Origin of the sequence: Bacillus swezeyi, assembly GCF_001969815.1 — a bacterium.
Lineage (GTDB): Bacteria > Bacillota > Bacilli > Bacillales > Bacillaceae > Bacillus > Bacillus swezeyi.
In genome coordinates this window covers 403,700-461,370 of sequence record NZ_MRBK01000004.1, presented here as the reverse complement: position 1 = coordinate 461,370, position 57,671 = coordinate 403,700, and the positions used below count along the sequence as shown (strand labels likewise).

Here is a 57,671-nt window from a genome sequence, read left to right as displayed (position 1 = left end):
TCCCACAACTTCGATATATCCTCTAATACTAAGGCGTCACAGTCGACATAGATCATTCGTTTGACGGATTCGTCATCAATCAGATCGGGAATCGAAATTCGATAGTAAGCCGCTTTTGTAATATGGCTGCTTTCAACCGCCCGGTCATACTGGCTTTTTTCCACATTAAGAAATGTAATGGGAGCCCCGGATTGGAGTGTCGTCTCTTCCAGACGCTTTTTATTCTCCGGTTCAATCCCCCCGTCGATGACATACAGTTTCACATCGCGCGTCTGATCCATATTCGTCAGCAATGATGCGAACATCACGCTTAAATGCTGTGCGTAGTTATTGTCTGTACAAGAGATAATATGCATGGTTTGGTCGCTTTTCATATGTCTTCCATCTCCTTTTCTTTTTTTGTTCTATTTCCTTTTTTCAAAAAATAAACACCGTCGATAGGCCGAAAAAAAAAGGATCATGCAAGATCCTCAGATTGTATAGCGTCTATTTCACTATCTATTGGAAAGAAGCTGCTTTAAATAAAAGTAAGGATAGCCAACAATGATGAGCGGGGCTGCTAATGCAAGGAGTATCCATGAGCCTGAGTGACTGTCTCTAATGACTCCAATGAATATACAAGTACCGATGAGAACATATAATAAAGCACCTAAAAACCAATACATATTCATTCCTCTTTTTCTTTACACGTGTTCTTTGATTGACTATTTTTGTTTCTATGCTTGTCTGTTTTTTCGTTCGCACTGCTTAATCGATCAGGGCACTGATTTTTTGACACTTTCTCAGTTCTGATTCCTTTTCTTTTTAATGATAAAATTGTGAGATCAATCGATTTCAATGTTGATCATTCCTTTAATGAATAGTGAGTTCCTCATTATTTTAAATATAAATTTGGAAAGATAAAACGTACATAAAGGCAGAACGCATATGTACGTTTGGGCAATGATCATATGTTGGGAACATCTAATGGTTCACTGCACCTTGGTATTGTTGTGTTCCTTCTCTTCCTATAAAATGATTGGATAAATGTATGTTACACGTTCAATGAAATGGGATCGATTTTCATTAGTCTCTTTTCGGTTAAACTGTTAAAGGAAGTGAATGAGGTTTGAGGAATCCTTTCAAAGAAAAGTACTACTTACATGATAGGCGGGCATTAAATATGCTTGCACTCAGAGTGCCGGGCCTGGCTTTTATCCTCATGATTTATGTAGCCTCTATCGTGCTGCAATTTCTGAATGGGAGCTGGTCCATTTTATTGCTTCATGTGTTTACAGTATTGACCGCCATCTTTGCTTTGTTTCATTGGCATTCATATCGCTGGGTTAAGAAAAGGGTCATTCTATATTTTGTACTGCAAGGTTTGATCACTTTTATACTTGCTAATCTCATGACAGGCTTCTTAGTGCTGATCATCATTGGCCTTTATGCATTTTTGATTGGACAGATTATAGGGATGGCAGACAGAAGAAAGACTTTCCTCATCCTTTATTTACTGCTTCTGCTATCAATCAATTTATCATATCAGATTCACAAAGGTGAATATTTGCATTTTCTTGTCATTGCTGTACCTATTATGATCGTGATTATTACTTATGCCGCTACACTTTTTGCCCAAGTCGATGAAAAGACAAAAGCGCAGCTGACTCTTGAAAGACTGGAGCTGGCTCATCAGCAGGTAGAACAGCTGACGCTGCAAAACGAGAGACAGCGTATGGCCCGGGACTTACACGATACGCTTGCTCAAGGGCTGGTCAGTTTAAATATGCAGCTGGATGCGATTCATGTTCATCTCGCCAAAGACAACACAGAGAGAGCAAAAGAAATCGTTCAACAATCTATGAATAGAGTGAAAAGCACATTAGCTGATGCACGTTCAGCGATTGACGATCTGCGCAGCAAATCAGAAGAAATCGGTTTTTTAAAAGAAAGAATTACCTCATTAATGGATCATTTTCAAGAGTCGTCAGGCATGGCTTGTTTTTTAGACTACAGATTAGATCAAGTGCCGGACGTTCGAACAGCTGAAAACTGTTACTACATCATTGGAGAATGCATAGCGAATGCAGCAAAGCATGCTGAAGCAGAAACGATCTCGGTATCCATTTGGGATGATGATAAGAGGAGGCTCCATTTAACCGTCAAGGACAATGGCAAAGGATTTGATGTTGAAAAGGGCAAGAAAAAGAGAGGACATTATGGGCTTCTCGGCATAGAAGAACGCGTCAGAGCAATGAAAGGCCAATTCAATATAAAGAGTACAAAATCTAAAGGAACACAAATTGAGATCACTGTACCAATTCAGGGAGAGATGCAAGATGAATAAGGTTTTAATCGTTGATGACCATCTTGTCGTGAGGGAAGGTCTGAAGCTTTTAATTGAAACGAATGATCACTACATCATCATAGGAGAGGCGGAAAATGGCAAAGCAGCAGTCCGCCTTGCAGATGAATTAAAACCGGATATTATTCTCATGGATTTGTATATGCCAGAGATGAGCGGGTTAGAAGCCATTAAACAAATAAAAGAAAAACACGACATCCCCATCATTATTTTGACTACGTATAATGAAGATCACTTAATGATTGAAGGAATTGAATTAGGGGCGAAAGGATATCTATTGAAGGATACAAGTTCAGAAACCCTTTTTCATACAATGGATGCAGCAATAAGAGGAAACGTGCTATTACAGCCTGATATCTTAAAACGTCTGCAAGAAATTCAATTGGAGCGGATGAAGAAGCAGAGCAGTGATACGCAGCTGACAGAAAAGGAAGTCATTGTTCTAAAAGCAATTGCTAAAGGTCTTAAAAGCAAAGCGATCGCCTTTGATTTGGGCGTCTCTGAGAGAACAGTAAAGTCTAGACTAACGTCCATTTACAATAAATTAGGCGCAAATTCAAGAACTGAAGCAGTGACGATTGCCATGCAAAGAGGTATTCTGACATTAGACTAATAATATCAAATTTGAAATTTGCCCAAACGTACATGCCCGAATGTACGTTTTTTTTATTTCATTGTCCACTACAATGAGAAAGAATGTGATCAAGCAATGTGTTGAAAGGAGATTATCATGTCAAAAATGTTATATAAATTAGGAGGATGGGTTGCTCGCAATCGCATAAAAGTTATATGCGCGTGGATCGTTGTGTTAGTTGCTTCGATAGACCTTGCAATCACGTTAAAACCAAGTTTTTCTGAGGATATGTCCATACCTGACACACCTTCGGAAAAAGCAATGGATGTCATTCAAAAAGAATTTCCTCACGGCCCTGATAAAGGGAGCATACGGGTGATTTTCGGTGCTGAAGATGGAGAGAAACTTACTGCAGAGTCAGCCAAAAAAGCAATAGAAAATACGTTCAAGGAAATCAATAAAGATGATTCCGTTGACTCGATTGCAAGTCCTTTTGTTACAGGAACAATCGCGAAAGATAGCACAGTTGCCTATGCTGATATTAAGTATAAATATTCAGCAGATGATATAAAAGATTACTCTATCAAACACTTAAAAGACAGTTTGAAATTGGCTGATGACGAGGGGTTACAAACTGAGCTAAGCGGAGATATACCAGGAGCCGAGATGGAGATAGGCGGAGTGTCTGAAATTGTCGGCATTATCTTGGCCTTTGTAGTTTTAGCCATTATATTCGGCTCCTTATTAATAGCAGGTTTGCCGATTTTAACAGCACTGATTGGATTAGGTGTAAGTATTGGGCTTGTTTTGATTGGGACACAAGTATTCAATATTGCTTCCGTTAGTCTTTCATTAGCCGGAATGATTGGCCTTGCAGTTGGGATTGATTATGCTTTATTTATTTTTACGAAGCACCGCCAGTTTTTAGGTGAAGGTATACAAAAAAATGAGTCCATTGCGAGAGCTACAGGAACAGCTGGGAGTGCAGTCGTTTTTGCCGGACTTACTGTTATCGTCGCACTTTGCGGATTGACTGTCGTTAACATTCCTTTTATGTCTGCAATGGGGCTGACAGCAGGGCTTAGTGTACTGATGGCTGTTCTCGCTTCAATCACGCTTGTGCCTGCCGTCTTGTCGATAGCGGGGAAACGGATGGTACCGAAATCAAACAAGAAAAAAGAAAAACAAAGCGCTGATACAAATGTCTGGGGACGCTTTGTCACAAAAAATCCTATTATGCTAAGTGTATGCAGCATTCTCATTTTGCTCGTTATTAGTATCCCATCTATGCATTTGGAGCTGGGCTTGCCTGATGCAGGGATGAAAGCGAAGGATAATCCAGATCGCCGGGCTTATGACTTGCTTGCCGACGGTTTTGGAGAAGGATTTAATGGTCAATTAACAATCGTAGCGGATGCCGCAAGTGTGACAGAAAATAAGGCGGAAGCCTTCGCAGATGCAGTGAAAGAAATAAAGGAACTGGACCATGTAGCGAGTGTCACTCCTGCAATGCTTAATAAAGAAGGGAACTTTGCCATCATTACAGTAGTTCCTGCAACAGGTCCAAATGATGCAGCAACGAAGGATTTGGTAAAGGATGTACGCAGCTTATCAGATAAAAACGGGGTAGATTTGCTCGTTACTGGATCGACTGCAGTGAATATTGATATTTCAGATCGCCTTAATGATGCGATACCGGTGTTTGCTGTACTCATTGTTGGTTTTGCGTTTGTATTGCTGACAATCGTATTCCGTTCGTTGCTTGTGCCTCTTGTTGCTGTTGCAGGTTTCATATTGACGATGACAGCCACTCTTGGAATCTGTGTATTTGTTTTACAAGACGGGAATCTCATCGACTTTTTCAAAATACCTGAAAAAGGGCCGATACTCGCGTTCTTGCCGATTTTATCTATTGGGATACTGTTTGGATTAGCCATGGATTATCAAGTATTCCTTGTAAGCAGAATGCGTGAAGAATATGTGAAAACAAAGAATCCAGTCCAAGCGATTCAAGCTGGATTAAAACACAGCGGTCCTGTTGTTACCGCAGCCGGCCTGATCATGATATTCGTTTTTGCAGGATTTATCTTTGCTGGTGAAGCTTCTATTAAAGCCAACGGGTTGGCTCTTTCCTTTGGTGTGCTCTTTGATGCATTTATTGTACGAATGACACTGATTCCAAGTGTGATGAAGCTGATGGGGAATGCAGCCTGGTATTTGCCAAAATGGCTAGACAAGATTATTACGAATGTGGACATAGAAGGGCATCAACTCACGAAGGAAATACAGCCAGAAATAGATCATGAACAAAAGAAACAAATCAGTATGTAATAGAAAGCAGATCTTTTACGAGATCTGCTCAGATTGTTGACAAAATCCCAAAACGGTTTTTTGTTTTGGGATTTTCATCCCTTCAGCGTGTCGAGAAAATCTCGACAGCCTTAAAAGCTGGGATTCGACCCAGCTTTTTTACTTATTCTCCTCTGCGCGCTTCACCAGCATCTCCGTAATCAAATCAACCTGTTTGCTGACAGAGATCGGATCGTATGGATAGTAGGTGTCGAAATCATTGATGAAGACGCGGTTGTTTTTAACAGCGTCTAAGTTTTTCCAGATGGAAGATTCCTTCAATTTGTCGAGTGTTTTGCTGTCGCCGTTCGGGTTATAATTTGTGACGAACATATAGTCAGCGGCATACTCAGGCAGAACTTCCATGGAGATTTCTTTCATTTCTCCTGTTTGAATGATGTCTTTTTCGATTTTTTCCGGCGCTTTTAAGCCGAGTGCGTTATAAATCGCTTGGCCTCCGCGGCCGCCGTTGTCGTTGAACACCCACAGCTTTCCTTTGTCCGTGTTTTCATAAATGCCGAATGTGGCGTCTTTGTTGATCACCTTGGCGATTTTTTTCCGTGCGTCTTTTGATTGCTGTTCAAAATCGGCGAGGAATTGCTCCGCTTCTTTTTTGGCGCCTGCCACATCGCCGAACATCTTCACCGTTTCCTGCACATTTTTCGCCGTGTTATAAGGAATCACAACGGTTGGCGCGATTTTCGAGAGCTTGTCGTAATTGTCATCTTTCATGACGACGATTAAATCGGGCTTGAGCTTCATGACTTTTTCCACATTGATCGGATCGCCCAGATCGGTGACATCTTTCAGCTTATCCTTCAAAAACGGATTGGTGAAACTCCATGAGCCGGAACCGACCAGATTTGCTCCGACAGTCAGCAATTCACCGGCGTAGTGGTCTGTCACGATGCGCTTTGGATGTGTCGGAATCTCCACGTCTCCGCGCGTCGACTTGTACGTTTTTGTCGTTTCTGCAGCCGCTTTTTCGTCGCCGCTGTTTCCGCTTGATTGCGATGCACTGCTGCATGCGCTGACCAATAAACACAACATCATAACCAAACTTATAATAAATGATCGCTTTTTCACTGGATCCTCCTGTTTATGTCAAGCACTTCAATTGATAATGATTCGCATTATCAATGTAAATATAGCAAACAAGGCCTCATTCGTCTATCATTTTTTTGCTTTGTATGATTACGGATGTTTTGGATAATTTGTTACTATAAACATAAAAAGGACTGATTAGAGATGGCAGAAACACATCCGGTGATCAAAAAATTGCAGTTCAAGGACTTCGGATAGCCCGTGCTCATTTTAAACGCGCCTGCATCTTACGGTGACATCATGGCCGCATTTCAAGGCGAGGTCCATCAGCAGGCGAATGATGGCAAATATGACTTTATTCAAGTTTTTGGCGTGACAAATGAAAATCTCCAGGCATCCGCCATAAAAGCGGAGCAGCATCTGGCGGAGGATGGCCTGTTTTGGCTTTGCTATACGAAAAAATCGTCCAAGGCATACATTTCAGACTGCAGCCGCGATACGGTAGCCGGCCTGCTTGCCGATCAAGGATATGAACCTGTCCGCCAAATCGCCATTGATAAAGATTGGTCAGCGCTCAGGTTTCGGAAAGCGGAAAACATTAAGACAATGAAACGAACTTTTGCGGTGACTAAAAAAGGTAAACAGCGTACGGAGAAAGAATCATAACAGGACAGGCAGTCCGAACAATGTTCATCTTGTAAAATAAAGTACACAAAAAAGAAATATTATTATGTTCAATAATTCACAAACTTTTTGTATAATGAATCTAATCTTTTAAATACCATGGAAAAGAGGTATGCAGCATGAAGAAATGGGCATTTGTATCAGACTTTGATGGGACGATTTCCAAACAGGATTTTTACTGGATGGTGATTGATAAATATTTTCCCGAAGGCCGTGAATTGTTTAAGAAGTGGAAATCCGGCGAATTAAAAGATATTGAATTTCTGGGCACCGTTTTTGCTTCAATCAATCAAAGCGAACAAACCATCATTAATGACATCCATTCCATTCCGATTGACGAGTATGTACCAGACTTCATTCAGCATGTCCAGGAAAATGGCGGCGACTTTTTCATCTTAAGCGCAGGAACAGATTATTATATTCATTATATTTTAAAGAAATATGGCATCAAAGATGTTGAGGTGTATTCAAATAAAGGCTTTTTTAAAGAAGACAACGTCCATATGACAATTGATGAAAATCATTGGCACTATTCTGAACGCTATGGCATTGATAAATCAAAGGTGATACAGAAGCTGAAAGAAGAGTATGAGATGATTTATTTTGCGGGTGACAGCGAGCCTGATTCCCACCCGGCGAAATTTGCGGATGTTACGTTTGCAAAAGACGCGCTCCAGGATTTATTGCGTGAACAGGATGTGCCGTTTGTAGCAGTTGAGACATTCGAGGATATCGAACGGTATTTCAAACAAAAAGGGCTGATCGTCTAATGCCGCGACAGGTTACAAGTATAGCCATTCCCGCGGTTTTGGATATTAGTGAAGGCGTGCTTGGCCGATTGGAGGCGATATTGGAAAAGCACCAGTTTGCCAAGGCCGTGATGTTTTTTGATGAGTTTTCATATCAGCAGTATGAAAACTCATTAAAAGCTGCTTTTCAAAAGGTCAAAGTCGAAGCCGTTAAACTGGCTCCAAGCCTTGATATTCAGGAGCTGATTCAGAAAGCATTTTCAATCGGAAATTATGATGTCATGATTGCCATGGGCGGGGGATATGTCGTTGATTGCGGAAAATACATCGCCTTTTCCAAACGAACTCCGTTCATCAGCATTCCGACATCGGCATCCAACGACGGGTTTGCGAGCAGCAATTGTTCGCTTCAAGTCGAGGGTAAAAAAACAACGGTTCCGGCGCGGGTTCCATATGGGATTATTGCTGACTTGAATATCATTCAAAAGGCACCGGAATGTTTTATTTTAGCTGGCATCGGTGACTTGATGTCCAATATTACAGCCCTTTATGATTGGGAATTCGAAGAGCAGCACGGAGCAAGCGATGTGAATGCTTTTGCATCTATGCTCAGCAAGAAGGCAGTGAACAGTTTTGTCCGTACGCCGATGCAGGATATTAAGCAGCCGATCTTTTTAAAAGAATTGGTCAGTTCATTAACCATGGGCGGGATCGCGACGGAAATCAGCGGGAACAGCGCGCCTATCAGCGGTTCAGAGCACCTCATATCCCATGCGCTTGACAAAATCTCAAAAAAACCGCAAATGCACGGCATTCAAGTGGGGGTGGCCACCTATATAATGGCCCATGTACAGAATCATCGGGCTGAGCGGATTGAAAAGGTGTTTACTAGGACAGGCTTTTTCGACTATGTACAGTCGCTTCATCTTGATAAAAATGAGTTTCGCGAAGCGATCCGTCTTTCTCATACCGTTAAGCCAAACCGCTTTACGTACTTGCATGAAAAGGCATATCGCGAAAAAGCGCTCCGCTTGCTTGATGAAGACCCCATTCTTCAAGAGATATTTTAAGCCATGCAAACAGCCTCTTCCGAGAGGTTGTTTTTTGTTCTGCAAGGACATTTGATCGTTCCAAATCATAAAGAAAAATAAAAGTTAAGCGCTGTGATAAAATAAAGAAGAAATGGGTCAGAGGTATGATTTCAGGCACGATTTTAATCAGGGAGAGTGGAACATGTACAAACTAATCGCGATAGATATGGATGGAACATTATTGAATGACCTTCATGAAGTAACGGAGGAAGTGAGGAACGCGCTTCATGCGGCGAAAACGAAAGGCGTGAAGATCGTCCTTTGCACCGGACGCCCTCTCGGCGGAGTGAGCCGCTATTTAGAAGAGCTGAATTTAAATGAAGATGGCGATTATGTCATCGCCTATAACGGTGCGCTTGTTCAAAATACGCATACACAGGAGGTCGTGTCAGAGCTCACGCTTGGCTATGAAGATGTGACATCTTTATATGAGCTCAGCCAAACGCTAGACACGCCGATGCACTTTTTTGACTCATCTCATCTGTATACGCCAAACCGTGAAATCAGTCCGTATACAGTATATGAATCATACGTCACCAAAGTGCCGCTCCGTTTTCGGACGATGGAGGAGATACCGGAAGACATACTGGCGCCAAAGGCAATGTATATTGATGAGCCGGAGAAATTGGACCGGACGATCGCCGCAATACCGGAGGAAGTAAAGGAACGTTATACAATGGTGAAAAGTTCTCCGTTCTTTTACGAAATCCTTCATCCGGCGGCCAGTAAAGGAAATGCCGTCCGTCAGCTCGCAGACCTGTTAAGTATCGCAAAAGAAGAGGTTATGGCGATAGGCGACAACGGCAATGACCTGACAATGATCGACTGGGCAGGCTGCGGAGTTGCGATGGGGAATGCCATACCTGAGGTCAAGGCGTCTGCAAATTATGAAACGAAGTCAAATAATGAAAACGGCGTCGCTCACGCCATTCAAGAGCTTGTATTGTCAAAATAAGCCCGGATTTTGTCGTCTTTTAAAACGTGGCCTAAAAATCCTGGAAGCTTAGGAAGAACAGCGGGCTTTCATAGAACGTGATGACGGCGGCGTTCTTGTCTTAAACGTGGGTACCGAAATGCAGGCTTGTTAACGAATGCGGCACACGGAAGCCGGCCTCGGGGGGCCGGCTTTTTCTTATGTTCGGGTCCAATCTTGAATCTGCCAAATGTGTGAAACCCAGTTTTGGTAAAAGGATGGATCATGGGATACAAGCAAAACCGTTCCTTTATAGTTTTGCAGCCCTTGTTTTAAAGTTTCTTTAGCTGATATGTCAAGGTGATTCGTCGGTTCGTCAAGGATGAGCAAGTTGCTTTTTGTAAGCATCAGCTCTGCAAGACGGACTTTTGCCCGCTCACCTCCGCTGAGTGTGGAAAGAGGCTGCCTGATATGGGCCCCTGTCAAACCGGCCGCGGCCAGCTTTTGTCGGATGTCTTTCTCTGTTAAATCAGGGAATTGCGTCCGTACTTTTTCAAGCGGTGTGCTGCATGACGCCATGGTTTCCTGTTTAAAATATGCCGCTTTCATATGCTGTCCGGCTGTTACAGTGCCGCTTAAAGGCTTGAGGTCGCCGAGCAGTGTTTTAATCAATGTCGACTTTCCGATGCCGTTTTCTCCGATGATGGCGATTTTATCGCCCCGTTTCACGGTCAGAGAAAGCGGCATAAATAAAGGTGCGGAATAGCCAACTTCAAGCTGTTTTGTCTCAAGCACGGTCATTGCCGGATTCCGCCCCGTCTGAAATTCAAATCGGGGAGCGGGACGGTCTTCGGGTTTTTCGATTCGTTTGATTTTATTCAGCGCTTTTTCCCGGCTTTTTGCCTGCTTCGCTTTCCGCACGCGGTTCCGATCAATAAAGGCTTCTAATTTTTCAATTTGTCTGCTCTGTTTTTCATAAGCGGCTTTTGCCTGAGACCGGATTTGCGCATATTCTTTCAGGAAAAACCGGTATCCGCCGGAATAGCGTTTAATGGTCTGATGTTCCACATGAAATGTAACGTTTGTAATCTCATCCAAAAAATGTTCATCATGGGAGATGACAAGGAATGCGTGCTCATAGTTTTTTAAGTAGGCGGCCAGCCAGTCAATATGTTCCGCATCCAAATAATTGGTCGGCTCATCCAATAAAAGCACATGCGGTTCTTCGAGCAGCAGTTTGGCCAAAAGGACCTTCGTTCTCTGGCCCCCGCTCAAAGCCGTGACATCCTTATCAAGGCCAATCTCCGTCAGGCCGAGGCCTTGGGCGGCGTCCTCAATCTTTGCGCCGATATGGTAAAATCCCGAGCGTTCCAGTTCAGTCTGAAGCTCGCCGTATCTTTTCAGCATCCCATCCAGGCTGTCTCCGGCGTCTGCCATGTGTTCTGTGAGCAGATTCATTTCTCTTTCTATTTCAAATAAATGCTGAAACGCCTTTTCCAAGTACTGAATGACGGTCGTCCCTGCTGAAAGATCGGTATGCTGCTCCAGAAAACCGGGCCGGACATTTGCCAGCCACTCAATTTTTCCATGGTCAGGAAGAAGACTTCCGGTCAAGAGCCGAAGAAAGGTTGACTTTCCGGCCCCATTTGCACCGACGAGTCCAGCGTGCTCGCCTTTCAGCAAGCGAAAGCTGACATTTTGAAATGTGACCCGATCTCCATACATATGGGTGAGATGTGTAACTTGAACAATACTCATGATGAATTCTCTCCTTAAGGCTTATTTTTAAAAATGAGCCATCTAAAGAGAACAGTGTGAAGCATCAATATCCTGTTGTATAAAAAAGAGGGTAAGGCGAATACACCTTACCCACTACATATCACATATCGTAAGAAAGGATTCGAAATCATATCAAACTGTTCTTGAGATGGCTTTCTAAAAAAGGGCAGACTTCTCCCGTCTTAAGCCAAATCTCTTTTAAGAACAGTTGATAAAATTTCCATTCCTTTCCACCTCGTTTTAGTCAAAATTTCCTTCACAACAAATGATATGAAAAAGGTGCTCGGTTGTCAAATCGGCAAATGCCCTCACAAGAGGCACGCCTCGGCAACTCGTTATATATTGACATCCATCAAACGGTATGTTATTTAAGATGTGAAAGAACTGAACCATATATCTACATATTCTTCACTAAGTTTAAACCAAAAAGGAGAGAGCAAAGGTGGCTAAAAAAGAATTCAAAGCAGAATCTAAAAGATTGCTAGACATCATGATCAACTCTATTTATTCCCAAAAGGAAGTCTTCTTGAGGGAGCTGATTTCAAATGCGAGCGATGCGATTGATAAAATCTATTACAAAGCCCTGACAGATGATTCTCTGACGTTTAACAAGGATGATTATTACATAAAGGTGTCCGCTGACAAGGAAAACAGAACGCTCACCATTTCAGACACCGGGATCGGCATGACGAAGGAAGAGCTTGAAGAACATCTTGGAACGATCGCCAAAAGCGGCTCGCTTGCGTTTAAAAATGAAAATGAATTGAAAGACGGCCATGATATTATCGGCCAGTTCGGTGTCGGCTTTTATGCCGCTTTTATGGTAGCTGATGTTGTGACTGTCATGACAAAGGCGCTTGGCCGTGATGAGGCGTATAAATGGGAGTCTGCCGGCGCTGATGGTTATACGATGGAGCCATGTGCGAAAGAATCGGTCGGCACAGATGTGATCCTGAAATTGAAAGAGAACACTGACGATGAAAATTATGATGAATACTTGGAAGTAGACCGTTTGAAAAATATTATTAAAACATATTCTGATTTCATCCGCTATCCAATCAAAATGGATGTGACCGTCAACAAGCCGAAAGAAGATGCGGAAAATGAATTTGAAGAAGTTCAGGAAGAACAGACGGTCAACAGCATGGTGCCGATTTGGAGAAAAAATAAAAATGAGCTGACAGATGAAGATTATGAGGCGTTTTATGCGGAAAAGCACTACGGTTTTGACAAGCCTCTCGCTCATATTCATACAAGCGTCGACGGTGCGGTGAGGTATCATGCGATCCTATTCATTCCGGAAAACATTCCGTTCAACTACTATTCGAAAGAATTTGAGAAGGGCTTGGAGCTCTATTCAAACGGTGTATTGATCATGAATAAATGCCCGGATCTGCTTCCTGACCACTTCAGCTTTGTGAAGGGAATGGTCGACTCTGAGGATTTATCCCTCAACATCTCAAGAGAGATGCTCCAGCATGACAGGCAGCTGAAGCTGATCGCCAAAAATATCGGCAAGAAAATCAAAAACGAACTGCAAAGCTTATTGAAGAACAATCGCGACAAGTATGAGTCATTTTATCAATCATTCGGCAGACAGCTTAAGTTCGGGGTTTACAATGATTTCGGCGCCAACAAAGACTTACTGAAAGATTTATTATTGTTCTACTCTTCAAAAGAGAAAAAACTCGTCACGCTTGATGAGTATGTATCAAGAATGCCTGAAGATCAGAAATACATTTATTATGCGTCAGGCGAATCCTATGACCGGATTGAAAAGCTGCCTCAGACAGAGCTTGTTTCGGAAAAAGGATATGAAATTTTATATTTCACCGAAGACATTGATGAATTCGCGATAAAAATGTTGGCGAATTATCAAGATAAAGAATTTAAATCCGTATCAAGCGGAGACCTTGGGATCGAGTCAGAAGAGGATCAAAACAAATCAGATGCAGATGAAAATCAATACAAAGAGCTGTTTGAGGAAATGAACAGCATTTTATCAGGAAAAGTGAAAAGCGTGAGACCGTCAAAACGCTTAAAAACGCATTCCGTATGTCTGGCGGCTGATGGCGAAGTCACCATCGAGATGGAAAAAATTCTAAATGCAATGCCTGATAATCAGCATGTCAAAGCGGATAAAGTGTTGGAGATCAATACAAACCACGATGTATTTGGCACATTGCAGGCGGCGTTTGAAAAAGATAAGGAAAAGTTCAGTTTATATACAAACCTTCTGTACAACCAAGCGCTGCTAATAGAAGGCTTGCCAATCGACGACCCTGTCGAATTTACCAATGATATATGCAAAGTCATGGCATAAATATAAACAAAGGTACATCTCTGAAAAATGGGATGTATCTTTATTTTGCGTATATGCTATTTACTGTTAAATAATAGAAAGGGAGGGGCTTTTTTGAATAAGAGAATCACAAGTTTTGCTGCAATTGTTTTAAGTTTAACTTTATTTTTAGCTTTTACAATGCCAACAGTTAGTAATGCTTTTTCTTCAAAGAATGGAGCAGTCTCTGTTGAAAAGGAGAAGTACATATCTGTTTTAGAGGCTTTGGAAAATTCAATTGTTAAAAAAGGTTCTAATTATATTGTCGATACCAAAGTAGCAAAGGATTACGGTCTAACTGATACTGAAATTAATAATTTAAAAGAATTTTTAGAAGATAGTTCAAATCAACAAATTGAACAGACGCTAAATGAAGTACCTGAAGCTAAAAAACAAGCAGAATAAGGACAAACTACATCTTTCCATGTTGCTGATGTAACTGATCGACTGAAAGCGGCTATTTACGCTGTATTTGTTACACTCTGTGGGGTAGCTTTAGCTCAAGAATTTATTAGCGATATGTACACTCTAGGTGCTCATAAAGCATGTCACTCACTTGGAAAGAAACACCCAAGCATCAAAAAAGCTTGTAAGATAACAGGGTACAGGTAAAAAATAAGAGTGCAGTATTTCTGCACTCTTATTTTTTAATTAGTATTAATCCTTCAAGGCTTTTAGAAGCTTTTTCATACCATAAACCGTAATAAAACCGGATAAAGTTAATCCACCAATAAAATACAGCAATAAATATAATGTACCCATTGGGACTACCTCTTCTTACTTGAATTTTAATCAATTTTTTACTCATTATAACATAAAAAATCCTCTTACCAATTTCTTGAGGATTTATTTATCACTAAAACATCCTCAAATTTAATGAAATTGGTGTCTCCTTTTGAATCCATTATATGGAAAATCTCACACTGCTTGGTTTATATAAGTGAGGGGGTTTTCTATGGAACAAAGGAATGTCGGTGATACCAACTTTGATACCAAAAAATCGATTTAATTCTAAAAACTCTTCGAAAGCCCCTTGCATAAAACAGCGAAAACACTGAAATCTTGCGCTTTTGTGTTTTTCTTTCGCCTTTATATAGTCGAGACGGATCTTTTTTATTAATGTTTTACCACTTCTTGACCCCTTACATTCCAAGTAAGCGCAAATATGATGGCTGCAATTACGCAGGAAGCCGTTAATAGTATGAATCCCGCATCCCAGCCGGATGCATCGACGATGACACCCATTAAAGCATTTGCTGTCAAGGTGCCGCCCAAATAACCGAACAGGCCGGTTAATCCAGCTGCCGTACCAGCAGCTTTCTTAGGAACAAAGTCAAGCGCCTGCAGTCCAATCAGCATGACCGGGCCGTAGATGAGGAAACCGATTGCAATTAATGAAATCATATCGATCATAGGGTTGCCAGCTGGATTGAACCAGTAGACAAGCACGGCGATCAATACCCCCAGCATAAAGACAAAGCCTGCAGGGCCGCGGCGCCCTTTAAACCATTTATCTGAGATCCAGCCGCACAGCAGGGTCCCAGGGATGCCCGCCCATTCATAAAGAAAATAGGCGACGCTGGATTTGCTCATATCAAATCCTTTTTCTTCGTTTAAATAGGTCGGCGCCCAGTCTAAGACGCCGTAGCGGACGAAATAAACGAAAATATTTGCGAGCGCTATCGCCCAAACCCATTTATTGTTTAAAACATATTTGAAAAGGATTTCTTTTGTCGACAATTCTTTTTCATAGGTTTTTTTCGTTTTGCTTGAATAATCATTTCGATATTCTTCAATCGGCGGTAATCCAACAGATTGCGGAGTATCGCGAATCAGCAGGTATGCAATAAAGGCAACGGCAATGGCGACTAAGGCCGGCAAAATGAATACCCCTTCATAGCCGGTGTCGGAGTTTCCCGCAATTCCTGAGAAGATGGCCACACCTGCGATGGCGATTGGCGCCATTAGCCCTCCCCCGACATTGTGGGCGACATTCCATATCGCCGTTTTATTTCCTCTTTCACTTACACTGAACCAGTGAACAAGGACGCGGCCTGATGGCGGCCATCCCATTCCCTGAAACCAGCCGTTTAAGAATAGCATAATAAACATAATGGCTATAGATGAGGTGAAGAATGGAACAAACCCCATAAGCAGGCTGATGATAGCAGAAAGAATCAGACCGGCCGGCAGGAACATTCTCGGGTTGCTTCGGTCTGAAATGGTGGCCATGACAAACTTGCTGAGGCCGTAGGAAATTGAAAGGGCCGATAAAGCAAGGCCGAGCGCTGATTTTGAAAACCCTTCTTCAATTAAATAAGGCATGGCAAGCGAAAAGTTTTTGCGAATTAAATAGTATGCCGCATAGCCGATGAAGATGCCGAGAAAAACTTGCAGTCTGAACTTCTTATATTCAGAATCAATTTTTTCTTCCGGCAATCTGTCAATCGGCGGAGCAGGTTTAAACAGTTTAAGCATGTCTTTCTCCTTCTTATGAATTACTTGTCTTCACGTAAAACCTCTTGAAGACGGTCTGGGAAATTGGTGAACATTCCCGTCACGCCCCAATCAAGCAGTCTCTTCATATCTTCTTTTTGGTTCACGGTATAAGGGTGGATGAGTAATCCATGGCTCCTTACTTTTTGAATATACGCTTCATCAATACGGTCAAAATTCATGCCGAGTCCGATGCTGTATGATTTATAGTTTTCTAATTCTGCGTCCGTAATGAATGCCGGCTTATCATACCATAACAGCTGTACAAGCGGAATGGCGGGGTTTTGATCATGAATGATTTTTAAGCTTTCTGGACTAAAAGATTGAATGATAACTTTGCTTGAATGCCGGTTTGGCCCTGTTAATTTATATTTATTAAGGATGTTTAATAATTTTTCTTCCATATGGTCATAGACTTCGGGCGATTTGGTTTCAATATAATAGCGTGCACTTCTGCCGAAGGTTTGGATCACTTCCTCGAGAGTAGGAACTTTGAGTCCGGCATATTCAGGCCTGGCCAGCTCCGGATGCTTTTCATTAAACCAAGAACCGGCATCAAGCTTTTTGATTTCCGCCAGTGTATAGTCTTTGACAAGTCCTGTTCCATTGGTTGTGCGGTCTAATGTTTCATCATGCATCGCGATCAATTCGCCGTCTTTTGTCATTTGAAGATCGATTTCTATGTAATCGCCTTTCATTTTTTGTCCGAGCTTGTAAGCTAAAAGTGTATGTTCAGGAGCGTGTCCTGATGCACCGCGATGTGCGACATTTAATATTTTATTCGGGTTAAGTGACGGATGTGCCGGCGCAGCCGCCTCCGCCTGAATGCTCATGCCAAAACCGGCGCCAATCAGTGCGCCCGCCATTAAAACGCTTCGGAAAAGTCCTTTCATAACATCATGTCTCCTTTCAAGTTGTTTTTTTACTGTTCATTTCGATGTCTTTCACATATTCCCTCCTCCTCATCTGAAAAAGAAAAAAGATCCACAAAGAAACCTCTGAAACTGAGGTTCTTTCTGTGGATCTCCTTTTCTCCGTCACTCTTATTAACTTCTTTCCTATCATAACAGAAATGGAAGCGCTGTCAATTGTTTTTTGAAAAATAAAAACCTATCATAAGAGATAGGTTTTTACATGCATTCAGCGTGCAAACAATTGGTCGATGAAAGCAATTTCATCTTGAGAAAGGCTGACTTCGGCAGTTTTTAAGTTATCGACCAGCTGATCAGCGCGTTTTGCTCCCGGGATTAAAATGTCGATTTCCGGTCTTGCCAAATACCACGCCAGCACGATGTGGGCAATATCAACATTGTGCTTATCAGCAATCGGCGCCAGCTGATTCACTTTTCTGATGTTTTCTTTAAAACGGTCTCCTTGGAAGTTCTCCATCTCTCTTCGAAGGTCGCCTTCAGGGAATGCTGTATCTTCAGTGTATTTTCCAGCCAGCAATCCGGATACAAGCGGGAAGTACGGAACGAATGAAATGTTGTGCTCCTGTGTATATGGGAAGAATGTGGTTTCGGCTTCTCTGTTTAATAGATTGTATTCGCCTTGCAGAACATCGACCAAGCCGTGTTTGTTCGCTTCTTTTAGCTGTTCGAGCGAGAAGTTGGATACGCCGATCGCCCGGATTTTGCCCTCTTGCTTCAACTCATGAAGAGCCTGAACCGCTTCATCTTTCGGTGTGTTTTCATCAGCGAAATGAATATAGAAAAGATCAATGTAATCCGTTTGCAGCCGTTTCAGACTGTCGTCTACGGATTTCTTCAAAAATGCCGGAGAGTTATCAAAGACAAAGTCGTCCCCTTCTTTTCGATGGGCGGCCTTTGTGGCGATCACCACATCTTTGCGGTTAAATTCGCGGAGGACTTCACCGATTAGTTCTTCAGAACGGCCAATTCCGTATATGTAGGCGGTGTCCAAGAAAGTCACGCCATTCTTAAGCGCTTCCCGCACCAAGTCTTTACCCGTTTCTTCATTGAGATTCGGATAGAGGTTATGGCCTCCGACTGCATTTGTTCCTAAACCAATCGGAAATACATGTAGGTCTGACTTGCCAATTCTTACTTTTTTCATTGGTTTCCCCTCCTGAAATGATGAAATATGAGAAAGACTTGACCAGCAGATTGCTAAAATAGCCGGTCAAGTTATTCACTTCAACTATAAACCCTATGCCAGATGAATTTCAATTTTATGGTCTTTGCAGAATGCATTGTACTCCTCATCGAGCGGCTGTGACGTTACAATGCAATGCAGCCTGTCAAAACGGGCATATGTCAGCAAAGTAGATCTGCCGAATTTGGAGTGATCGGCCAATAAATACACTTCTTTTGCTTTTTCGGAAATCTTCTTTTTGATTTCGTATTCAAGCAAATCCGAATTGGTCAGCCCGTGTGTCAATGTTGCCCCGGTTGCCGACATAAAAGCTTTATTGATATTGTATTTATCCAAAGTGCTTGGATCATCCATTCCCACAAAGGACTGCGTTTTCCGCTTATAGTTGTTTCCGATGATAATCAAGTTGATATTTTTCATCGCTGCAGCAGCATTGATGATATCCAGACTGTTTGTTAAAATCGTCACATTTTTATTTGGTTCAAGCGTTTCCAATATGGACTGGGTCGTTGTGCCGGAATCGATGAAAATCAGGTCATGATCCTCGATAAAGCGTGAAGCGTAATGCGCAATCTTTGTTTTTGCATCTTTATTTTGGATCGTCCGGTTTTCAAAAGGGATCAAAGCCGTTTTTTCAATCGCCGTTACACCGCCGTATACTTTTTTAATGACACCTTTCTCGGTCAATTTGTTGATGTCGCGTCTGACCGTATTTTTAGAGACATTGAAGACTTGGCAAAGTTTATCCAAGGAAACGGTGCCGTTTGTCAGAATATATTCTTCCATCTCCTTTATCCGCATTAATTTCATACTAAATATCTCCTTCTAGAATCTTTAATTTAAATATATGATAAAAACCAAAAGTTGACCAATAATTGCTTAAAAAATGATAACATTGGTGGTTGTTCTTTGCAAGATTTGCCCTGTTCTTTTTTATTATACAATGTTTATATCGATAGTTTTAAGGTTTCCTAGAAATATTACAAAAGAAAAAATTTATTCATTAATGATTGACTTATGGGTATGATCAGATTAGAATATAACCAAGAAATGACCAAAACGTGATAATGTTGATGAAACTTTGAGGCTGAAAAATTCTCATGACGTTGCGGTTCTTTTGATGAAGCTGTATTGATTAAGTTTTTGTAAGCGTTTAATTTCCGTCTTTTTGTGAAAATCGGTTATGCAATGAAGGGCTATTCCCGAAGTTCATTCATAATGATTGAATCCTGTCCCATCTGTACTAGTGGATGTTTAATATTTAAGGAGGTTATAAGGATGGCAGAAATCAGAAAGTTAAGAAACTATATCAATGGAGAATGGGTTGAAAGCAAAACCGATCAATATGAAGATGTTATCAATCCTGCGACAAAAGAAGTGCTGTGTCAAGTGCCGATCTCGACGCGCGAGGATATAGAATATGCAGCGCAAACGGCGGCTGAAGCATTTAAAACATGGTCAAAAGTAGCCGTTCCGCGCCGGGCAAGAATTCTATTTCACTTTCAGCAGCTTTTGACTCAGCATAAAGAGGAGCTTGCCCACCTCATTACGATAGAAAACGGAAAAAATACAAAAGAAGCGTTAGGCGAAGTGGGACGCGGTATCGAGAATGTCGAGTTTGCAGCGGGAGCGCCGTCATTGATGATGGGAGACTCACTCGCCACAATTGCGACAGATGTTGAAGCGGCGAATTACCGTTATCCAATCGGAGTCGTCGGTGGAATTGCACCGTTCAACTTCCCGATGATGGTTCCGTGCTGGATGTTCCCAATGGCTATTGCGTTAGGAAATACATTTATTTTGAAGCCTTCTGAGCGGACGCCGCTCTTGACAGAAAAGCTGGTTGAACTGTTTGAAAAAGCCGGACTTCCAAAAGGGGTCTTCAATGTTGTGTACGGCGCCCATGATGTGGTAAACGGCATTCTCGAACACCCTGAAATTAAAGCGATTTCATTTGTCGGATCTAAACCGGTCGGAGAGTATGTCTATAAAAAAGGCAGCGAAAATCTGAAACGCGTTCAATCGCTGACAGGTGCTAAAAACCACACCATCGTCCTGAATGACGCCAATCTTGAAGACACCGTAACAAATATTATCGGCGCTGCTTTTGGATCTGCCGGTGAACGCTGCATGGCCTGTGCGGTTGTGACCGTAGAAGAAGGAATTGCTGATCAATTCATGGAGAAATTAGTTGAAAAAGCGGAGGAAGTCAAAATCGGAAACGGCCTTGATGACGGTGTATTCTTAGGCCCTGTCATTCGCGAAGACAACAAGAAGCGTACGCTCGGCTACATACAAAAGGGAATTGAAGAGGGTGCGAGACTTGTTTGCGACGGACGCGAAAACGTTTCAGATGAAGGCTATTTCGTTGGTCCGACAATATTCGACAACGTTACAACCGATATGACGATTTGGAAAGACGAAATTTTTGCCCCGGTTCTGTCAGTTATCCGTGTGAAAAATGTAAAAGAAGCGGTTGAGATTGCCAACGAATCTGAATTTGCAAATGGCGCATGCCTATTTACGTCCAACTCTAATGCCATTCGCTATTTCCGCGAGAACATTGATGCGGGAATGCTCGGCATCAATCTGGGTGTACCGGCTCCAATGGCCTTCTTTCCATTCTCAGGCTGGAAGTCATCATTCTTCGGTACATTGCACGCGAACGGAAAAGACAGCGTCGATTTCTACACACGCAAAAAAGTCGTCACCGCAAGATATCCGGCGCCTGACTTCAACTAAAAACAAAAACGGCCGAACGGCGTGAATCTCACGCTGTTCGGAACTATGTTTGAAAGAAGATTTAAAAAGGAGGCTTTTTCAATGAGTCATTTGTTGCGCAAGCCGCAGGTGAATGAGCTTTCACAAGGCGTGAAGCTTGTACATGAAGTAAAGAAATCGAATTCCGAGCTGAACTATGTAGAATTTAAAGTCATTGATCTTGCACCAGGTTCCCGTTATGAAGAGGCGCTAAACAAACAAGAATGCTGCATCGTTGCGGTGACAGGAAAGATTACCGTCTCTGATCATGAACAGACATTTGAGAATATCGGCACGCGGGAAAGCGTGTTTGAAAAAAAGCCGACCGATAGCGTTTATGTGTCAAATGACCGTGCTTTTGACATCATCGCAGTTACCCAGGCAAGAGTTGCCCTTTGCTATTCACCTTCCGAAAAACAGCTGCCGACGAAGCTGATCAAAGCTGAAGACAACGGCATAGAAAACCGCGGGCAATTTAGCAATAAACGAACCGTTCATAACATTCTTCCAGATTCAGATTCTTCAGCGAACAGTCTTTTAGTCGTTGAAGTCTACACCGAAAGCGGAAACTGGTCCAGCTACCCGCCGCATAAACATGATCAAGACAACTTGCCTGAAGAGTCCTTTTTAGAAGAAACCTACTACCATGAATTAAACCCTGTCCAAGGCTTCGTGTTTCAGCGTGTATACACAGACGACCGTTCAATCGACGAGACGATGACTGTAGAAAATGGAAACGTTGTCATTGTGCCGGCCGGCTACCATCCGGTAGGTGTGCCTGACGGATATACATCCTATTATTTAAATGTCATGGCGGGTCCGACGCGGAAATGGAAGTTTCATAATGACCCCGATCATGAGTGGATCTTGGAACGCTAACAATTAGGCGAGGAGTGGCTTTTTAAGATGAAGTATACGTTTAATGAAGAGAAAGAATTTGACCTTGTGGCGATCGGCCGCGCATGCATTGATTTAAACGCAGTCGAATACAACCGCCCGATGGAACAGACGATGACATTTTCAAAATATGTCGGCGGCTCGCCGGCCAATATCGCGATCGGCAGCTCCAAATTAGGCTTGAAAGCCGGCTTCATCGGCAAAATTCCGGATGACCAGCATGGCAGATTCATAGAAACCTATATGAGCAATACGGGTGTCGACACGTCGCAGATGGCACTTGATCAAGACGGACATAAAGCAGGCCTTGCCTTCACGGAAATTTTAAGCCCTGAAGAATGCAGCATTTTAATGTACAGAGATGATGTGGCAGACCTTTACCTGGCCCCTTCTGAAGTTGACGAAGAGTACATTGCAAAATCCAAAATGCTTTTAGTCTCAGGTACGGCGCTTTCAAAAAGCCCATCCCGCGAAGCTGTCCTAAAAGCCGTACAGCTGGCGAAAAAGCATCAGGTCAAAGTCGTATTTGAACTGGACTATCGTCCGTATACATGGGCATCAGCTGATGAAACGGCTGTTTACTATTCACTGGTTGCCGAACAATCGGACATTGTGATCGGAACGCGCGATGAGTTTGATGTGATGGAGAATCAAAGCGGCGGCATCAACAAGGAATCGGTTCAGCATTTGTTTGCACATTCCGCAGATCTCGTCGTCATCAAGCACGGTGTTGAAGGTTCATACGCTTACAGCAAATCCGGGGAAGTCTTTCGTGCGCAGGCATACAAAACAAAAGTCTTGAAAACATTTGGAGCAGGTGACTCATATGCTTCTGCCTTTCTCTATGGGCTTGTCACAGGCAAAGATATTGAAACGGCATTGAAATATGGAAGCGCCTCCGCATCCATTGTTGTCTCTAAGCATAGCTCATCTGAAGCCATGCCGACTGTCGCTGAAATTGAGGAGCTTATCGCGGCGCAGTCATAAATGAAAAGAACGAATAAAGGTGGGATCGTTTGTGGGCAAGAAAATACGCTTAACAACAGCGCAAGCGTTAATTAAATTCTTAAATCAGCAGTACATCAATGTTGATGGGGAAGAAACACCGTTTGTCGAAGGGATCTTCACGATTTTCGGACACGGAAACGTGGTTGGGATCGGCCAGGCGCTTGAACAGGATGCCGGGCATTTGAAAGTATTCCAAGGGAAAAATGAGCAAGGAATGGCGCACGCGGCAATGGCTTACAGCAAACAGATGCTGAGAAGAAAGATCTATGCAGTGTCGACATCCGTCGGGCCGGGATCTGCGAATTTGGTGGCTGCCGCAGGGACGGCGCTTGCGAACAACATCCCCGTCCTCTTGATTCCGGCGGACACGTTTGCGACAAGACAGCCTGACCCGGTTCTTCAGCAGGTGGAACAAGAATACAGTGCGGCGATTACGACGAACGATGCCTTAAAGCCGGTATCAAGATATTGGGACCGCATTACACGTCCTGAACAATTAATGAGCAGCCTGATTCGCGCGTTTGAAGTGATGACCGATCCTGCAAAAGCGGGTCCGGCAACGATTTGTATATCTCAGGATGTCGAAGGCGAAGCCTTTGATTTCGATGAAATCTTTTTTGTGAAGCGCGTTCACTACATCGACCGCAAAGAGCCGAGCGAACGTGAAATCGAAGGTGCCGCAGAACGGATCAAATCGAGCAAAAAACCGCTCATTTTAGTCGGCGGCGGTGCGAAGTATTCAGGAGCGCGCGATGAATTAATCGCGATGTCTGAAGCTTACAACATTCCGTTGGTTGAAACACAGGCCGGGAAATCAACGGTGGAAGCCGATTTTGCCAATAACTTGGGCGGAATGGGTATCACAGGAACGCTTGCAGCGAACAAAGCTGCCCGCGGGGCCGACCTGATCATCGGAATCGGCACGAGATACACCGATTTTGCAACATCCTCCAAAACGGCTTTTGATTTTGACAACGCAAAATTTTTGAACATCAATGTCAGCAGAATGCAGGCGTATAAACTGGATGCTTTCCAGGTTGTCGCCGATGCGAAAGTAACGCTCGGCAAGCTGCACGGCTTATTGGAAGGGTATAAGAGCGAGTTCGGCTCAACCATTGAGGAGCTGAAAGACGAATGGCTGGCTGAACGCGGCCGTCTCAGCAAAATTACCTTTAAGCGCGAACACTTTACACCTGAAATTAAAAACCATTTTTCTCAAGAAGTACTGAATGAATATGCCGATGCATTACAAACCGAACTGCCGCAAACTACGGCATTGCTCGCCATTAATGAGACAGTTGATCCAGACAGTGTCGTCATTTGTTCAGCAGGCTCGCTGCCGGGTGATCTGCAGCGCTTATGGCATTCAAACGTACCGAATACGTACCACCTGGAATACGGTTATTCATGCATGGGGTATGAAGTATCGGGGACGCTCGGTCTGAAATTGGCTCATCCAGATAAAGAAGTCTATTCGCTGGTGGGAGACGGAAGCTTCCTGATGCTCCACTCCGAGCTGATAACAGCCATTCAGTATAACAAAAAGATCAATGTACTGCTCTTTGACAACTCTGGCTTCGGCTGCATCAACAACCTGCAAATGGACCACGGAAGCGGCAGCTACTATTGCGAATTCAGAACAGAGGACAATCAAATCCTGAATATTGACTACGCAAAGGTGGCGGAAGGATATGGAGCCAAAACCTATAAAGCCAACACGGTTGAAGAATTAAAAGCCGCGCTTGAAGATGCGAAGAAACAAGAGGTCTCAACATTGATTGAAATGAAGGTGCTGCCAAAGACAATGACTGACGGCTATGACAGCTGGTGGCATGTAGGTGTTGCAGAGGTTTCCGAACAGGAAAGCGTTCAAAAAGCGTATGAAACCAAAGAAAAAATGCTGGAATCTGCAAAGCAGTATTAAAGGAGGCACCAGGATGGGCAAGACAGAAATTCTATGGGGCATCGCCCCCATAGGATGGCGGAACGATGATATTCCGGAAATCGGCGCGGGCAATACGCTTCAGCATTTGCTGAGCGACATTGTCGTTGCAGGCTTTCAAGGCACGGAAGTGGGCGGCTTTTTTCCGGAACCGGCCATTCTCAATAAAGAGCTTGAGCTGAGAAATCTCAAAATTGCAGGCAAGTGGTTCAGCAGCTATATTCTTCGGGACGGCATTGAAGAGGCGGCCAAGGAATTTACGGCCCATTGCGAGTGCTTGAAAGAACTCCATGCAGATGTTGCGGTCGTATCCGAACAAACCTACAGTGTACAATCTCTGGATAAGAATGTATTTAAAGAAAAGCCTTATTTCACTGATCAGGAATGGCAGATGCTATGCGATGGATTGAACCATCTTGGAAAAATCGCAGGCGAGCATGAACTGAAGCTTGTCTATCATCATCACCTCGGCACAGGTGTGCAGACGGAGGAGGAAGTGGATCGGCTCATGGCGGGAACTGACCCGGCGCTCGTGCACCTTCTTTATGACACAGGGCATGCCTACATTTCCGACGGAAATTATATGAACATTCTTGAAAAGCATATCGACCGTATTCAACACGTTCATTTTAAAGATGCGCGCCTCAATATCATGAAGAAATGCAAGCAGGAAGGAAAATCGTTTCAACAGGCGTTTTTGCAAGGGATGTTCACAGTTCCAGGCGATGGCTGCATCGATTTTAGAAAAGTGTATCAAAAGCTTTTAAAGCACGGCTATTCCGGCTGGATTGTTGTGGAAGCCGAGCAGGATCCCGATGTTGCCAATCCGCTTGAATACGCATTGATCGCCAGAAAATACATTGATCGTCACTTGTTGAATGCCGCAGCAACCAATTAAGGGGGCTCTAAATTGAGCAATGGAAATGCAGCAGTCTCACCATTCAATAAACGAACCGTCGCGGCAGCTCTGGCAAATTACATTGACGCAGGCTCCATTGTAGCGGGATCGGCAGGTTTATCATTATGGGTCAGCTACCTGAAGCTTTCGGATACACAGATCGGTCTGCTCGGCGCATTTAGCGCCAACGCCATCTCAGCAGCAATCGGAGCGCTGCTCGGAGGCTTTTTGGCTGACAAAATTGGCCGGAAAGCTGTCTATACGAACAGTATGCTGGTTTATGCACTGGGGATTTGTTTAGTATTGTTCGGCGCCAGTTTCCCCATTTTGTTAAGCGGTTACATGATCATCGGTTTATCGGTAGGAGCTGATATTACGGCTTCCTGGACGATTATCGCAGAGAACGCACCTAAGAAAAACCGGGCTCGTCATTGCGGCGTTGCGCAAGTCGCATGGGCTGCGGGAGCGGTTGTGGTCCTGTTGCTGTCGGTCCTGTTCGGTGATTTAGGCTTGTTGGGCAATAAAATCGTGTTTGGGCATTTGCTCGTTATCGCATTGATCACCTATGTTCTGCGCAAAAGGCTGCCGGAGTCCGATGCCTGGCAGGATCAATCCGAATCGGCTCAAGCCGTCAGGAAGCCGAAGACGTCTTATCTCGATTTGCTTCAGCCTAAGTATTTGAAAAGCATTTTATTCTTAATGGGCGTGTACTTGGTTTGGAATCTGGCGGCAGGTGTCATGGGATTTTTTATGCCTTACATTTATTAGCAAGTCGGCGGTGTTACATCGAACATGGCAAACATTTTGCAGATGGGGCTGTTTATTTTCACCGGGCTTGGCGTCGCTTTTATCTTCATGCCATTTGCAGACAAATACAGGAAGACAGTGTTTGGGATCTCCGCATTTGCGGCGGTGATCGGCTGGTCATTGTTTCTGCTTCCGGCAGAGGGCATGCCGATTCTCATCCTCTTTATCGTGATGATCGGCATAAACAATGGGGCCGGGCAACAGGCCAATTATCAATTATGGGCGAGTGAAATTTTCCCGACGAAATATCGCGCATCTGCACAAGGATTGATGTTCTTCCTCGTTCGTATCTCAATCGGGGCTTGGAGCCTGTTCGTCCCAATGATCATCTCGAATTTTGGAATTGCGTTTATGGCTGCCATTCTCCTTGGCTGTGTAACAGCCAGCATGATCATCGGGCTTGTTTTTGCACCGAATACATCCGGCAAGTCGCTTGAACAAATACAGGAAGAGCTGTATGGAACTCCTCCAGCTCAAGCTGAGCGAGTACAGACAAGAAAAATTATGTAACTACTTTTGAAGGAGTGGCTATCAATGAAACTACGCATTGGGGTTATAGGTACAGGAGCAATCGGAAAAGAGCATATCAACCGCATCACGAATAAATTAGCCGGCGGAGAAATTGTCGCAGTCACGGACGTGAACCACGAGGCTGCTCAACAGGTCGTGACTGACTACGGCTTGAATGCCAAAGTCTATCCGGATGACGACAGCCTGATCGCAGCCGAAAACGTAGATGCCGTCTTGGTGACAAGCTGGGGGCCGGCTCATGAATCGAGTGTTTTGAAAGCGATTAAAGCAAACAAATTCGTATTTTGTGAAAAGCCTTTGGCGACGACTGCGGAAGGATGCATGCGGATCGTCAATGAAGAAATCAAAGCGGGTAAACGTCTCGTTCAAGTCGGCTTTATGCGCCGTTATGACAGTGGTTACGTACAGCTGAAAGAAGCGATCGACAACCGTGTCATCGGCGAGCCCCTCATGATCCACTGTGCGCACCGCAACCCGGTTGTAGGCGACAACTATACAACAGATATGGCTGTTGTCGATACGCTTGTCCATGAAATAGACGCCCTGCACTGGCTGATCAATGATGACTACGAATCCGTTCAGGTCATTTATCCGAAAAAATCGAAAAATGCGCTTCCTCATTTGCGTGATCCGCAAATCGTTATCATCGAAACAAAAGGCGGAGTCGTGATCAATGCGGAAATCTATGTCAACTGCAAATACGGCTACGATATCCAGTGTGAAGTCGTCGGCGAAGACGGAATCGTGAAACTTCCTGAACCATCAAGCATCTCTCTCAGAAAAGACGGCAAATTCTCGACAGATATCCTTATGGATTGGCAGCGCCGTTTTGTAGACGCTTACGATGTGGAAATCCAAGATTTCATTGACTCGATCCAACAGAAAGGCGAGGTCAGCGGGCCGACTGCATGGGACGGCTATATCGCCGCCATGACGACGGACGCCTGTGTAAAAGCTCAGGAATCCGGACAGAAAGAACCTGTGACGCTTCAAGAGAAACCGGAATTCTATCAAACGTTTACAACTGTTAAAAAATAAAAATTTCCCGAGGAGTGAAAAATATGAAATTAGCATTGGATCCATCGATGTATCGTGATGATTTAACTTTGGAGGAAACGGTCTATAAAACGGCGGAGCTTGGCTACGAATATATCGAGCTATCGCCGCGCGAAGATTTTTGTCCATTCTATAAATATCCGAAAGTCGATTCAGCTAAAATCAAACAATTAAAGCGGCTTTTAAGAGATACCGGTGTTAAGCTTTCATCGCTCCTTCCGCTTTACCACTGGGCGGGTCCTGATGAAGATCGCCGTCAGGCAGCGGTGCGCAATTGGAAAAGGGCAATCGAAATTGCGGTTGAGCTTGAAGTCGATTTGATGAACAGCGAATTCAGCGGTTCAAAATACGATCCTTTAACAAGCGAAGAAAAATTTATCAAATCCATGGATGAGCTTCTGCCAGTCTTTGAAAAAGAAGGCATTAAACTCAATCTTCAAGCCCATCCATACGATTTTATCGAAACACACAAAGGTGCGATGGATATGATCTGCGCGCTTGACAAGGATTGGATTAATCTTGTCTACTCGACTGCGCATACATTCTTCTATGATGACGGCAAAGGCGACATCGAGACAATGTTTGACGAAGCCGGCGACCGCCTCACACATGTTTTATTTGCAGATACTTATAATCATAAAGCGGCTCATGGCCTTCGCTACATCGTCAATCCGCCTGACGCAAAAGTAACGGTTCACCAGCATTTGGACATTGGTCAAGGCGAGGTCGATTTTAATACGATTTTCAGAAAGCTGAGAGAGATGAAGTTCGACGGAATTGCGACTAATGCCGTTTTTGCTTGGGTCGACAAAAGAGCTGATGAATCAAGCAGATTCATGCTTGAAAAATTGAAACAGGAACTATTAGGATAAGCCGCTGAGTTCGGCACCATGCCGAACTCTCTCTTCACAAGGATATGAGATAAGGAGAATCTAATATGAAGTTATGCTTTAATGAAGCAACGACATTGGAAAATTCAAACCTTGCCAAAGATCTTGAGTACTGTGAGAAGCACGGATACGATTATATCGAAATCCGGACGATGGATAAGCTGCCTGAGTATTTAAAAGACCATTCTCTATCAGAATTGGCGGAGTATTTTCAAACGCATCATATTAAACCGCTTGCATTAAATGCTTTAGTCTTTTTCAATAACCGCGATGAACAGGGACACCGGGAGATCATCGCCGAATTCAAAGATATGATGAAAACCTGCAAGGCGCTCGGTGTGAAATATGTGGTCGCCGTTCCGCTTGTCACAGAACAGAAAATCCTCAAAGAAGACATCAAAAAAAGCGCTGTCAGCGTCTTGACTGAGCTGTCCGATATCGCCGAGCCGTACGGCGTGAAGATTGCCCTTGAGTTTGTCGGGCATCCGGAATGTACTGTCAATACTTTCTCACAGGCTTACGATATCGTAAACACGGTCAACCGCGATAATGTCGGGCTTGTGTTTGACAGCTTCCACTTCCATGCCATGGGCTCAAATCTTGAAGACTTGAAGCAGGCGGACGGAAAGAAAATTTTTATTTATCACATCGATGATACAGAAGATTTTCCGATCGGCTTTTTAAGGGATGAAGACCGTGTATGGCCTGGACAGGGGGCGATTGACTTGGATGGACATCTATCCGTTTTAAAGGAAATCGGTTTTTCAGACGTTGTATCGGTTGAATTGTTCAGGCCTGAATATTATAAGCTGAGTGCGGAAGAAACGATTCAAACGGCCAAGGAAACAACGGTTGACGTTGTGTCGAAATACTTCGAGATGTAACACGAGATAGGAGGGGTGAACGTGGCTTTCGTATCCATGAAGAATCTTCTTCGAGAAGCAAAGAAACAGCATTATGCAATCGGCCAGTTCAATATAAACGGCCTTCAATGGACAAAGGCGATTTTACAAGCGGCGGAAGAAGAGCGGTCACCTGTTATTGCGGCTGCCTCAGACAGGCTCATCGATTATTTGGGCGGATTTAAGACAGTTGCCGGTATGGTTGCAGCATTGGTTGAAGAAATGTCGATTACCGTTCCTGTCGTATTGCACCTTGATCACGGAAGCAGTCCGGAGCGCTGCAAAAAAGCAATCGACGCAGGCTTTAGTTCAGTGATGATTGACGGTTCACATTCTCCGATCGATGAAAATATCGCGATGACAAAAGAGGTCGCAGCCTATGCCCGGTCATACAACGTTTCAGTTGAAGCAGAGGTGGGTACTGTAGGCGGAATGGAAGACGGGCTCATCGGGGGAGTAAAGTACGCCGACATCCATGAATGTGAACGCCTAGTCAAAGAAGCCGATATTGACGCGTTGGCTGCCGCTCTCGGCTCTGTCCATGGTAAATATCAAGGAGAGCCTAATTTAGGATTTAAAGAAATGGAAGAAATTTCACGGGTGACAGACATCCCGCTTGTTCTTCATGGGGCATCGGGAATCCCGACTGACCAAATTGCAAAGGCCATCCGGCTCGGCCATGCAAAAATTAACATTAATACTGAATGTATGGTGGCCTGGACCGATAAAACCCGCAGCATGTTCAAAGAAAATCTGGAGCTATATGAACCGCGCGCCTATATGACGCCGGGGATCAGCGCCGTCAAGGAAACGGTAAAGCTGAAAATGAGAGAGTTTGGATCTTCCGGAAAAGCCGCATACACCCAAGAAATCAAAGTCTGATTTTAATATGAAACTTGCCGGCACTCACTTGCCATAGTGAGTGTTTTTTTATTGTAAAGGAATACTAAAAGTTCCACATTTATATTGACTATAATTGATATAATAGTTATAATTTCCCTCATACTCCATTTTGATCAGAAAAGAATGTATTTTCTGAAAAATACGTACAGCAAGACGATAACAAAATAAGGTGAAGTGAATATGCTAGCAAACGTTTTGAAGTTTCGGGTTCATATTTTATTTAGTGTTTTATGTTTAATCGGCGGAACGACCTGGGCTTTTCAAAAGGTCGGCCTGAGCGACAGCCTTCCGTTTTGGTCCGCCGGCATGAGATTTATGATCGCAAGCGTCATCATTGCCGCATTTCTTTTCATGCGCAGACAATTTGTGTTTTCCAAAGAATTGCTCGTACTCTCTTTTTTCAACGGCATCATGTATTTTTCCATCCCTTTCGGTTCGGTTTACTGGGCTTCTGTTTATTTGCCGAGCGGATTGGTTTCCATTTTGGCGGCCAGCATCTCTGTTTTTGCCCTGATCATCAATCGTTTAGTCAAAGGAACGCCTGCAACCAAATTGCAAAAGTGGGGGATATGCCTCGCTTTACTTGGCATCACGGTTGTTTTTGGCAATCAGCTGCTGATTAAGGTCGATTTCATTGAAATCATTGCGATGATCGTCATTTTGTGCGCGATGTTTGGCTCGGCTTTTATACAAATTAAAGTACAGCAGAAAATCCAGTCGCTGCCGATCTTGAGCTTTAACTCTCTGTCGATGTTAAGCGGCGGAATCATTTTGCTCCTCAGCAGTTTAATGCTGGAAAGCGGCACAAGGACGTTTTCCGGTGTCAGCCTGTTTGCCTTGTTGTATTTAGCGGTTGTCGGATCGATATTGGGATTTTGGATCAATATTTATTTGCTGAAAAAGTGGCATATTTCAAAAGCGACTTCCCACCTGTTTATTTCCCCAGTCATCGCTCTCTATATCGGATTTTTGTTTTTAGATGAAAAATTGAATGCCAATATTTATTTAGGAACATTGCTTGTCATATTCGGTGTGATGTTCATTAACTTAAAAAAAGAAGAGAGGATAGCGAAAATTGACGAAGCTAAACAAACACTTGGCCATCATTTGTCAAAATAAGCAATTGCCATTTATTTTTGAAGAAGCGGAAAGTTTAGGCGTGAAGATTACGTTCTTTTACAATGCAGCAGAAGATTGCCCGGGAAATCTCCCGGCCGTTGACCGGAGTGTGGCGATTCCGCTGTTTGAAGACGAGCAATCGGCAATGGAGATTGTTCAGCAAACATTTGTCGAATCTCCGTTTGACGGCATCATGACGTTGTTTGAGCCTGCCTTGCCTTTTACGGCAAAAGCGGCGGCAGTCCTTCATCTCCCAGGGCTTCCTTTACAAGCGATTGAAAATTGCCGGAATAAAAATCAAACCCGCAGCATCCTTCAGCAAAACGGGCTGAATACACCTCTCTTCTACGAAGTACATACGATCGATGACTTGAAAGACGAAAGATTGACATATCCTTTAATCGTAAAACCGATCAACGGTTTTTCAAGCCAGGGCGTCGTTCGGGTCGATGACCGGGAACAGCTGAAGGCAGCCATTCAAAAGGTGGAGGCTGTTAACCGAGGGGAGCTCAGTCAGTTTGTGCAGGGGAAAAGCGGCATTGTGGCAGAGCAATTTATTGACGGGCCTGAGTTTGCAATTGAAACATTATCGATTCAAGGAAAGGTGCATGTTTTGTCGATCGGCTATAAAGGGGACAGCAAGGGACCGTTCTTTGAAGAAGGCGTCTATATTGCTCCGGCCAGGTTGGATGAAGAGTGCCGTCTGTCGATCATCAGGGAGGTGGAAAGAGCCGTTTCAGCATTGGGCATTCACCAAGGGCCGGCCCATACAGAATTAAGGCTGGACAAGGACGGAAAGCCTTATGTCATTGAAGTAGGCGCAAGAATCGGCGGCTCTGGTGTCTCCCATTACATTGTTAAAGAAAGTACAGGAATCAACTTCATGCAATTGGTCATACAAAATGCCTTTAAACCGCTGGAGGAGCATCAATTCACAGGGCAGATCCACCCTAAGAAGACGGCAGGCAATTACATCATTCCCGTTCAAGGGGCGGGTACATTTGAAAAAATAGACGGGCTTGAAACGGTGAAAAAAAGACCGGACGTCAAACGGGTGTTTCAATTTTTTAACACCGGCGCCGAGATTCTGCCGTATCCGCATTTTTCCGGATATCCGGGGTTTATTTTAACAAGCCATGATTCATATGAAGAATGCGAGGCTTTTTATCAGAGGCTGAATGATGAGCTTACCATCATATATCAAAATAATTTGACGGGTACAATAGGAGGTTAAAATGATCCCGACTAAAGTGCAGGAAGAGCAAGCAGTAATGATTGTCCATACATTAGGCCCAAAGGGTACGAATTGTGAAAAAGCCGGCCGGCTTTGGCTGAAAAACCAAGGATTGCGTGGAGAAGTCAGGCTTTATGAAACCCTTGAAGAAGCATTGCTTCATGTTAAAATAACTGAAAATTCGGTTCTTTTAGGCTGTGCCGTTTATCCGTTTTTGCATAATATTGTATTTGAGAATTTATTGGATTTAAAAATCATTGACAGTTTTGTCATGCCGACATACAGCATGGTTTTTGCCGCAAAACCAAACACGAGTGAAACGGAGATTAAAACAGTCGCTTCACATCCTGCACCGGCCCACCTTGCGAAGCTATTCAGCGACCATGTCCAATTGGTCACCAGCAATGCCCAAGCTGCGCTGGCCTGCGCTTCCAATGCGGCTGACGGCTGTATTACAACGATTAAAGCAGCTGATGAAAATAACTTGCAAATCATAAAAGATTTCGGTGAAGTGCCGATGTGTTTCACCATTCACGGGCTTAAAAAAATATGAGGAGGAAGCCGATGCCGACATTGACGCGCGACATTGTAAACATGGTGAATGAACAAATTGTGCCGCAGATTCATGAACTGCAAACATACCAAAATGAAGAAGGACAGATTGTGGAGCATCAAAGGAGAGCGGAACAACTGCTTTTGGAATTGATCAAAGACGCGGGAATCATATATGAGGCGGTTCATTTAAAAGCGGCCGCCCAAGCATTTGAACAGGATGTGTTGGATTGGATCAGCCGCGGTCTGGAAAAAACGCCGTTTTTTGACAGATTATTAACGGCTTACCGTCCGCCGAATGACAAAGACACCACCTTCTTTGCGGCTCCCATCGTTACGCCTAACGGTCCGCATGCAAAAGGCTGTTTTTTTGAAGCCTTTTTAGCTATTCGAGAAGAGCCGGCCATGATGAGGCCGATTGAAGAAGAGATGCCGCATCCGGAAAACGGCTGTCAATCTTTAAAACTTCTCGCCGGAACAAAAGGCTTTACAGAAGAAAAATGCATCGTCTTCTTCCCGGAAAATGTCAAGACGAAAGAGAAAATCACAACGCAGACGTTTGCCATCTTTTACTTTAATAAGTTTTATCAAATTTATCATGGGGACACGCTGAAGAGAGCACAGGCCATTTTTGAAAATGTTCCTTTCAAATCTGCGAATCTGCACCCAGACCGAACATATGAGGCGAGGGTCCTTTGGGGTTATCTGCATGACTATTATCACCACTGCGGAAAAAAGCCGTTTCATCAACATATTCAAGCGAAAATGAATTTTTTTGCGGGAATATTAGAGGAAATTAAAGTGGATTGCCAGTCTATTTTGGCTCTCTCAGAACGGCAATATGACTATTGGGAAGAAATTATCGAATTTGTCTTGTTCGAGCGGCTCCTGCGGTATCCGAGCCAGCATAATGCCACACAAAACTTTGATTCAGGGACGGGTTTTTTTCTGTTCAGCTGGATCATTGAAAACGGCCGTTCCATTCAAAAGGGAAAAGAGAAGCCTGTGTCACTTGATCTTCGTTTGTGTATGAACGATTTGAAGAAGCTTGTTGCCGAAATAGAAGAGCTTGAAGAGACAGAAGATGATTTGGCTTATAAGAAAGCGGCTGAAAGCTATGTGAGGCGGTATTTGCCGCCGGGCGGTGAAGGAGAACGTTTTAGTGTTCCTGTTCAATATTTTATTCATGAAACAAACAATGCAATCGAAACACCTTATTTGCGATTTAAACAAGATGAGGGGTTGAAACATTGAATCTGAGGCTAAGCAACATTGGCCGGAAAATGAATGAAAAGACAGGGGTCAGAGCGGTGATGGGCGATATTCAGGAAGTTCTGGCCGGCGGAGAGCGGCAATATATCAATTTAAGCGCGGGCAATCCAATGATTCTGCCGGAAGTCTCCTCGATGTGGAAGTCTGCTTTAGCCAGCTTGCTCGAGGACGAGCATTTTCCTTCGATCATCAGCCAATACGGGTCAAGCTATGGAACGGACGAACTGATTCAAAGTGTTGTCCGTTTCTTTTCGGAGCGGTATCAGTTTGATATACAAAAGGAAAATGTGCTGATCACGGCGGGAAGCCAGCAGCTGTTTTTCCTGGCCGTCAATTCGTTTTGCGGGGTGGGAAGCGACTCCATGATGAAAAAGGCCTTAATTCCGATGCTTCCCGACTATTCGGGATACAGCGGTGTGGCGCTGGAGCGGGACATCATTGAAGGAATTCCCCCAATCATTTCGATATTAGATGATCACACGTTCCGCTATGAGCTGAATCGAGAGGGGTTTTTAGAAAGAATGCGGACCGACCCGCACATCGGGGCTGTCATACTCTCACGCCCGAACAATCCTTGCGGAAATATACTATCTGCAGAACATGTTGTCTTCATTGCAGACGCCTGCCGTGAAGCCAATGTTCCGCTGCTCATTGATTCTGCATATGCCCCGCCTTTTCCGGCGATTAATTTTATAGACATGGAACCGATTTTCAATGATCAAATCATTCATTGCATGAGCCTCTCAAAAGCCGGCCTGCCTGGAGAAAGAATCGGAATCGCCATCGGGCCTGCCCGATATATTCAGGCAATGGAGGCTTTTCAGTCAAATACGGCGATTCATTCTTCAAGGCTGGGACAATATATGGCGGCTTCTGTATTGGATGACGGGCGCCTCGCCGCCGTTTCGCAAAATGAAGTGAGGGCTTATTATCGGAACAAATTTACGCTGCTCAAGGAAACGCTGCATTGTACAATGCCAAAAGATATCAAATGGTATCTGCATAAAGGAGAAGGCTCGCTTTTCGGATGGCTGTGGCTTGAAGACTTCCCCGCAGCCGATGCAGAACTGTATGAGCAATTGAAAGCGAACGGTGTCATCATCGTCCCGGGCTCATCTTTCTTTCATCATGAAATAGGGCACATGCCTCATGCGCACCAATACCAATGCATTCGAATCAGCTTAACGGCAGCGGATGAAGATATAAAAAGGGGAATTGATGTTTTGGCTAGGGTTGTGAAGGAGATGTATGAACAAAAAGTGATGTGATTGATCCGCTAAAAAAAGAAGAGACAGGGGTAGTAGACCCTGTCTTATTCTTCAACGCTTCCGGTAGCCGTCTTTCTCTTTCTGCGCCTTACCGTTATCAAAATCAGAATGACAGCTATCACCAAGATCAACACTAGAATCCCGATGTACAGCAGATTTTGCTGACTGCTTTTCTTTGTATCATCCGTCTGTGTTCCGCTTGTTTTTGCTGTGAGCTGCTGATGATTTGTGAACAGCTGCTGGCTGTCCGTTTCATTGATGACGGTCGCAGTGTGATCATTGCTGTCCAGAAAGCTGATCAATTCTTTTGTGACCGCGGTGCTTTTCCCATTAAACGGTGCAAATACAGCCATCGAGTAATTTGAATCCCACAGCGATGTTTGGGTAAACGCGACTCGTTTTGTTGTTTCATTTAGCATTTGAAATGATGACACATCGAGCGACCCGTTTTTCGTCTCCACAGCCAGTTCAGATGCTTTCTCCTTCAGAAGAGAAAACTGATCCACGCCGCCGATGAATATTAAGTTTCTGCCTTTCGCGTCCTTCGCTTTGACTTCAGAGGATTTTCTTACTGTGAATGACTGCAGGGCTTCACTTCCGAAGGAATCCGTCACAAGTGAAAGTTCTTGAAGCTTCGCTTGATTTACGTCGTCAGGGAGGACAATCAGAGTTGGTTTGTCCTGATCTCCCGCATAGGGAAGCGGCCAATCTTGAAAATCGGCAGCTGCTGCCGAGCTGCTGACAGGGTAAGACAGGGTGCTGCTTTTATCAATAAAAACCCATTTGTCTTCGTCTGTCGTGTAGCAAGGATTGTTTTCCTTCAAGCCTGAAGCGGCAAATTGAATATCGATGTAACGGTTTTTTTGCAAAAGCTTCGGATCGACTTTTAATGTAACATGATAAAAGCCGTTTTTGTCTTCTTTTCCTAACTCATCAAGTCCGATGGAATGAGGCTGGCCATTGATCATGACCTTCAGCTCTGCCTTTTTAGCAGACAAATCGCTATTGTCCGCCGATTTTTGAATCGTTTTTGATGTTTTCAATGCAAGAGACAGCTTGGCAGATTGATTCTTGTCTAAAATCGCCGGAGTGGGATAATAATAATGCTCCGAAGAGGTTTGGTCAGAGCCGATCGTCAAATCCCCCGCCCCGAAATCCTCAAGTGTCAGCTTATTGCGATCCCGATTTTTATGCTGTTGAAGTTTGCTGATGGCCAGAGTTTCTCCGCTCAGCTGACCGGTGTACGTTTTATCGGTAATCACGCTGATTTTTTCAGACAGGAGATCATCCGATTTGGCGGTGACAAACAGTACAGGCTGCTGTCTGTCCTTTGCTTTAAGCACCCGCTCCGCGAGCAAAAGCTTTTCACCTTGCGCTTCCAACCGGTCTTGTTTCAAAAGCTTTTTCACCTTGCCGCGCCAATGGTGTTGAACGCCGATCAAAATCGTCGGCCTGTCGATGCGCGTCACGTCCGATTCGTTCAGGTATGAAATGCTGACACTGTTGTCAACCGTTTTAAGATAGCTTTCCGTTTTCACCGCTGCTTCTATTTCGGCAGAACTCGGATCATCCGGAATGACGATTGCTGTTTCTTCCGCGGTGTTTCCCGATTGGGCAAAGGGATACGGATAATGTTCAAGTGTTGCACCTTTTGCTAGGCTTTTGCCTCCCAATGTCAGACGGCTGTCCGGATAAATTTTGATCCAGTTGCCAGATGAGTCCTGTCTGACGCAGACGCCTTCTTTCACCACTCCGTAAAACTTCAGTGATAAGCTGTGAAAGCCTTGGGATGACTGGCTTTTGCTCAGCGAAAGCTTCAATTTTTTCCGTTCAGCATTTCCGTCAAGCTTGACCGATTTGACCGGTTCGCCATCGACCTCTGCCGTCAGAGAGGAGGGGGCAATTAAAAGGTCTGATGCCTCGTATTCAAGCCAAAGCTGCTGATGGGAGGAGGATGCACCCGCCGGGATTTGATATGTCAGCTCTGTCGAATCCTTTGCACCGTACATTGTGATGAGATCGTTCGTGAGCATTTGCTCCTTGGCTTGTTCGCCGCTGTTTTCCTTCAAAATAGAGCCGTCCACTTCGATGTCCTTGGCTAAGGCTGCTTGTCCTGTCATCGCCGCCAGCAGGACGCCTGCGAGACATATGATTGCATGTTTCAAAAAAGTCACCCGCTTTTCTTTTGATTATATCGTTCTGTTTTGTACCACTTCACTTCTTGCTTGAACAGACGATGCTTGATTTCTACGAATAATGAATAAATCACGAGCACAATCCACGCCTGTGAGTATGTAAAGTACATCAGAAAGACGATGAAAAAGTTTTGCCTGTTCATTTCTGTTTTTTCAATGCTCAGCGTAATCATGACCTCTGTCATGAAGAGGAAGAAAGCCAAAATCCACAAGAGCATTGACAAAAAACCGACCGACAAGTGCAAATCATAAAATAAATTAATCACAAAAATCGTGTTTGACATAATCACGCCAAAGAAAAATAAAAAATACGTAAAGAAGAAATAAAACAAATCAAAAACAATCCGCTTGCGTTTCAGCTTGAAAAACTGCGCTAAAAACTTCAGGACGACATACTGATTGCCGCGCGCCCATCGTGTCCGCTGGCGCCACCACACCTTCCACGTTTCCGGCTCCTGCTCCCATGTAACGGCAGCCGGAAAGAAACGGATATGGTAGCCGAGGTTATATACGCGGATCGTCAGCTCGGTATCTTCGGCCAGCGCTTTGTCGTCCCATCCGCCGAGCCGTTCGATAATGCTCCGGCGGATGGCAAAGTTGGTGCCGGGGATCGTAGCGATTTTGAACCATTTCCATCTTCCGCCCTGCGCCATCCATTGAAAACAGATCGTTTCAATGTTAATAAACTTTGTCAGCAATGTTTTCGCCGCATTAATGACGCGGAATTTCCCCACCACGGCGCCGGCCTTACGGTCATTCATCAAACCGAGAACAAGGTAATAAACAGCCATTTTTTCCGGTGTGTTGTCGGCGTCATATACACAAATGACATCCCCGTTCGATTCGGCAAAACCGGAATTGAGGGCCGAGGATTTTCCTTTTCCCGCATAGGGCGGTTTGGTGACCACCATTTTAATGAAACCGTATCGTCTGGAAAACTCATTGACGATGTCGCCTGTCCGGTCGGAGGAATTGTCATTGATGACGATGATCTCCAGTCGGTCCTTCGGGTAATAGAGGTTGACCATCGCTTTCAGCGTCTGCCGAATCACAACTTCTTCATTGTGCGCCGGAATCAGAACGCTGACCTTCGGAAGGTCTTTCAGGTTCTCTTTCCACTTTGGGATGTTCAGTTCGTAGGTCATGTAGTGGCGGAACCCGCCCTGCATCAGAAACATGTGGTACACCAGCATGGCCCATATTAAGCTTAACGAGATAAAGAACAGAACATTACCCACGGCTTTTTCTCTCCTTAAAAATTCGTTTTTTTAATGTGGCTCTCAAGTAAAGGGTGTAGCTCAAAAACATGGCGACAAACAAGAGCACAACGCTTGAGAGAATCCAAAGCGCTTTTTCCAGCGGGCTTTGCTGATGATGGTCGAAAAACTCCTCAACGGCATTCACCTTGCTTTTTACTTGAATGGTTCCATCCCCATTCGTGTGAATGACCACTTTGTCTGTTTTAACCGTTTGCTTTGTTTTCTTTAAATCAAGCCATTCGCTGTTCGGAATGCGTTCCATTTGATCAATAAGCTCAGGCAGATATTCCATACCAAGATAAGGATGGTAAAATGCTCCGGCTACTCCGCCTTCAAAATCGATCATTTGTGAGATATTGTCCTCGACATCGCCGAGCGGATTCGGATCTGATGCATCGACATAGCCGAGTGTTTCAGGATACAGCGTCATCCCATGTAGCATGGCGGGCTTCGTCACAAACGGCCCCGTACCGGAAGTTTTCCACGTTTCATCACTAAGCTGGACTTGGCCGATAATGCTTGAAAAGTACTGTGAGGTGATTTGATAACCGTGCTCTGACATCGTATAGTGCGGCGCTTCAAATGCTAACGGATACAGCCCTTCAGCGGTTAAATCCTCAATAGCGCGAGTCAGCTTTTGTCGCGTATACGTTTCTTCGTTTTTTCTGAACGGCTTCAAATAACTGTTATAAGCCGCTTCATTCGGAAAGTCCTGTTCTTTTTTTAAAAGGGATGGGGCATCCTCCGCGTTTTGCGATGTGATCGGCTGGTCAGCCTCGGCATCCCAAAATTCGAAGCCCTCCCCGGTTTCACTGTAGCGGTAGGCATGAGTATATCCGTGAACAACCACGCTGCCTCCCATGTCTTGCAGTTTTCGCAACGTTTTGACCAACTTCGGTTTATCAGACAGATAGACTTTATCGCCTGTTTTAGGATTCAGGTAAACCGGAATAACAGACAGGATAAAAGGAATGTTTCTTTCATGCAGATAGGACCCCGCTTGCAGCAGCAATTTTTCATCTGACATCGGACTGATGTCCTCCAGCCGCAAATATAAGAGTGTGTTCCCTGTCGTTTCCCCAAATGCTTCTCTGAGCTGTTTCGCCACAAGCAGGTTGTTGTTTAACAGGTTTGTTAAGCCGATATACACGTTTGCTTTGTCGGTTTTCCATACAAAAGGGTGAGCTTTCCCATCAGCAGATGTGTATGTGTACAATGCCTTCCCCTTCAGTCCTGATACGTCGAGAACTTTGAGCCCGCTTTCCAATGAGGCTTCGCTTTTTTCGCTCGTGCTGCGGACTTGGTATACACTGTCTTTGCTTGTCAGCGAAAGACCGGAAAATTGGCTGAATTGCCCGGCGTTATAGCCGATCGCAATCACGGGCGTTTTGCAGGCGCTGATCTGTGACACAAGCTGCTTGTTCAGCTTTCTTTTTGTTTGGCCGTAATAGATGATATGCTTTTTCTCTGTGAGATCCGTTCGCTTAACATCAGCATCTTTTTTGACAGTGACACGGGACGAGAAATGGCCTGCGATCAGATCGAGCATTTTCACATCGGACAATTCTTTTCCATCCAAGGTCGAATAGATGATGAGAATTCCGCCATTCTCCTGCTTCGCTGCGGCGGAATCCGGTATGTAAAAAACGGCTGAAAGTATGAGCACTGCTGCGTATACAAGGGATATTCGCTTATAGTTCATTCATCATCATCTCATTCTCCAGTTCTTCTAAAAATTGCTCAGCCGTCTTCAAATCTTTTCGATATGTCAAGTAGCACACATGGAAGGTTAAGGTGACATACTTGCCATTTTGCAGCTGGTACGTGTCCAGCTGTTTTTTCAACTTTGCCAGGACAGCAGGCATATGTTCAGCCGGCGTGTGTGTCAGCACGATGCCGAATCGTTCTTCAGAGGGGCGGAATTTCTTGTCCGTTTCCCGTACACAAGATCTGATTTGGCTGCTGACAAATTGAAAGAGACGATCGGTTTCTTTTTCTCCGTACAGCGATTTAAATTCCTTGAAATAATGCATTTGAAGCAGCAAAAAAACAAACGAATTGCCGTACCGCTCCGCGCGCTTCATTTCTTCTGACAGCTCCAGCTTCATTCTCTGCTGATTATCAAAGCCTGTCACTCTGTCAATCGCTACGAAGCTTTTGATTTCAGACTGCAGACGCTTGACCGAATGCTGAAGCTCAGTCGCAACATCGTGAATTCTTCCTGATATAAAGGAAAACAGCAAAAGGGCCATTCCCCAGACGACGAGCATTCGCAGGCCTTCTTCAGGCGGAAAAACCGCGGCCTGGCTCGTTTGTAAAAACATCATTAAGGTTCCGAGAACAAATAAAACGACGATGGTCCCCGCCAGCGCGTAAATCGGTCCAAGCCATATTCCGGCTCCGATGACGGCAAATGTAATACAAATGATCAAAACTGCTTCGGACTGTTCGGCTGAGACATAATAAATAAATACAGAAAGAGCCGCCGCGAGCCCGATCATGTATGCAAACATTTTCTGTGAATCAGTGAACGATATTTTCATCAAAAAGCTTCCTTTCAGCCAGTAACGGCAGCAGGTTGTCAAAAGAGTGTGTATCATTGCCGCTCATATATCCGCCATAATACGTTTCGGACGAATCAAGAATTTCAAAATCAATCATTTTTTCATAAAGCGTTTTGATGACGGTTTTGTCTTCAGCTTGATTCATTAAAAACAAAATGGCCAAAGCGTAAACGGATGGAGACTCGTATTGAACAGCAGGTTTTTTGGTATCCGCCCAATACCGTCCATACAGTTTTCCATTCGCTTGAAACTCCTGTTTGATCCAACCCGCCAAAACCGCGGCTTTTTCATCGCCAGGCTGTAAATGCCAAGCCGCATACAATTGATCAATGAGATTGACTTCATTGTCATAGCTGTATTCCTTCGTCTCTGTGCTGTATGTTTTCGGCAAAAAACCGTTTTTTAAAGGAGCGGTATAAAGAATATTGGCGTTTCGGGCTTCGGTCTCTTCATCGATGATCCCATTCTTTTTCAAAACGGATAACGCATCAGGCATAATATACGAAAGGGTAATATCCTTCGACGCCGCTTGTGAGGAAGCGTCGTAAAAATCGGTGAAAATCCCGTTGTTCATGTTGTGCGTTTTTAAAGCGGCGCCGATTTCCCGGGCTGATTTTTTATATTTCCGGTTTCCCCACAAATCGGCTGCTTGATCCAGGCTCAGCATGATTCTGAGATCATCTATCAAGGCGTTCGCCGCGCTTGCTTGTCCGTTTTCAATTTTCCATGTCACCAGGCCGTTGTCCATGAGAAAGGATTTGGTCAGGTGCTGATATTGCTCTTGAAAATGGGAACTGTCTTTTTTGCCGACTAAAAATTCCATCCACAAGCCGAGTGATTCCGATAAGTAAACAGGCGGATCAGAGAGGTTGGTTTTAATAAGCCCCTGATCACTCATTAAATGATGATTAATAAAGTGCTCGGCTGACTGGAGCGGTTCATTGTTTTGGTCATTGTTAAGCTTGTTTCCGGCTTTGACACAGCCGACGGAAAGACTAATGGTTAAAAAGCATAAGATCACACCAATTAATACATACCTCATGGGCGCACCTCCCTTTAGGCTGAATGTTAAAGTTTTGAGAATAGATCGTGACATATTTCATTTATTATATATGAAAAAATGGAGATTGCTAGGTTTTTTTAATCTTTTTGAACTATTAATAAACAGGGATTAAAGACTTATAATAAATCTTTTCACCCATCATGAACAGATTTTTTTAGTAAGAATATGATCTCATCATTTCTCTTTCGTGTGGGAATGTAAAAATAACCAATTGTAGTGCCGGGGTTTTTGATCATAGGAGGCAATCAGATCAACACTCATTTTGAATGGTGAGAAGGGGAGGTGTGTCTTTTTGAAGACTTTTGAAAGAAAAAAATAGGTGTATAGCTGTCACTGCTGCATTGCATATCATCCGTTTTTGATAGAGCAAGTGAGCGGCTGAAGACAAAAAAGGGGCTGATGCGTTCTGGCGTCTGTACTTGAAGGAGTTTAGACGTGCAAGGAGGACTGGCAGCATTATTTTATATACAATGTATTTTTGCAAATATCGTAATTTTTATGAAAAGTTAATAAAATGCTACAGTTTTTCATTTTATTCATGATATTGCTATAACTATCATGGGGGAAATCGAAGTTCAGGAAGACGGTGTGAGCTGTGGCGGCAATCCTTTTCTCAGCACTGCTGAGTACGTATGGGTCAGGGATGCATATCCACACATGTACGATTCGGTAAACAAAAGAGTTCAAATTTGGAGAGACTCTTTTTATGTAGATTGTGATTTAGTCGAATGTCTAAAAAGATAGTCTAGTGTGAAGAGAAAGTTGGGTGGCCGCCAACTTTCTCCTGTTTTCAACATTCATCAAACGATTACCCAAACCAGCAGTTTTCCGTTGTTTTAAATTCGCCTGCGGCAAATTCGGCATCACCTTGTGGTGCAAAATTGAGAACACCAGTGACTACAACGCCTGCAATCGCCAGCCCTAAAAGCATTTTTTTCATCGGTTCAGTTCCTCCTTTCTTGTTTGAATGTTGTCGCGAGCGATGATTCCTTCATCAAAATATTTCGCCGCTTGTTCAAGGCAATTCTTTCTTTTGAAGTATCTGGCTGCATTGATGGCTAAGTCTGCCGCGTCTGACCAAAGCCTTTTGCCTCGCAGCACGTCCAAGCCCTTGTCAAGTAGTGCTTCATTTTGCTCTTTATAAATGGAGTGGATAACCAATAGTTTGGCTTGATATGTTTCTTCATTCAACTCTGTTGCGAGTTTGACAGCTTTTTCGTACCATCCGGATGCTTCTTCGATCAGACCTTTTTTGAATAAAACTCGTGCCAACATGTAGGAAGTTCTGAGTGTGGAGAGTTTTGAGTGAAGCTGTTCTAAGGTGCTGAAGGCTGATTCAAATGATTCTTGGGCTGAATCAAGCTTTTCCTGCCTCTCATAGCAAATGCCGAGATTGTGGTATCCGAGGGCTTCAGCAAAACTTTGCCCGGTATCGGCTGCCATTTTGATCGCTTTTTTAAACAGCCTTTCAGCTGCTTCGTATTGGAAAAGATCCAGCTTGTTAGCCGCAATAATCATTTGGGCGGAGGCGGCCCGCTGCTCATAATGATCAATTGCCAAAAAGCTTTCGAGCGCTTTTCCAGCATGATTAATTGAAAAGAAATTTTGTCTGATTTCATAATAAGCAATGGACAGATGATAGTGAAATTCGGCTAATTCGATTTCGTCGGGAATTTTGTGCAGTGAATGCTCAGCGATTTTGTAAAAGTTAATGGCAGCGGTGAAATTTTTTTTATAAAACTCATACATACCGCCGAAAAAGTAGAAATAATATTGAATCATGTTGTCCGTACCGATTTCTTCCGGCGTTCTCGTGATATTTTTTAAGAGTGTCCCGGATTCTTCATATCGTTCTGTCAACAGCTTAAATCGCGAATCAATGAGGTTGAAGTACAAAAGAACGTCCTGATTTTCTTCCATCGTCTCAAGCGTCCTTTTGATCTCTTCTCTCATGGCGGCCGCTTCGGCGATATTGCTCTGTCTGATCAGCCCATACCATTGATTCAAGCTGTTACCCACTGCTTCGAACGCAATTTTTGCTGCCACTCTTTACCCTCCATTCACCAAGATAATAACCACCCTACATTAACCATTTTATCATAATAATGGCATATTAATAGTTGTAAAGAAAACAAGTTTACTATAGTCAACATGTCATGAGAATAATTAAGTTGGAATATTTTGATCATACTTCTTAAATTTATAATATAATAGAGAATACCAATGAAAGGAATAGCTGGAGGGTTTTATGGAGAATTCCGCAACAATAATTAAAGACCATGAAGATTGGACAGATCGAATATCAGATTGGAAATTGATCAAACGCCAAGAGAATAATGAACATTACATTAAAGTATCTTTAAAAACAGGAGGATATCAGTACTGGAGTTTAGAAAGATGCAGAATCAGACCTGTCCGTAAAATAAAAATCGGAGAAGACGAACAGGTTTTTTTAAAGCAAGAGATCAAGGAGGGAATTGAAAGTATAGTCGTTTACGGAGAAAAGTATGCGATAGTGATTTTTAAAAATAGTAAAAGGTCTTATATTTATCATTTAAAAGATGTTAAAAAGGTTATATTGGGTAACAAACGGTTTAAGAACTATACAGATTATTTTAGATATGTAGCTGAAGAAAAAGATAAAACGCCAAATGATATTCCTCCTCTAAAACGTCAATTTAAAACGTTAAATATCAGAGTAGATAGCGCTCTTTATGCGTATTTTGAAAAAAAGAGCAAGAGCCTTGGCGACGCTCGTAATATCATTTTTCCGTTTGGTCTGAATTTGAGTCAAATTCAAGCAGTAGAGTCTGCTTTTTCTTCGCAGTTTAGTGTTATAGAAGGACCACCCGGAACAGGTAAAACACAAACGATCTTAAATCTTATTGCCAACATCATAATAAAAGGTCAAACAGCAGCTGTTATTTCCAATAATAATGCAGCTGTTTCTAATGTGAAGGAAAAGCTGGAGAAAGCAGGTTTCAGCTTTCTTATGGCTTCCCTGGGAAATAAAGAAAATCAGAAACAATTCTTCAATCAGCTGCCTCAAGTTCCAGGCGATATTAATGATTGGTCAATTGAACCAGAAAAAGAATCCGAGCTGTTACATAATATTATTGAGGATACAGCACTTATTAAAGATCTTTTTCAGCTTCAAAACCGACAAGCCATTTTAAAACAACAGATAAAAGATCTTAAAACGGAAAGAGTGTACTTCAAAGAACACATGAGAACTCAAGAACGTTTAGAACCTAAACTGCTCCCGTTCTATAGATTTGATAATACAAAGATCTTAAATTTTATGGCTGATGAAGTGATGAATAATGAGAAGAGAATGACATTTTTCAAAAAGATGAAATATTTACTTTACTATGGTTTATATAATTTTAAACTTATGGGAGATAGTTTACAAAAACAAAAAATACTCACTGAACTACAGTATAAATTCTATAATCAAAAAATAATGGAACTAGAAAATGAACTAGAGCAAGTTAATAAAACATTGAGAACAAAGAACTTTGAAGAAATTAACAAGCGAATTCAAGAACATTCTGTTTTATATTTTAAGAGTAAAATCCATCAAACTCAAAAGAGAGATTTCTTTGTTCATTTTGATCAAAAAAATTATAAACGATCATCAAATTTTAATATTTTCAAAAGGAGATTTCCAATTGTGCTAAGTACTGCTTTTTCTTTGATGGATTCAATTCCTAGCGGTTATTTATTTGATTATTTAATCATAGACGAAGCATCCCAATTAGAGCTGGTTCCAGGTATACTTGCACTCAGCTGTGCTAAAAAAGTAATAATTGTAGGGGATACAAAACAGCTCCCTCATATTCCAGATCAAAAAATCTCTTCCGGAATGATGGGAATTGAACCTTGCTTCGACTATGCAAAACATAGTATGCTTCACTCAATTTTGGAAGTATTTAAAGAAAACATTCCTGTTACATTGTTGAAAGAGCATTATCGGTGTCATCCAATGATTATAAAGTTTTGTAACGAGCGCTATTATAATGGTGAGCTGATACCATTAACTAAAACTGATGATAACAGTGAACCATCAATTGTTCTCATTAAAACTGCAAAGGGAAATCATATGCGGATTTTTGGGAACGGAAGTCGTTATAATATACGTGAAATAGAGTCATTACAAGAAGAGACAATAAGAGATTTGACTTTTTCAAACGATTATCAAGACATTGGTTTTATTGCGCCATATAATGGGCAGATCAATGCTGCAAATGAATATATGGAGAAAGAAATTATAAAAAACACTGTACATAAGTTCCAGGGACGGGAATGTGACGGAATCATCTTTTCAACCGTTCTTGATAAAAAAGCCCGTAAAATAGATATTGAATTTGTGGACGATAGTGCATTAATCAATGTAGCCGTCTCAAGAGCAAAAAAGAGGTTTGTTTTAGTTTCTAATGTTGATATTTTCAAAAAAAGCAATAAAGAAATTTCCGAGTTAATACGTTATATGGAATATTACACTGAATCAAGTCTCTATCATGAGAGTAACGTCATTTCAGTTTTTGATCTATTATACAAAGAGTTCTCTGAAGTGCTTCTTAAAAGGGAAAGAAAGCTAAAGGACAGTGATTCTAAATTTAAATCCGAACGGATTATTGCCAGTCTGTTAAGGGACATATTTGATGAGGATAAGTATAAAAAATTCAATTTTCAAAGAGACTATCTTTTAAAGGATCTACTGAGAAAGACATCTCATTTAAGCCCAGAAGAGCAAAAATTTATACAAACTTCTGCACACTGTGATTTTCTCATTCATTATAAAATGGGGAATGAACCCGCAGGAGTAATAGAAGTAGATGGTGCAGCATATCATAATAAATCTAATAGGGAGCAATCTAGACGAGATTCGTTGAAAGATTCAATTCTTAGAAAATCAGGTATACCTCTGCTCAGATTAAAGACAATTGAAAGTGGCGAATATAATAAAGTTAAAGAGTTTTTAAATTCAATTTTAACTAATGGTTAAAACAACAAATGTTAATGTGCGGCAAGGTTTTAGAATTTCAAGCTACACATGGGGCAAAAGGCGATCTTTATTTAAAAGTTCATCTGGATGAAAAAGACCAACAACCTATATAATATGGTTTAAAACGGTTGCAAAAGGGGAGGCGCGTGATGGACAAGGAAAAACAGCAATTAAGCATAGAAGCTGCAAGGCTTTATTATCAGTCGGATTACAGCCAGCAGCAAATTGCCGAACAGCTTGAGATTTCAAGGCCGACCGTATCAAGGCTGCTGCAGTATGCAAAAGATAAGGGATATGTCCAGATCCGCGTTATGGATCCGTTTGAGGATATGGATGCGCTCGGCGCGATGCTTGAAGAGAAATACGGGCTGCTTGAGGCGCACGTCGTGTTTTCTCCGACGTCCGATTATACGACCATTACGCATGATCTGAGCCGCTATGGCGCTGAGTATATGCACGGCGTTGTCAAGGACGGCGACATCGTCGGCGTAAGCTGGGGAACGACCATGTACCAAATTGCGCAAAACATGCATGCCAAGCAGGTGAAAGGCGTAGAGGTCGTCCAGTTAAAAGGCGGAATCAGCCATTCCAATGTCAATACGTATTCGTCCGAAACGATTCAGCTGTTTGCCGAGGCTTTTCAAACGATGCCGAGGTATCTCCCGCTGCCGGTTGTGTTTGATAACGCCGAGGTCAAACAGATGGTAGAGCAGGACAGGCATATCAAGCGGATCATTGAAATGGGCAAGCAAGCGAACATCTCGCTGTTTACGGTCGGCACAGTTCGCGATGAAGCCCTTCTGTTCAGACTCGGTTATTTTAATGAAAAAGAAAAAGCGCTCCTGAAAAAACAGGGAGTCGGCGATATTTGTTCACGCTTTTTTGATGCGGACGGAAACATTTGCAGCGATGCGATCGATGCACGGACCATCGGCGTTGAACTGGCTGATCTCAGGCAGAAAGAGCGGTCGATTCTCGTAGCAGGCGGCATCAGGAAAACAGCCGCTATCCATGGCGCTCTGAAAGGGAAGTATGCCAATGTCCTGATTATCGATCAGCATACGGCAAAAGAGCTGTTAAAAGATTAAAACGTCCGGGAAAAACGGCCCGGATTTTACTTTATTTTCTATTGAACAAAATTTCATATGATAATTTACATTTGTTCAAAAATCGGTTATGCTGAAACTATCTTAAATAAAGGAAGTGCTAGTATATGGCGATTGCAAATCAAATTGATCATACAGCATTGAAACCGCATACACGAAAAGCAGAGATTAAGAAATTAATAGAGGAAGCGAAAACCTATCAGTTTGCTTCAGTCTGTGTCAACCCAACATGGGTCGAATTCGCGGCCAAAGAGCTGGCGGGCACGGAAATCGACGTTTGCACTGTTATCGGCTTCCCGCTCGGCGCCAATACGTCTGAGACAAAAGCGTTTGAGACGAAAGACGCGATTGCAAAAGGCGCGACAGAGGTTGACATGGTCATCAACATTGCGGCATTAAAAGACGGTGACAATGATTTGGTTGAAGCCGACATCCGCGCTGTTGTGGAAGCGGCCAAGGGAAAAGCCCTTGTCAAAGTCATCATTGAAACGTGTCTGTTGACAGATGAGGAAAAAGAGCGCGCATGCCGCTTGGCTGTTGCAGCTGGAGCAGATTTCGTGAAAACCTCAACCGGATTTTCCACAGGCGGTGCGACAGCGGAAGATATCGCTTTAATGCGGAAAACCGTCGGACCTGACATCGGTGTAAAAGCATCCGGAGGCATCAGAACAAAAGAGGATGTTGAAAAAATGATATCGGCAGGAGCAAGCCGAATCGGCGCAAGTGCCGGGGTCTCCATCGTCAGCGGAGCGGAAGGGAAAAACGAAGACAACTATTAAGATCAGGTTAGCGGGAAGCCTATGCTTCCCGTGTAATGAAACAAAAATGTAAGCGAATTCATCCTCGGGAGGATCAAAACAATGAAGTATCTCATCGGGATTGTTGGTTTAATTGTCGTTTTAGGCCTTGCTTGGCTTGTAAGCAGCGGAAAAAAACGAGTGAAACGCCGTCCGGTTATCGTCATGATTGTGCTTCAATTTGTATTAGGATATATTTTGCTGAACACAGGTGTCGGCAATTATCTTGTCGGCGGTTTTGCGAAAGGCTTCGGCTATTTGCTCGAATATGCGGCAGAAGGTGTGAATTTTGTTTTCGGCGGACTTGTGAATGTGAATGAATCCACATTCTTCTTAACCGTACTTCTTCCAATCGTATTTATTTCAGCTTTAATCGGAATTCTTCAATATTGGAGAATCCTTCCGTTTATAATAAAATATATAGGCATTGCGCTCAGCAAAGTAAACGGAATGGGGAAGCTTGAATCCTACAATGCTGTGGCGTCAGCCATTTTGGGCCAATCTGAAGTATTCATTTCACTGAAAAAACAACTGGGCTTGCTGCCGAAGCACAGACTCTATACATTGTGTGCTTCAGCAATGTCCACTGTATCGATGTCAATCGTCGGTTCCTACATGACGATGCTTAAACCGGAGTATGTGGTTACCGCCCTTGTATTGAACTTATTTGGCGGGTTTATCATCGCTTCGATTATCAATCCTTATGAAGTGGATCCAGAACATGATATGGTAGAGGTGCAGGAAGAGGAAAAACAATCCTTCTTCGAAATGCTTGGCGAATACATTATGGATGGCTTTAAAGTCGCGGTCGTCGTGGCGGCCATGCTGATCGGATTTGTGGCGATTATCGCGATGATCAACGGTATTTTCAGCGCTGTATTGGGAATATCCTTCCAAGAACTGCTCGGATATGTGTTTGCACCGTTCGCTTTCTTAATAGGTATTCCGTGGAACGAAGCTGTGAATGCTGGAAGTATCATGGCAACGAAAATGGTGTCAAACGAGTTTGTCGCCATGCAGTCGCTCGCGCAAGGCGGATTCCATTTCAGCGGCCGCACAGAAGCGATTGTTTCCGTATTCCTCGTCTCATTCGCCAACTTCTCATCCATCGGCATCATCGCCGGTGCCGTGAAAGGGCTGAATGAAAAGCAAGGAAATGTCGTCGCCCGTTTCGGATTGAAATTATTGTACGGTGCCACACTTGTCAGCTTCTTAACGGCTACAGTTGTCGGCTTGATTTATTAAACATTGACAAAAGGATCGGTGATCACAATGAGAATGGTCGATATCATCACAAAAAAACAAAACGGAAAAGAATTGACGACAGAAGAAATTCAATTCTTCGTAGGCGGCTATACAGATGGCAGCATTCCGGATTATCAAGCCAGTGCGCTTGCCATGGCTATCTATTTTCAAGATATGACAGACAGAGAACGCGCCGATTTAACAATGGCTATGGTCAATTCCGGGGAAACGATCGATCTCTCTGCTATCGAAGGCATCAAGGTCGATAAACACTCCACCGGAGGTGTCGGCGACACGACAACGCTTGTACTCGCACCGCTTGTCGCCGCGCTTGACGTGCCGGTTGCCAAAATGTCAGGACGCGGCCTTGGACATACCGGGGGAACGATTGACAAGCTGGAAGCAGTTGAAGGGTTTCACGTGGAACTTTCTAAAAACGAATTCATTGACCTCGTCAACCGTGACAAGGTCGCCGTCATCGGACAAAGCGGAAACTTGACGCCTGCTGATAAAAAACTATATGCGCTTCGTGATGTGACAGGGACGGTCAATTCGATACCGCTGATCGCAAGCTCGATCATGAGCAAGAAAATCGCTGCCGGGGCAGACGCCATCGTCCTTGATGTCAAAACAGGGGCCGGCGCCTTCATGAAGACGGACGAAGACGCCGCCAATCTTGCAAAAGCGATGGTTCGTATCGGAAATAATGTCGGCCGCCAAACGATGGCCGTCATCTCTGACATGTCTCAGCCGCTGGGATTTGCCATCGGAAACGCGCTTGAAGTGAAAGAAGCGATCGACACATTAAAAGGCGAAGGACCAGAAGACTTACATGAACTTGTCTTAACATTAGGCAGCCAAATGGTCGTTCTCGCTCAAAAAGCCGAAACACTTGATGAAGCAAGAGAGAAATTGATTGAAGTGATGAAAAACGGCAAAGCGCTGCAAAAATTCAAAGACTTCCTGGAGAATCAAGGCGGTGACAGCTCAGTTGCAGATGACCCGGCAAAACTGCCGCAGGCCGCTTACAAAATTGACGTCCTTTCCAAAGAAGCGGGTGTTGTTTCAGAAATCGTCGCCGACCAAATCGGAGTTGCAGCCATGCTGTTAGGTGCCGGACGCGCGACAAAAGAAGACAAAATCGACCTCGCCGTCGGCATCATGCTCCGCAAAAAAGTCGGAGATGCCGTCGAAAAAGGCGAACCATTGGTCACGCTCTACGCCAACCGCGAAAATGTCGATGACGTCATCGCAAAGGTTTATGAAAACATCCAAATCGCCGAGAAAGCAGAAGCGCCAAAGCTGGTGCATACGGTGATTACTGAATAATAGGGAATGGGAACAGCACACGCCTGAAAGGGATGTGCTGTTTTTTTGTTGAATGAATATTCTTTTCTAAAAGCAAGACTTTTTTCTCATTTACCTATTCTATTCCATCCTGTAGTATGAAAAAGGTCTGTATTGTAATCTTTTTACATAATCGAATAGTCAAAGGCTGCAGGAGGATTTTAGAAGGTGACTAAGCGAATATTTGCATCTGTTATCGTTAGTATTTTAATTTTAATTCTTACTTTTATCATTTCGTTTATTCTGTACGCTATTGCTTCGTATTTTATCATGCAATTATTCGTGACGGGAGAACCTTCACAAGATGAGGCGCTCGGATGGGGATATTTGGGTCTGCTGTTTCTCTCTTTTATCTTGGCGATTATTACGGGAGGAATCGTTGGCACCGTTTATTTTTTAAAATACTTTAAAAACTACAAAAAGAAAACGATGCATAAAAAAGAAAAAACAAAAACTGAATCAGGCTGATTTGGTCGGGTACTATTTTGGATTCTAGTGTGTGTTTTTCTATGAGATGGCTGAATTTCTTCAGCCGCTTTTTTAATTGTCAAAAAATAAAACCTTTTAAAATCAAAAATCTTTATCGTATAATCGCATTCAAACACATACAACATCGATCACAGGAAAACATATGACCAAAAGGAGTCCATTCATGAGCAAAGCCAGTTTTAGAGACTATGTATTAAGCGCCGATATTATTAAAGCACTCGATCATTTAGGATATAAACATCCGACTGAGGTGCAGAGGGAAGCGATTCCCGCAGTGCTCAGACAGCGGGATGTTGTGGTGAAATCCCAGACGGGAAGCGGGAAGACGGCTGCGTTCGGAATTCCGCTTTGCGAGCTGTCCGAATGGGAAGAAAACAAGCCCCAGGCGCTGATTTTGACGCCGACGCGCGAGCTTGCTGCACAGGTCAAAGAAGATTTGACTAATATAGGCCGCTATAAAAGGATAAAAGCAGCAGCTGTTTACGGAAAATCGTCCTTTGAGCGGCAAAAAACGGAACTCAAACAAAAATGCCATGTGGTCGTTGGGACTCCGGGGCGTATATTGGATCACATTGAAAAAGGAACGCTCCCTTTAGAAAAACTGAAATACCTTGTCATCGATGAGGCGGATGAAATGCTGAATATGGGATTTATCGATCAAGTCGAAACGATCATTCGCCATCTGCCGAAAGAACGGCTGACCATGCTGTTTTCAGCGACCTTTCCGGAGGATGTGGAGCACCTTTCCGATCAATATATGAATAACCCTTTGAATATCGAGATCAAAGCAAGCGGTATGACAACCGCAGACATCGAGCATGTGTTGATCATCGTAAACGAAAATAATAAACTTTCACTGTTACGGGATGTTTTAATTGCTGAGAACCCGGACAGCTGCATTATGTTTTGCCGCACACAGGAGCATGTGAATGATTTGCACCAGCGGCTGGCCCGTTTGGATTATCCATGTGCTAAAATCCACGGCGGGATGGTCCAAGAAGAGCGTTTTGACGTTATGAACCGCTTTAGACGCGGAGCGTTTCGCTATTTAGTGGCCACAGATGTAGCGGCGAGAGGCATTGACATTGAAAACATGACACATGTGATCAACTATGACCTTCCATTAGACAAAGAAAGCTATGTGCACCGCACCGGAAGAACGGGTCGAGCCGGAAGCCGGGGAAAAGCGATTACCTTTGCCGGACCACATGAAAAGAATAGGGTAGCCGAAATTGAAGATTATATCGGCTTCGCCATCCCTGTTATTGAAGCTCCATCAAAAGGAGAAATTGCAAGGCAAAAAGAGGCGTTTCAAAAGAAAATCCATAAGAAGCCTGAAGAAAAAACAAATAAGAGTGAGCAGTTAAATAAAGGGATCATGAAATTATATTTTAACGGAGGTAAGAAAAAAAAGCTCAGAGCGGTGGATTTCGTCGGAACAATCGCTAAAATCGACGGTGTCTCGGCAGATGATATCGGCATTATCACGGTAGAAGAGCAAGGTTCATTTGTTGAAATTTTAAACGGCAAAGGCCCCATTGTATTAAATGCGATGAAAAAAACGACCGTGAAAGGGAAATTGTTGAAAGTGAATATAGCGAGGAAGAGATAAACTAAAGGCTGTCGACTTTGTCGAGAGCTTTTTATTGTCCGTAATAAACAAAGGATAAGCAGCATATGATGGATTGTCAAAATATGAAAGCGTTTCAAAAGAGAGGAGAACAAATGAATATGAGTAAGCGTTCCTTTCAAGTCCTTGCGTTGCTTTTCATCATCACTGCCTGCTTCATGCCAAGCTCAGCTTTTGCACAAGCTCAAAAACCTGTTTTTTCGGAAGTTACGGTTCATGATCCATCAATCATTAAAGCCAATGATACTTTCTATGTATTCGGCTCTCATTTGGCTTCCGCCAAATCAACCGATCTCATGCAATGGACGCAAATTTCTTCAAGTGTAAACAACAACAACCCCCTGATTCCCAATGTGTATGAAGAATTAAAAGAAACCTTTGAATGGGCGGAGAGCGATACATTGTGGGCGCCGGATGTCACACAGCTTGAAGACGGCAAATTTTATATGTATTACAACGCTTGCCGCGGTGATTCGCCGAGATCGGCCCTTGGTCTTGCCGTCGCAGACGACATTGAAGGTCCGTACAAAAATCAAGGCATCTTTTTAAAATCGGGAATGGACGGCATCAGCAATGACGGAACTCCTTATGACGCCACAAAGCATCCGAATGTCGTCGACCCGCACACATTCTTTGATAAAGACGGAAAGCTGTGGATGGTATATGGCTCCTACTCCGGCGGGATTTTTATTTTAGAAATGGACCGGAAAACCGGGCTGCCTCTGCCGAATCAGGGATATGGCAAAAAGCTGATCGGCGGCAACCACAGCCGAATTGAAGGCGCATACATTCTCTACAATCCAGAAACACAATATTATTACATGTACATGTCCTTCGGGGGCCTCGCTGCTGATGGCGGATACAACATCCGTGTCGCCCGCTCCAAACATCCTGACGGCCCGTATTATGATGCGGAAGGCCATGCGATGATTGACGTGCGCGGCAAAGAAGGCACGCTTTTTGACGACCGTTCAATCGAACCGTACGGGGTCAAGCTCATGGGCAATTTCTCGTTTGAAAATAAAAGCGGCTATGTTTCACCAGGCCATAACTCAGCCTTTTACGATGAGGATACCGGCAAATCGTATTTAATTTTCCACACCCGCTTCCCTGAACGAGGCGAGGAACACGAAGTCCGCGTCCATCAAATGTTGATGAACAAAGAGGGCTGGCCTGTCGTCACACCTCATCGCTACGCAGGAGAGAAGCTCGGGAAGGTGAAGAAATCTGATGTGACTGGAGACTACCAATTGGTGCGGCATGGGAAAGACATCTCTGCAGACATTAAAGAATCGGTCGACATCCGTTTAAATCAGAGTGGTAAAGTATCAGGCGAGGTAACAGGGAAATGGAAGAAAACAGGGAAAAACCGTATTGAACTGACCATCGACGGAAAAAAATACCATGGCATGCTTTTGCGACAGTGGGATACGAACGCCGAGCGGAAGGTCATGACGTTTAGTGCGTTGTCTCGTGATGGTGATGCGGTTTGGGGGAGTAAGTAATTTGATTAAAATGGCCTCGTGCTACAGGGAGGCCATTTTAACTCTTTCTTTTTGACGAATCTTTTCCAATTCGATAACATGAAACATAAATTGTTAACTAAGTGTAATATCAAACGAAAAGGATGAAGTGCAATGTGTACAAGTATGACATTGAAAACCGCTGATCAGGAGCATTTATTGGCAAGAACAATGGATTTTGCTTTTCAGCTTGATGGAGAAGTGCTGCTGCATCCGCGGCATTACAAATGGGAGAGTGAAGCGGACGGCAAGGTAAATGAGGGTTCCTACGCGTTTATCGGGATGGGCAGAAGGCTTAATAATGCTTTATTTGCCGATGGTCTGAATGAAAAAGGGCTCACCTGTGCCGCACTTTATTTCCCGGGCTATGCTGTATATGAAAAAGAGGTGAAAGATCATCGCCATAATATTGCCCCTCATGAATTTGTGACATGGGTGCTGTCCGGATGCGGTGATGTGGAAGATGTGGAGAAAGCTGTCGCTTCGCTTGCCATTGTGGAGAAAGAGGTCGGGCTGCTGAAGACGGTAACGCCGCTCCATTGGTTCATATCTGATCGCACTGGCCGAAGCATCGTTGTTGAACCGACGGCAGACGGCATCCAAATTCATGATAATCCGGTTGGCGTGTTGACGAACAGTCCGGAATTTCCATGGCATTTGACCAATTTGAGAAATTACATTGGGCTGCGGCCGGGGCAGTTTACCGCTAAAAAAGTCGGGAAGCTGACATTGTCCGCCTTTGGCCAAGGCTCGGGACTAGCTGGGCTGCCGGGAGATTTCACGCCGCCATCACGCTTTATCAGAGCCGCATATTTAAAAGAGCATATAAAGCCTGTTTCCGGCGAGACAGAAGGTGTATCGGCAGCCTTTCATATTCTCTCCAGTATGAATATACCGAAAGGGGTTGTCATCACAGAACAAGGTGAA

47 protein-coding genes and 2 pseudogenes (2 of these 49 running past the window's edge) are annotated in these 57,671 nt (G+C 43.6%); 33 read left to right on the top strand and 16 right to left on the bottom strand.

What is annotated here, in order from left to right; genetic code table 11:
- The 3 genes and pseudogenes from BTA30_RS04975 to BTA30_RS22680 form a co-directional block, all read right to left on the bottom strand.
- A pseudogene (locus BTA30_RS04975) lies at positions 1-374 on the bottom strand (glycosyltransferase family 8 protein) (its annotated part extends 130 nt beyond the left edge of the window); the annotation flags it as partial.
- 120 nt (positions 375-494) lie between these two features.
- On the bottom strand, positions 495-671 hold the full coding sequence (locus BTA30_RS22685) for a hypothetical protein (protein WP_094777292.1): 177 nt from the start codon (positions 669-671) through the stop codon (positions 495-497).
- A complete protein-coding gene (locus tag BTA30_RS22680) occupies positions 668-838 on the bottom strand; it encodes a hypothetical protein (protein WP_094777291.1) in 171 nt (56 codons plus the stop codon). The genes BTA30_RS22685 and BTA30_RS22680 overlap by 4 nt, the downstream gene beginning before the upstream one ends.
- Positions 839-1,162: 324 nt before the next feature.
- On the opposite strand from BTA30_RS22680, the gene ydfH reads away from it, so the two are divergent.
- The 3 genes from ydfH to BTA30_RS04960 all read left to right on the top strand — a co-directional run bounded on the left by ydfH (position 1,163) and on the right by BTA30_RS04960 (position 5,249).
- Positions 1,163-2,326, top strand: a complete 1,164-nt coding sequence (gene ydfH / locus BTA30_RS04970) for a two-component system sensor histidine kinase YdfH (RefSeq protein WP_076759999.1) — start codon at positions 1,163-1,165, stop codon at positions 2,324-2,326.
- The gene (gene ydfI, locus BTA30_RS04965; RefSeq protein WP_076759997.1) at positions 2,319-2,957 is read left to right on the top strand and encodes a two-component system response regulator YdfI; all 639 of its coding nucleotides are present in this window, start codon (positions 2,319-2,321) and stop codon (positions 2,955-2,957) included. The genes ydfH and ydfI overlap by 8 nt, the downstream gene beginning before the upstream one ends.
- A gap of 117 nt (positions 2,958-3,074) precedes the next feature.
- Positions 3,075-5,249 carry an MMPL family transporter gene (locus tag BTA30_RS04960; RefSeq protein WP_076759995.1) on the top strand — a complete coding sequence of 725 codons (2,175 nt, stop codon included), beginning with the start codon at positions 3,075-3,077 and terminating at the stop codon, positions 5,247-5,249.
- A gap of 138 nt (positions 5,250-5,387) precedes the next feature.
- On the opposite strand, the gene BTA30_RS04955 is transcribed toward BTA30_RS04960, so the two are convergent.
- Positions 5,388-6,353, bottom strand: coding sequence for an iron-hydroxamate ABC transporter substrate-binding protein (locus BTA30_RS04955; protein ID WP_076759993.1), 966 nt, complete (start codon positions 6,351-6,353; stop codon positions 5,388-5,390).
- 219 nt (positions 6,354-6,572) lie between these two features.
- Between BTA30_RS04955 and BTA30_RS04950 the strand changes: the two genes are divergently transcribed.
- From BTA30_RS04950 to yidA, 4 genes are all read left to right on the top strand, one after another.
- A complete protein-coding gene (locus tag BTA30_RS04950; protein WP_239693599.1) occupies positions 6,573-6,977 on the top strand; it encodes a DUF3052 domain-containing protein in 405 nt (134 codons plus the stop codon).
- 137 nt (positions 6,978-7,114) lie between these two features.
- On the top strand, positions 7,115-7,765 hold the full coding sequence (locus BTA30_RS04945) for an MtnX-like HAD-IB family phosphatase (protein WP_076759991.1): 651 nt from the start codon (positions 7,115-7,117) through the stop codon (positions 7,763-7,765).
- Positions 7,765-8,814: an iron-containing alcohol dehydrogenase family protein gene (locus tag BTA30_RS04940; protein ID WP_076759989.1), complete on the top strand. Its 1,050-nt coding sequence runs from the start codon at positions 7,765-7,767 to the stop codon at positions 8,812-8,814. The genes BTA30_RS04945 and BTA30_RS04940 overlap by 1 nt, the downstream gene beginning before the upstream one ends.
- A gap of 163 nt (positions 8,815-8,977) precedes the next feature.
- Positions 8,978-9,790: a sugar-phosphatase gene (yidA, locus tag BTA30_RS04935; protein ID WP_076759986.1), complete on the top strand. Its 813-nt coding sequence runs from the start codon at positions 8,978-8,980 to the stop codon at positions 9,788-9,790.
- 177 nt (positions 9,791-9,967) lie between these two features.
- Here the strand turns inward: yidA and BTA30_RS04930 are convergent, their stop codons facing one another.
- Complete coding sequence (locus tag BTA30_RS04930) at positions 9,968-11,506, bottom strand: ABC-F family ATP-binding cassette domain-containing protein (protein ID WP_076759984.1); 1,539 nt, start codon at positions 11,504-11,506, stop codon at positions 9,968-9,970.
- 463 nt (positions 11,507-11,969) lie between these two features.
- Here BTA30_RS04930 and htpG point away from each other — a divergent pair, with 463 nt between their 5' ends.
- Together htpG and BTA30_RS04920 are read left to right on the top strand one after the other, a co-directional pair.
- The gene (gene htpG / locus BTA30_RS04925; RefSeq protein ID WP_076759981.1) at positions 11,970-13,850 is read left to right on the top strand and encodes a molecular chaperone HtpG; all 1,881 of its coding nucleotides are present in this window, start codon (positions 11,970-11,972) and stop codon (positions 13,848-13,850) included.
- A gap of 93 nt (positions 13,851-13,943) precedes the next feature.
- Positions 13,944-14,273: a hypothetical protein gene (locus BTA30_RS04920; RefSeq protein WP_076759979.1), complete on the top strand. Its 330-nt coding sequence runs from the start codon at positions 13,944-13,946 to the stop codon at positions 14,271-14,273.
- A 711-nt stretch (positions 14,274-14,984) separates the two neighbouring features.
- Here the strand turns inward: BTA30_RS04920 and glpT are convergent.
- The 4 genes from glpT to BTA30_RS04900 form a co-directional block, all read right to left on the bottom strand.
- Positions 14,985-16,346 carry a glycerol-3-phosphate transporter gene (glpT, locus tag BTA30_RS04915; RefSeq protein ID WP_076759976.1) on the bottom strand — a complete coding sequence of 454 codons (1,362 nt, stop codon included), beginning with the start codon at positions 16,344-16,346 and terminating at the stop codon, positions 14,985-14,987.
- Positions 16,347-16,366: 20 nt separating this feature from the next.
- Positions 16,367-17,257 carry a glycerophosphodiester phosphodiesterase gene (locus BTA30_RS04910; protein WP_076759974.1) on the bottom strand — a complete coding sequence of 297 codons (891 nt, stop codon included), beginning with the start codon at positions 17,255-17,257 and terminating at the stop codon, positions 16,367-16,369.
- A gap of 247 nt (positions 17,258-17,504) precedes the next feature.
- Positions 17,505-18,440, bottom strand: coding sequence for an aldo/keto reductase (locus tag BTA30_RS04905; protein WP_076759972.1), 936 nt, complete (start codon positions 18,438-18,440; stop codon positions 17,505-17,507).
- A gap of 93 nt (positions 18,441-18,533) precedes the next feature.
- Positions 18,534-19,289, bottom strand: coding sequence for a DeoR/GlpR family DNA-binding transcription regulator (locus BTA30_RS04900; protein WP_076759968.1), 756 nt, complete (start codon positions 19,287-19,289; stop codon positions 18,534-18,536).
- 468 nt (positions 19,290-19,757) lie between these two features.
- Here BTA30_RS04900 and iolA point away from each other — a divergent pair, with 468 nt between their 5' ends.
- The 15 genes and pseudogenes from iolA to BTA30_RS04825 all read left to right on the top strand — a co-directional run bounded on the left by iolA (position 19,758) and on the right by BTA30_RS04825 (position 36,518).
- Positions 19,758-21,221, top strand: coding sequence for a methylmalonate-semialdehyde dehydrogenase (iolA, locus tag BTA30_RS04895; protein ID WP_076759966.1), 1,464 nt, complete (start codon positions 19,758-19,760; stop codon positions 21,219-21,221).
- A gap of 81 nt (positions 21,222-21,302) precedes the next feature.
- A complete protein-coding gene (iolB, locus tag BTA30_RS04890; protein ID WP_076759964.1) occupies positions 21,303-22,118 on the top strand; it encodes a 5-deoxy-glucuronate isomerase in 816 nt (271 codons plus the stop codon).
- A gap of 27 nt (positions 22,119-22,145) precedes the next feature.
- Positions 22,146-23,123, top strand: a complete 978-nt coding sequence (gene iolC, locus BTA30_RS04885) for a 5-dehydro-2-deoxygluconokinase (protein ID WP_076759962.1) — start codon at positions 22,146-22,148, stop codon at positions 23,121-23,123.
- A 31-nt stretch (positions 23,124-23,154) separates the two neighbouring features.
- Positions 23,155-25,068, top strand: coding sequence for a 3D-(3,5/4)-trihydroxycyclohexane-1,2-dione acylhydrolase (decyclizing) (iolD, locus tag BTA30_RS04880; RefSeq protein ID WP_076759960.1), 1,914 nt, complete (start codon positions 23,155-23,157; stop codon positions 25,066-25,068).
- 13 nt (positions 25,069-25,081) lie between these two features.
- Positions 25,082-25,984 (top strand): myo-inosose-2 dehydratase, encoded by a 903-nt coding sequence (gene iolE / locus BTA30_RS04875; RefSeq protein ID WP_076759958.1) that lies wholly within the window; start codon positions 25,082-25,084, stop codon positions 25,982-25,984.
- A 12-nt stretch (positions 25,985-25,996) separates the two neighbouring features.
- Positions 25,997-27,301 (top strand): annotated as a pseudogene (locus tag BTA30_RS04870) (MFS transporter).
- 24 nt (positions 27,302-27,325) lie between these two features.
- Positions 27,326-28,360: a bifunctional inositol 2-dehydrogenase/D-chiro-inositol 1-dehydrogenase gene (iolG, locus tag BTA30_RS04865; protein ID WP_076759956.1), complete on the top strand. Its 1,035-nt coding sequence runs from the start codon at positions 27,326-27,328 to the stop codon at positions 28,358-28,360.
- A 23-nt stretch (positions 28,361-28,383) separates the two neighbouring features.
- Positions 28,384-29,250 carry a sugar phosphate isomerase/epimerase family protein gene (locus BTA30_RS04860; protein ID WP_076759954.1) on the top strand — a complete coding sequence of 289 codons (867 nt, stop codon included), beginning with the start codon at positions 28,384-28,386 and terminating at the stop codon, positions 29,248-29,250.
- A 65-nt stretch (positions 29,251-29,315) separates the two neighbouring features.
- Entirely contained in the window at positions 29,316-30,152 is an 837-nt protein-coding gene (iolI, locus tag BTA30_RS04855; protein WP_076759951.1) for a 2-keto-myo-inositol isomerase, read from the top strand.
- A gap of 21 nt (positions 30,153-30,173) precedes the next feature.
- Positions 30,174-31,052 carry a class II fructose-1,6-bisphosphate aldolase gene (fba, locus tag BTA30_RS04850; RefSeq protein WP_076759949.1) on the top strand — a complete coding sequence of 293 codons (879 nt, stop codon included), beginning with the start codon at positions 30,174-30,176 and terminating at the stop codon, positions 31,050-31,052.
- 201 nt (positions 31,053-31,253) lie between these two features.
- The gene (locus BTA30_RS04845) at positions 31,254-32,192 is read left to right on the top strand and encodes a DMT family transporter (RefSeq protein WP_076759946.1); all 939 of its coding nucleotides are present in this window, start codon (positions 31,254-31,256) and stop codon (positions 32,190-32,192) included.
- Positions 32,149-33,426, top strand: coding sequence for an ATP-grasp domain-containing protein (locus tag BTA30_RS04840; protein WP_076759943.1), 1,278 nt, complete (start codon positions 32,149-32,151; stop codon positions 33,424-33,426). Before BTA30_RS04845 ends, BTA30_RS04840 begins: the two co-directional genes overlap by 44 nt.
- A gap of 1 nt (position 33,427) precedes the next feature.
- Positions 33,428-33,979 (top strand): prephenate dehydratase domain-containing protein, encoded by a 552-nt coding sequence (locus BTA30_RS04835; protein ID WP_076759939.1) that lies wholly within the window; start codon positions 33,428-33,430, stop codon positions 33,977-33,979.
- A gap of 11 nt (positions 33,980-33,990) precedes the next feature.
- Positions 33,991-35,232 carry a DUF6421 family protein gene (locus BTA30_RS04830; RefSeq protein ID WP_076759937.1) on the top strand — a complete coding sequence of 414 codons (1,242 nt, stop codon included), beginning with the start codon at positions 33,991-33,993 and terminating at the stop codon, positions 35,230-35,232.
- Positions 35,229-36,518, top strand: coding sequence for a valine--pyruvate transaminase (locus BTA30_RS04825; protein WP_076759935.1), 1,290 nt, complete (start codon positions 35,229-35,231; stop codon positions 36,516-36,518). Before BTA30_RS04830 ends, BTA30_RS04825 begins: the two co-directional genes overlap by 4 nt.
- Positions 36,519-36,562: 44 nt before the next feature.
- Here the strand turns inward: BTA30_RS04825 and BTA30_RS04820 are convergent, their stop codons facing one another.
- From BTA30_RS04820 to BTA30_RS04795, 7 genes are all read right to left on the bottom strand, one after another.
- Positions 36,563-38,683, bottom strand: a complete 2,121-nt coding sequence (locus BTA30_RS04820; RefSeq protein ID WP_076759933.1) for a cellulose biosynthesis cyclic di-GMP-binding regulatory protein BcsB — start codon at positions 38,681-38,683, stop codon at positions 36,563-36,565.
- Positions 38,684-38,688: 5 nt separating this feature from the next.
- Positions 38,689-39,951 (bottom strand): glycosyltransferase family 2 protein, encoded by a 1,263-nt coding sequence (locus BTA30_RS04815; RefSeq protein WP_076759929.1) that lies wholly within the window; start codon positions 39,949-39,951, stop codon positions 38,689-38,691.
- On the bottom strand, positions 39,944-41,674 hold the full coding sequence (locus tag BTA30_RS04810; protein WP_076759927.1) for a DUF2334 domain-containing protein: 1,731 nt from the start codon (positions 41,672-41,674) through the stop codon (positions 39,944-39,946). The genes BTA30_RS04815 and BTA30_RS04810 overlap by 8 nt, the downstream gene beginning before the upstream one ends.
- Positions 41,664-42,515 carry a diguanylate cyclase domain-containing protein gene (locus BTA30_RS04805; RefSeq protein WP_076759925.1) on the bottom strand — a complete coding sequence of 284 codons (852 nt, stop codon included), beginning with the start codon at positions 42,513-42,515 and terminating at the stop codon, positions 41,664-41,666. Before BTA30_RS04805 ends, BTA30_RS04810 begins: the two co-directional genes overlap by 11 nt.
- Entirely contained in the window at positions 42,496-43,578 is a 1,083-nt protein-coding gene (locus BTA30_RS04800) for a glycosyl hydrolase family 8 (RefSeq protein WP_076759922.1), read from the bottom strand. The genes BTA30_RS04805 and BTA30_RS04800 overlap by 20 nt, the downstream gene beginning before the upstream one ends.
- An 829-nt stretch (positions 43,579-44,407) precedes the next feature.
- Positions 44,408-44,539, bottom strand: a complete 132-nt coding sequence (locus tag BTA30_RS22675; protein ID WP_094777290.1) for a Phr family secreted Rap phosphatase inhibitor — start codon at positions 44,537-44,539, stop codon at positions 44,408-44,410.
- Positions 44,536-45,645, bottom strand: a complete 1,110-nt coding sequence (locus tag BTA30_RS04795; protein ID WP_076759919.1) for a Rap family tetratricopeptide repeat protein — start codon at positions 45,643-45,645, stop codon at positions 44,536-44,538. The genes BTA30_RS22675 and BTA30_RS04795 overlap by 4 nt, the downstream gene beginning before the upstream one ends.
- 202 nt (positions 45,646-45,847) lie before the next feature.
- Between BTA30_RS04795 and BTA30_RS04790 the strand changes: the two genes are divergently transcribed.
- The 9 genes from BTA30_RS04790 to yxeI all read left to right on the top strand — a co-directional run.
- Positions 45,848-48,607: an AAA domain-containing protein gene (locus BTA30_RS04790; RefSeq protein ID WP_076759916.1), complete on the top strand. Its 2,760-nt coding sequence runs from the start codon at positions 45,848-45,850 to the stop codon at positions 48,605-48,607.
- A 149-nt stretch (positions 48,608-48,756) separates the two neighbouring features.
- Positions 48,757-49,695 carry a DNA-binding transcriptional repressor DeoR gene (gene deoR, locus BTA30_RS04785; RefSeq protein ID WP_076759914.1) on the top strand — a complete coding sequence of 313 codons (939 nt, stop codon included), beginning with the start codon at positions 48,757-48,759 and terminating at the stop codon, positions 49,693-49,695.
- Between the two features lie 125 nt (positions 49,696-49,820).
- Positions 49,821-50,492 carry a deoxyribose-phosphate aldolase gene (gene deoC / locus BTA30_RS04780; RefSeq protein WP_076759912.1) on the top strand — a complete coding sequence of 224 codons (672 nt, stop codon included), beginning with the start codon at positions 49,821-49,823 and terminating at the stop codon, positions 50,490-50,492.
- A gap of 81 nt (positions 50,493-50,573) precedes the next feature.
- On the top strand, positions 50,574-51,755 hold the full coding sequence (locus BTA30_RS04775) for a NupC/NupG family nucleoside CNT transporter (protein ID WP_076759910.1): 1,182 nt from the start codon (positions 50,574-50,576) through the stop codon (positions 51,753-51,755).
- A gap of 27 nt (positions 51,756-51,782) precedes the next feature.
- Entirely contained in the window at positions 51,783-53,084 is a 1,302-nt protein-coding gene (locus BTA30_RS04770; protein ID WP_076759907.1) for a pyrimidine-nucleoside phosphorylase, read from the top strand.
- Between the two features lie 186 nt (positions 53,085-53,270).
- Positions 53,271-53,570 carry an RDD family protein gene (locus tag BTA30_RS04765; RefSeq protein WP_076759906.1) on the top strand — a complete coding sequence of 100 codons (300 nt, stop codon included), beginning with the start codon at positions 53,271-53,273 and terminating at the stop codon, positions 53,568-53,570.
- A 184-nt stretch (positions 53,571-53,754) separates the two neighbouring features.
- Positions 53,755-55,203, top strand: a complete 1,449-nt coding sequence (locus BTA30_RS04760; RefSeq protein WP_076759904.1) for a DEAD/DEAH box helicase — start codon at positions 53,755-53,757, stop codon at positions 55,201-55,203.
- Positions 55,204-55,322: 119 nt separating this feature from the next.
- Complete coding sequence (gene abnB, locus BTA30_RS04755; RefSeq protein ID WP_239693600.1) at positions 55,323-56,726, top strand: arabinan endo-1,5-alpha-L-arabinosidase AbnB; 1,404 nt, start codon at positions 55,323-55,325, stop codon at positions 56,724-56,726.
- A gap of 132 nt (positions 56,727-56,858) precedes the next feature.
- Positions 56,859-57,671, top strand: partial view of a penicillin V amidase gene (gene yxeI / locus BTA30_RS04750; protein WP_076759902.1) — the 5' portion only. The gene runs 174 nt beyond the window's last position; only the first 813 of its 987 coding nucleotides appear in the window; its start codon is at positions 56,859-56,861; the stop codon falls past the right edge of the window.

Bases quoted from the DNA above. Each gene is read 5' to 3' on its own strand.
- BTA30_RS04775 (WP_076759910.1), top strand. From the start codon at position 50,574: ATGAAGTATCTCATCGGGATTGTTGGTTTAATTGTCGTTTTAGGCCTT.
- iolC (WP_076759962.1), top strand. From the start codon at position 22,146: ATGAAGTATACGTTTAATGAAGAGAAAGAATTTGACCTTGTGGCGATC.
- BTA30_RS04945 (WP_076759991.1), top strand. From the start codon at position 7,115: ATGAAGAAATGGGCATTTGTATCAGACTTTGATGGGACGATTTCCAAA.
- BTA30_RS04900 (WP_076759968.1), bottom strand. From the start codon at position 19,289: ATGAAATTAATGCGGATAAAGGAGATGGAAGAATATATTCTGACAAAC.
- yidA (WP_076759986.1), top strand. From the start codon at position 8,978: ATGTACAAACTAATCGCGATAGATATGGATGGAACATTATTGAATGAC.
- BTA30_RS04805 (WP_076759925.1), bottom strand. From the start codon at position 42,515: ATGAAAATATCGTTCACTGATTCACAGAAAATGTTTGCATACATGATC.
- BTA30_RS04930 (WP_076759984.1), bottom strand. From the start codon at position 11,506: ATGAGTATTGTTCAAGTTACACATCTCACCCATATGTATGGAGATCGG.
- iolG (WP_076759956.1), top strand. From the start codon at position 27,326: ATGAAACTACGCATTGGGGTTATAGGTACAGGAGCAATCGGAAAAGAG.
- BTA30_RS04960 (WP_076759995.1), top strand. From the start codon at position 3,075: ATGTCAAAAATGTTATATAAATTAGGAGGATGGGTTGCTCGCAATCGC.
- BTA30_RS22685 (WP_094777292.1), bottom strand. From the start codon at position 671: ATGAATATGTATTGGTTTTTAGGTGCTTTATTATATGTTCTCATCGGT.
- deoR (WP_076759914.1), top strand. From the start codon at position 48,757: ATGGACAAGGAAAAACAGCAATTAAGCATAGAAGCTGCAAGGCTTTAT.
- iolB (WP_076759964.1), top strand. From the start codon at position 21,303: ATGAGTCATTTGTTGCGCAAGCCGCAGGTGAATGAGCTTTCACAAGGC.
- BTA30_RS04905 (WP_076759972.1), bottom strand. From the start codon at position 18,440: ATGAAAAAAGTAAGAATTGGCAAGTCAGACCTACATGTATTTCCGATT.
- BTA30_RS04835 (WP_076759939.1), top strand. From the start codon at position 33,428: ATGATCCCGACTAAAGTGCAGGAAGAGCAAGCAGTAATGATTGTCCAT.
- abnB (WP_239693600.1), top strand. From the start codon at position 55,323: ATGAGTAAGCGTTCCTTTCAAGTCCTTGCGTTGCTTTTCATCATCACT.
- deoC (WP_076759912.1), top strand. From the start codon at position 49,821: ATGGCGATTGCAAATCAAATTGATCATACAGCATTGAAACCGCATACA.
- iolI (WP_076759951.1), top strand. From the start codon at position 29,316: ATGAAGTTATGCTTTAATGAAGCAACGACATTGGAAAATTCAAACCTT.
- BTA30_RS04910 (WP_076759974.1), bottom strand. From the start codon at position 17,257: ATGAAAGGACTTTTCCGAAGCGTTTTAATGGCGGGCGCACTGATTGGC.
- BTA30_RS04810 (WP_076759927.1), bottom strand. From the start codon at position 41,674: ATGAACTATAAGCGAATATCCCTTGTATACGCAGCAGTGCTCATACTT.
- BTA30_RS04770 (WP_076759907.1), top strand. From the start codon at position 51,783: ATGAGAATGGTCGATATCATCACAAAAAAACAAAACGGAAAAGAATTG.
- BTA30_RS04860 (WP_076759954.1), top strand. From the start codon at position 28,384: ATGAAATTAGCATTGGATCCATCGATGTATCGTGATGATTTAACTTTG.
- BTA30_RS04830 (WP_076759937.1), top strand. From the start codon at position 33,991: ATGCCGACATTGACGCGCGACATTGTAAACATGGTGAATGAACAAATT.
- ydfI (WP_076759997.1), top strand. From the start codon at position 2,319: ATGAATAAGGTTTTAATCGTTGATGACCATCTTGTCGTGAGGGAAGGT.
- BTA30_RS04800 (WP_076759922.1), bottom strand. From the start codon at position 43,578: ATGAGGTATGTATTAATTGGTGTGATCTTATGCTTTTTAACCATTAGT.
- BTA30_RS04760 (WP_076759904.1), top strand. From the start codon at position 53,755: ATGAGCAAAGCCAGTTTTAGAGACTATGTATTAAGCGCCGATATTATT.
- iolA (WP_076759966.1), top strand. From the start codon at position 19,758: ATGGCAGAAATCAGAAAGTTAAGAAACTATATCAATGGAGAATGGGTT.
- BTA30_RS22675 (WP_094777290.1), bottom strand. From the start codon at position 44,539: ATGAAAAAAATGCTTTTAGGGCTGGCGATTGCAGGCGTTGTAGTCACT.
- BTA30_RS04845 (WP_076759946.1), top strand. From the start codon at position 31,254: ATGCTAGCAAACGTTTTGAAGTTTCGGGTTCATATTTTATTTAGTGTT.
- iolE (WP_076759958.1), top strand. From the start codon at position 25,082: ATGGGCAAGACAGAAATTCTATGGGGCATCGCCCCCATAGGATGGCGG.
- BTA30_RS04790 (WP_076759916.1), top strand. From the start codon at position 45,848: ATGGAGAATTCCGCAACAATAATTAAAGACCATGAAGATTGGACAGAT.
- ydfH (WP_076759999.1), top strand. From the start codon at position 1,163: ATGCTTGCACTCAGAGTGCCGGGCCTGGCTTTTATCCTCATGATTTAT.
- glpT (WP_076759976.1), bottom strand. From the start codon at position 16,346: ATGCTTAAACTGTTTAAACCTGCTCCGCCGATTGACAGATTGCCGGAA.
- BTA30_RS04940 (WP_076759989.1), top strand. From the start codon at position 7,765: ATGCCGCGACAGGTTACAAGTATAGCCATTCCCGCGGTTTTGGATATT.